Source organism: Brevibacterium antiquum (genome assembly GCF_016107655.1).
In the GTDB taxonomy this organism is placed as follows: Bacteria; Actinomycetota; Actinomycetes; order Actinomycetales; family Brevibacteriaceae; genus Brevibacterium; species Brevibacterium antiquum.
The window spans coordinates 229,386-287,056 of record NZ_JABASX010000004.1 but is presented as its reverse complement, the minus strand read 5'-3'; the positions used below and the strand labels follow the sequence as shown (position 1 = coordinate 287,056).

At 58.8% G+C, this 57,671-nt stretch carries 47 protein-coding genes and 1 pseudogene (2 of these 48 cut by a window edge); 11 read left to right on the top strand and 37 right to left on the bottom strand.

The genetic code is table 11. From position 1 onward, the window contains the following. Window positions 1-466, top strand: the final stretch of a protein-coding gene (locus tag JFC13_RS08910; protein ID WP_198396729.1) for a choice-of-anchor G family protein. It extends 1,682 nt beyond the left edge of the window; 466 of the gene's 2,148 nt are visible here — the last part of the coding sequence; the start codon falls outside the window, past its left edge; it ends in the stop codon at window positions 464-466. A 144-nt stretch (window positions 467-610) separates the two neighbouring features. On the opposite strand, the gene JFC13_RS08905 is transcribed toward JFC13_RS08910, so the two are convergent. Beyond that, on the bottom strand, window positions 611-2,143 hold the full coding sequence (locus tag JFC13_RS08905; RefSeq protein ID WP_198396728.1) for a deoxyguanosinetriphosphate triphosphohydrolase family protein: 1,533 nt from the start codon (window positions 2,141-2,143) through the stop codon (window positions 611-613). A gap of 114 nt (window positions 2,144-2,257) precedes the next feature. Between JFC13_RS08905 and JFC13_RS08900 the strand changes: the two genes are divergently transcribed. Further along, window positions 2,258-2,800 (top strand): STM3941 family protein, encoded by a 543-nt coding sequence (locus JFC13_RS08900; protein WP_198396727.1) that lies wholly within the window; start codon window positions 2,258-2,260, stop codon window positions 2,798-2,800. 120 nt (window positions 2,801-2,920) lie between these two features. Here JFC13_RS08900 and JFC13_RS08895 read toward each other — a convergent pair whose 3' ends face one another. Next, window positions 2,921-3,586 (bottom strand): hypothetical protein, encoded by a 666-nt coding sequence (locus JFC13_RS08895; RefSeq protein ID WP_198396726.1) that lies wholly within the window; start codon window positions 3,584-3,586, stop codon window positions 2,921-2,923. 139 nt (window positions 3,587-3,725) lie between these two features. Between JFC13_RS08895 and JFC13_RS08890 the strand changes: the two genes are divergently transcribed. Next, complete coding sequence (locus JFC13_RS08890) at window positions 3,726-3,902, top strand: hypothetical protein (protein WP_180959282.1); 177 nt, start codon at window positions 3,726-3,728, stop codon at window positions 3,900-3,902. A gap of 7 nt (window positions 3,903-3,909) precedes the next feature. Here the strand turns inward: JFC13_RS08890 and JFC13_RS08885 are convergent, their stop codons facing one another. From JFC13_RS08885 to JFC13_RS08875, 3 genes are all read right to left on the bottom strand, one after another. Next, complete coding sequence (locus JFC13_RS08885) at window positions 3,910-4,599, bottom strand: aminoacyl-tRNA hydrolase (RefSeq protein WP_198396725.1); 690 nt, start codon at window positions 4,597-4,599, stop codon at window positions 3,910-3,912. Window positions 4,600-4,674: 75 nt separating this feature from the next. After that, a complete protein-coding gene (locus tag JFC13_RS08880; RefSeq protein ID WP_198396724.1) occupies window positions 4,675-6,477 on the bottom strand; it encodes a thiamine pyrophosphate-requiring protein in 1,803 nt (600 codons plus the stop codon). Window positions 6,478-6,586: 109 nt separating this feature from the next. Beyond that, complete coding sequence (locus JFC13_RS08875) at window positions 6,587-7,960, bottom strand: NAD-dependent succinate-semialdehyde dehydrogenase (protein WP_198396723.1); 1,374 nt, start codon at window positions 7,958-7,960, stop codon at window positions 6,587-6,589. A 321-nt stretch (window positions 7,961-8,281) separates the two neighbouring features. Between JFC13_RS08875 and JFC13_RS08870 the strand changes: the two genes are divergently transcribed. Continuing rightward, window positions 8,282-9,049 carry an OBAP family protein gene (locus JFC13_RS08870; protein WP_198396722.1) on the top strand — a complete coding sequence of 256 codons (768 nt, stop codon included), beginning with the start codon at window positions 8,282-8,284 and terminating at the stop codon, window positions 9,047-9,049. On the opposite strand, the gene JFC13_RS08865 is transcribed toward JFC13_RS08870, so the two are convergent. Further along, window positions 9,036-9,266 carry a GPGG-motif small membrane protein gene (locus JFC13_RS08865; protein ID WP_198396721.1) on the bottom strand — a complete coding sequence of 77 codons (231 nt, stop codon included), beginning with the start codon at window positions 9,264-9,266 and terminating at the stop codon, window positions 9,036-9,038. The two genes, JFC13_RS08870 and JFC13_RS08865, sit on opposite strands and share 14 nt — an antisense overlap. Window positions 9,267-9,384: 118 nt before the next feature. Beyond that, window positions 9,385-10,611, bottom strand: coding sequence for a serine hydrolase domain-containing protein (locus JFC13_RS08860; protein WP_232488390.1), 1,227 nt, complete (start codon window positions 10,609-10,611; stop codon window positions 9,385-9,387). Between the two features lie 309 nt (window positions 10,612-10,920). Between JFC13_RS08860 and JFC13_RS08855 the strand changes: the two genes are divergently transcribed. Further along, the gene (locus JFC13_RS08855; protein WP_232488389.1) at window positions 10,921-12,897 is read left to right on the top strand and encodes a DEAD/DEAH box helicase; all 1,977 of its coding nucleotides are present in this window, start codon (window positions 10,921-10,923) and stop codon (window positions 12,895-12,897) included. A 214-nt stretch (window positions 12,898-13,111) separates the two neighbouring features. Here the strand turns inward: JFC13_RS08855 and JFC13_RS08850 are convergent, their stop codons facing one another. The 4 genes from JFC13_RS08850 to JFC13_RS08835 form a co-directional block, all read right to left on the bottom strand. Further along, the gene (locus JFC13_RS08850; RefSeq protein WP_198396720.1) at window positions 13,112-13,915 is read right to left on the bottom strand and encodes an ABC transporter permease; all 804 of its coding nucleotides are present in this window, start codon (window positions 13,913-13,915) and stop codon (window positions 13,112-13,114) included. An 8-nt stretch (window positions 13,916-13,923) separates the two neighbouring features. Next, window positions 13,924-14,730, bottom strand: coding sequence for an ABC transporter permease (locus JFC13_RS08845; protein WP_232488388.1), 807 nt, complete (start codon window positions 14,728-14,730; stop codon window positions 13,924-13,926). Window positions 14,731-14,829: 99 nt separating this feature from the next. Then, window positions 14,830-16,014: an ABC transporter substrate-binding protein gene (locus JFC13_RS08840; protein ID WP_198396718.1), complete on the bottom strand. Its 1,185-nt coding sequence runs from the start codon at window positions 16,012-16,014 to the stop codon at window positions 14,830-14,832. A gap of 14 nt (window positions 16,015-16,028) precedes the next feature. Continuing rightward, on the bottom strand, window positions 16,029-17,072 hold the full coding sequence (locus tag JFC13_RS08835) for an ABC transporter ATP-binding protein (RefSeq protein WP_232488387.1): 1,044 nt from the start codon (window positions 17,070-17,072) through the stop codon (window positions 16,029-16,031). Window positions 17,073-17,171: 99 nt separating this feature from the next. On the opposite strand from JFC13_RS08835, the gene JFC13_RS08830 reads away from it, so the two are divergent. Beyond that, on the top strand, window positions 17,172-17,936 hold the full coding sequence (locus JFC13_RS08830; RefSeq protein ID WP_198396716.1) for a winged helix-turn-helix domain-containing protein: 765 nt from the start codon (window positions 17,172-17,174) through the stop codon (window positions 17,934-17,936). Then, complete coding sequence (locus JFC13_RS08825; RefSeq protein ID WP_198396715.1) at window positions 17,920-18,621, top strand: cache domain-containing protein; 702 nt, start codon at window positions 17,920-17,922, stop codon at window positions 18,619-18,621. Before JFC13_RS08830 ends, JFC13_RS08825 begins: the two co-directional genes overlap by 17 nt. 78 nt (window positions 18,622-18,699) lie before the next feature. Here JFC13_RS08825 and JFC13_RS08820 read toward each other — a convergent pair whose 3' ends face one another. The 7 genes and pseudogenes from JFC13_RS08820 to JFC13_RS08800 form a co-directional block, all read right to left on the bottom strand. Then, window positions 18,700-20,631 carry a glycosyltransferase gene (locus tag JFC13_RS08820; protein WP_198396714.1) on the bottom strand — a complete coding sequence of 644 codons (1,932 nt, stop codon included), beginning with the start codon at window positions 20,629-20,631 and terminating at the stop codon, window positions 18,700-18,702. Window positions 20,632-21,014: 383 nt separating this feature from the next. Next, window positions 21,015-21,587, bottom strand: a complete 573-nt coding sequence (locus JFC13_RS08815) for an ATP-binding cassette domain-containing protein (protein ID WP_332839376.1) — start codon at window positions 21,585-21,587, stop codon at window positions 21,015-21,017. Further along, window positions 21,541-21,951 (bottom strand): ATP-binding cassette domain-containing protein, encoded by a 411-nt coding sequence (locus JFC13_RS19865; RefSeq protein ID WP_332839370.1) that lies wholly within the window; start codon window positions 21,949-21,951, stop codon window positions 21,541-21,543. The genes JFC13_RS08815 and JFC13_RS19865 overlap by 47 nt, the downstream gene beginning before the upstream one ends. A gap of 46 nt (window positions 21,952-21,997) precedes the next feature. After that, window positions 21,998-22,387 carry a DUF1206 domain-containing protein gene (locus JFC13_RS08810; protein ID WP_232488386.1) on the bottom strand — a complete coding sequence of 130 codons (390 nt, stop codon included), beginning with the start codon at window positions 22,385-22,387 and terminating at the stop codon, window positions 21,998-22,000. 178 nt (window positions 22,388-22,565) lie between these two features. After that, window positions 22,566-22,742: pseudogene (locus JFC13_RS20015) on the bottom strand (DUF1206 domain-containing protein); the annotation flags it as partial. An 80-nt stretch (window positions 22,743-22,822) separates the two neighbouring features. After that, on the bottom strand, window positions 22,823-22,972 hold the full coding sequence (locus JFC13_RS08805; protein ID WP_198396833.1) for a hypothetical protein: 150 nt from the start codon (window positions 22,970-22,972) through the stop codon (window positions 22,823-22,825). Between the two features lie 645 nt (window positions 22,973-23,617). Then, window positions 23,618-24,076: a hypothetical protein gene (locus tag JFC13_RS08800; protein ID WP_198396712.1), complete on the bottom strand. Its 459-nt coding sequence runs from the start codon at window positions 24,074-24,076 to the stop codon at window positions 23,618-23,620. Window positions 24,077-24,348: 272 nt separating this feature from the next. Here JFC13_RS08800 and JFC13_RS08795 point away from each other — a divergent pair, with 272 nt between their 5' ends. Then, window positions 24,349-25,707 carry a polysaccharide pyruvyl transferase family protein gene (locus tag JFC13_RS08795; protein WP_198396711.1) on the top strand — a complete coding sequence of 453 codons (1,359 nt, stop codon included), beginning with the start codon at window positions 24,349-24,351 and terminating at the stop codon, window positions 25,705-25,707. Window positions 25,708-25,861: 154 nt separating this feature from the next. On the opposite strand, the gene JFC13_RS08790 is transcribed toward JFC13_RS08795, so the two are convergent. From JFC13_RS08790 to JFC13_RS08770, 5 genes are read right to left on the bottom strand one after another with little or no spacing between them, the layout of a single operon-like run. After that, entirely contained in the window at window positions 25,862-27,625 is a 1,764-nt protein-coding gene (locus tag JFC13_RS08790; RefSeq protein ID WP_198396710.1) for an ABC transporter ATP-binding protein, read from the bottom strand. Next, window positions 27,625-28,542, bottom strand: a complete 918-nt coding sequence (locus JFC13_RS08785; RefSeq protein WP_198396709.1) for an ABC transporter permease — start codon at window positions 28,540-28,542, stop codon at window positions 27,625-27,627. The genes JFC13_RS08790 and JFC13_RS08785 overlap by 1 nt, the downstream gene beginning before the upstream one ends. Continuing rightward, window positions 28,539-29,492, bottom strand: a complete 954-nt coding sequence (locus tag JFC13_RS08780) for an ABC transporter permease (RefSeq protein WP_198396708.1) — start codon at window positions 29,490-29,492, stop codon at window positions 28,539-28,541. The genes JFC13_RS08785 and JFC13_RS08780 overlap by 4 nt, the downstream gene beginning before the upstream one ends. 1 nt (window position 29,493) lies before the next feature. Then, window positions 29,494-31,041, bottom strand: coding sequence for an ABC transporter substrate-binding protein (locus JFC13_RS08775; protein ID WP_198396707.1), 1,548 nt, complete (start codon window positions 31,039-31,041; stop codon window positions 29,494-29,496). Beyond that, complete coding sequence (locus JFC13_RS08770) at window positions 31,038-32,081, bottom strand: TetR family transcriptional regulator (RefSeq protein ID WP_232488384.1); 1,044 nt, start codon at window positions 32,079-32,081, stop codon at window positions 31,038-31,040. The genes JFC13_RS08775 and JFC13_RS08770 overlap by 4 nt, the downstream gene beginning before the upstream one ends. A 373-nt stretch (window positions 32,082-32,454) precedes the next feature. Between JFC13_RS08770 and JFC13_RS08765 the strand changes: the two genes are divergently transcribed. Next, window positions 32,455-34,398 carry a CDP-glycerol glycerophosphotransferase family protein gene (locus tag JFC13_RS08765; RefSeq protein WP_198396706.1) on the top strand — a complete coding sequence of 648 codons (1,944 nt, stop codon included), beginning with the start codon at window positions 32,455-32,457 and terminating at the stop codon, window positions 34,396-34,398. 419 nt (window positions 34,399-34,817) lie between these two features. Here the strand turns inward: JFC13_RS08765 and JFC13_RS08760 are convergent, their stop codons facing one another. The 6 genes from JFC13_RS08760 to JFC13_RS08735 form a co-directional block, all read right to left on the bottom strand. Then, entirely contained in the window at window positions 34,818-35,045 is a 228-nt protein-coding gene (locus JFC13_RS08760; RefSeq protein ID WP_198396705.1) for a transposase, read from the bottom strand. An 819-nt stretch (window positions 35,046-35,864) separates the two neighbouring features. Further along, entirely contained in the window at window positions 35,865-37,208 is a 1,344-nt protein-coding gene (locus JFC13_RS08755) for a polysaccharide pyruvyl transferase family protein (protein ID WP_198396704.1), read from the bottom strand. Between the two features lie 89 nt (window positions 37,209-37,297). Then, window positions 37,298-38,368: an NAD-dependent epimerase/dehydratase family protein gene (locus JFC13_RS08750; protein ID WP_198396703.1), complete on the bottom strand. Its 1,071-nt coding sequence runs from the start codon at window positions 38,366-38,368 to the stop codon at window positions 37,298-37,300. Then, window positions 38,358-39,080 carry an IspD/TarI family cytidylyltransferase gene (locus JFC13_RS08745; protein WP_198396702.1) on the bottom strand — a complete coding sequence of 241 codons (723 nt, stop codon included), beginning with the start codon at window positions 39,078-39,080 and terminating at the stop codon, window positions 38,358-38,360. Before JFC13_RS08745 ends, JFC13_RS08750 begins: the two co-directional genes overlap by 11 nt. Then, window positions 39,062-40,834 carry a CDP-glycerol glycerophosphotransferase family protein gene (locus JFC13_RS08740; RefSeq protein WP_198396701.1) on the bottom strand — a complete coding sequence of 591 codons (1,773 nt, stop codon included), beginning with the start codon at window positions 40,832-40,834 and terminating at the stop codon, window positions 39,062-39,064. Before JFC13_RS08740 ends, JFC13_RS08745 begins: the two co-directional genes overlap by 19 nt. A 472-nt stretch (window positions 40,835-41,306) precedes the next feature. Further along, window positions 41,307-42,449, bottom strand: coding sequence for an acyltransferase family protein (locus JFC13_RS08735; protein ID WP_198396700.1), 1,143 nt, complete (start codon window positions 42,447-42,449; stop codon window positions 41,307-41,309). A gap of 228 nt (window positions 42,450-42,677) precedes the next feature. Here JFC13_RS08735 and JFC13_RS08730 point away from each other — a divergent pair, with 228 nt between their 5' ends. Continuing rightward, window positions 42,678-43,958, top strand: coding sequence for a CDP-glycerol glycerophosphotransferase family protein (locus JFC13_RS08730; protein WP_332839369.1), 1,281 nt, complete (start codon window positions 42,678-42,680; stop codon window positions 43,956-43,958). Between the two features lie 15 nt (window positions 43,959-43,973). Here the strand turns inward: JFC13_RS08730 and JFC13_RS08725 are convergent, their stop codons facing one another. The 7 genes from JFC13_RS08725 to JFC13_RS08695 form a co-directional block, all read right to left on the bottom strand. After that, complete coding sequence (locus JFC13_RS08725) at window positions 43,974-45,869, bottom strand: glycosyltransferase (protein WP_198396699.1); 1,896 nt, start codon at window positions 45,867-45,869, stop codon at window positions 43,974-43,976. Window positions 45,870-45,922: 53 nt separating this feature from the next. Then, window positions 45,923-48,583: a glycosyltransferase family protein gene (locus JFC13_RS08720; RefSeq protein ID WP_198396698.1), complete on the bottom strand. Its 2,661-nt coding sequence runs from the start codon at window positions 48,581-48,583 to the stop codon at window positions 45,923-45,925. Between the two features lie 110 nt (window positions 48,584-48,693). Then, window positions 48,694-50,814 (bottom strand): acyltransferase family protein, encoded by a 2,121-nt coding sequence (locus JFC13_RS08715; RefSeq protein WP_198396697.1) that lies wholly within the window; start codon window positions 50,812-50,814, stop codon window positions 48,694-48,696. Window positions 50,815-50,985: 171 nt separating this feature from the next. After that, window positions 50,986-51,909 carry a glycosyltransferase family 2 protein gene (locus JFC13_RS08710; protein WP_198396696.1) on the bottom strand — a complete coding sequence of 308 codons (924 nt, stop codon included), beginning with the start codon at window positions 51,907-51,909 and terminating at the stop codon, window positions 50,986-50,988. Next, window positions 51,906-52,736: a CDP-alcohol phosphatidyltransferase family protein gene (locus JFC13_RS08705; protein WP_332839368.1), complete on the bottom strand. Its 831-nt coding sequence runs from the start codon at window positions 52,734-52,736 to the stop codon at window positions 51,906-51,908. The genes JFC13_RS08710 and JFC13_RS08705 overlap by 4 nt, the downstream gene beginning before the upstream one ends. A 118-nt stretch (window positions 52,737-52,854) precedes the next feature. Beyond that, window positions 52,855-53,244 carry a glycerol-3-phosphate cytidylyltransferase gene (tagD, locus tag JFC13_RS08700; protein WP_198396695.1) on the bottom strand — a complete coding sequence of 130 codons (390 nt, stop codon included), beginning with the start codon at window positions 53,242-53,244 and terminating at the stop codon, window positions 52,855-52,857. A 160-nt stretch (window positions 53,245-53,404) separates the two neighbouring features. Continuing rightward, window positions 53,405-54,667, bottom strand: coding sequence for a CDP-glycerol glycerophosphotransferase family protein (locus tag JFC13_RS08695; RefSeq protein WP_198396694.1), 1,263 nt, complete (start codon window positions 54,665-54,667; stop codon window positions 53,405-53,407). Between the two features lie 157 nt (window positions 54,668-54,824). On the opposite strand from JFC13_RS08695, the gene JFC13_RS08690 reads away from it, so the two are divergent. Continuing rightward, on the top strand, window positions 54,825-55,943 hold the full coding sequence (locus tag JFC13_RS08690) for a magnesium and cobalt transport protein CorA (RefSeq protein ID WP_198396693.1): 1,119 nt from the start codon (window positions 54,825-54,827) through the stop codon (window positions 55,941-55,943). Window positions 55,944-55,958: 15 nt separating this feature from the next. On the opposite strand, the gene JFC13_RS08685 is transcribed toward JFC13_RS08690, so the two are convergent. Further along, window positions 55,959-57,671, bottom strand: the 3' portion of a protein-coding gene (locus JFC13_RS08685) for a glycosyltransferase (protein ID WP_198396692.1). The gene runs 138 nt beyond the window's last position; only the last 1,713 of its 1,851 coding nucleotides appear in the window; its start codon lies beyond the right edge, outside the window; it ends in the stop codon at window positions 55,959-55,961.

Sequence of the window (57,671 nt, the reverse complement as noted above, 5' to 3'; positions counted from 1 at the left end):
CGCAAACGCTGACGACACCGCTTCTGCTGATGCCGATGACTCGGCCTCCGCAGATGCAGACGACTCGGCTTCGGCAACCGCTGACGCTGATGACTCGGCTTCCGCTACCGCAGATGCTGATGACTCGGCAGCCGCCAACGAAGAGGCCAACACAACGGCTGACGCTGATGACTCGGCTGCTTCCAACGCTGACGTGAACGCATCGGCAAACGCGGACGACTCCGCAGCTGCTACCGATGACGCAAACGCCTCCGCTGACAACAACGACGAGGCAAACGCCTCGGCGAACTCAGCTGATGACGCGAACGCCAGCGACGATGCCAACGCATCGGCTGCTGCTGACGGTGGCGACCTGCCCCGCACCGGTGCCAACGGCACCTTGGCTCTGGGTGGGCTCGCTGCCCTCCTCGTCGCCGGCGGTGGAATCGCGATCTACCTGACGCGCCGCCACCGTGCAGGCCTCTGAGACTGAGTCTCATGGCCGTGTGAACGGTTGATACCACGCGAAAGGCGGGGTCGGAGTGAAAACTCCGGCCCCGCCTTTCGTCTGCCTGAACCTTTTCGTCCGACTGAAAGCGTCAGCACCGCGAACACATGTGCCGTTGACACCTCAGAGTCCGCGTCCGGCCTCCCACGGCTCTTCCGAGGAACCGGTGATCAAAGCGTTGACGGACATGGCCTGCGCATCGGTGAAGGAGGCGATATAGTCCACGACCGCCCTGGCCCTGCCCAACCTGACGATGGCACCGGCGCCCTCCTCGCCGAGGCTGGACGGATCCCTGTCGTAGAGATCCTGGTATTCCTGTGTGGCTGCCTCAACCGAATCGAAGAGACGCCGAGGAATCGTGGTCGCCTCGTCGGGATCGCGCAGCCAATCGTGGAAACCCTCCACCAGGGAGGCGATGATCCGGGTCTGCCCTCGCTGATACACCGCAAGATCTGAACGTTCGAGCACGAACCTCGAGTGGACGAACTTCAGCACCACCACGTCGTGCCAGGCGGTGTCGGACAGGCGCACATGCCCGCTGCGGACATGTGGCCGCGCATCGACGACGATGGAGGCCTTGAGCCGATCGATCCACCGCCTCGTGAACGCGTTGACAGCCCGGTCGGCTTCCAGTCCCCCGTCATAGGGCACGGCCAGCAGACCCTCGACAAGATCCCGATTGATTCGCTGCACCGACTGTCGGAACGCATCCTCATCGGCGATCCACGGGTCCTTCTCCTGAATGTGGCGCCACATCGACTCGAGTGCATGGCCCGGCCGGCGACGATCCAACTCCGTGTCATGCAGCTGCGCCAGCTCACGGCAGTCGCCCAGCCACCGGCCCAGCTCCGCAGAGACGCTGGTGTACTGCAGGATGTTCGACCGGTAGAAATCATCGAGGTCATGCACCGCATAGGCGATGTCATCGGCGACATCCATCACCGCACACTCCAGCGTCTGCTGGTACCGGCCCATCCGCGGGAACACCGACAGCGCATCGTTCATCTCGGCCGTCTCGGTCGCGTAGGCGGAGAACTTCATCGCCCCCTGCGACACCTCATCACCGACTCCCCTGGGCATCTCGGCCGAGCTCAGTCGCTGATGCTGCGTCCAATCGCTGCGCGCCCACGGGTACTTCAGCACTGCGGCCTTGACCGCCCGAGTGAGGTTGAGCCCCCGCGCCGTGGCATCACAGCTGTCGAGAGCTGTGAGAATGCGGAAGGTCTGCGCATTGCCCTCGAAACCGTCAGGCAGGCGCAGCACCGACCGTGAGACACGGTCAAGTTCCTTCTCGCCGAGGTGGCCGAACGGAGGGTGCCCCATATCGTGGGCTGCGGCGGCAGCCTGAACCACCACCGGATCGCACCCGCCGAGTTCAGCGAGCACCGACCGGGTGCGCTCATCGGAGTTGTTCAAGGTGATGGCGATCGACCGGGCCACGGCAGAGACCTTGAGCGAATGCGTCAGCCGGTTGTGAATGACTGTGCCAGAACCGGCCTGCGGGATCACCTGGGTGACGGCGGCCAGTCGTGAGAAGAAGGGGGAGAATCGGATCCGTTCGATATCGACACGGAACTCGTCCTCGCCAGGTTGACCCGCCTCGGCGACGTCGCGGTCGCGTCCACCGTCGGTGTGAAGTTTCAGTCTCTCCGTCATGATGGCCCCAGCCTACAGAATCGCTACCCCAGCCGGGTACGACATGGTGGCGTTGGTCTACCATAAGGTGTTCTGCCTACTCAGGCGCCCCGCACCCTCAGGAGACCCACTCGCATGGCCACACCGAAAAAGGACGTCGACGCATGGGCGGCGACTCTTGCCCAGGGACAGTCCGTACCTTTCCTCTTCTCGCGCGGTAAGACCATCGGGCTCATCATCGCCTGCGTGATCTTCATCCTCATCGGTCTTGCGATGGCCTTCGGCGGAAGCATCATGTGGATGATCATCGGCGGGATCGCGGTCGTCTTCTTCCTCCTCGGCCTCATCGTCATGGTCCGCAGGCTCTTCGCCCGCACTCCGGCGCTGATGGTCTCCTCCGAAGGCATCACCATGAAGACCGCCAAGGCGGGAGTCGTCCCCTGGTCACAGCTCGTCGACGTCCGCGCGGTGAAGCAGAACTCGAACGTCTTCATCGAATTGGTCATCACCGACCAAGAAGCTGAGCGCCAGGCCGCGGCCGGTCTCGGAGTGGCGACGAGCACGTCAGACGACGGCGCCGAGGAAAAGGTGCTCTGGGCCCCGAACGGTCTTGCAGTGAGCAAGCCCGAGCTGTGCTACTGGCTTGATCAGGAACGCAAGGCGCGCACTAGCGTGTGACAGCAAGGGATATGACGAAGCGGCCTGCTTCTGGGAGCAGTTCATTCCAGCGGGCCGCTTCGTTGTATCTCGAGGGTGTCGTTGTATCTCGAGGCGACGGCAGCGCCCTGCCCGCCGGGATCAGTCCCTGCGCTTGAAGGTGTTCCGCCCGGTGACCGCCAGCCATATCCCCAGAACGGTCATGACGACGCTGGCACCGGCCATGACGATGTCACTCACACTGGTGATGCCCTCGCTGCCCAGCACCGAGGCGACGGCGAAGACCCCGGCGAGACCGAAGACGGCGAGCGCCACACCGGCAATTCTCAGCGTGCGCTTGCTCCGTCCGAACACGAGGAAGACCAGATAGGCGCCGAGAAGGCCCAGCACCCCGACCCCGGCGAAGGCTTTGAAGGCCTCTTTGCCAGGGTCGTCATGGACGGTGACCAGGCAGAAGATCCCAATGCCGCCAAGAAAGAGCACCGGCAGACCGATGGTGAGGATGAAAGCCTCGACGCTGGTGACGAAGGTGTGCAACGGGTCTCGGACGCCGAAGTCTTCGACAGAGCTGCGCACCTCGGTGATGCTCACGGGTTCGGACTCATGCGCCTTGAGATGACGTTTGAGCCTGCGTTCGTGTCGGATGTGGACGACGATCGTGAAGATCGGCCACCCGACGAACACGAGGGCCCCAATTGCCCCCACACCCAGGGCGAGGCCTGGCAGGGTGTGAACCAATGCTCCGCAGATGAGGAGGAGAATTGCTCCGGGAAAGAACATGCAGACTACTTGGGTCTTGAACGTCACCCGGGCACCACGATCCCCTCATCCATTCCGCTCCCTGCTGAGCGACCCCGGACAATGGTATCCCCGGCCAGCCGCTCACAATCCTTGAGACTTGCATCACAGTGGCGTAGCGTCATAGGCACAACAGGAGGTGAGTTCAATGACTGGAGTCAACGAAGATTTCTATCAGCCGGGGACCCATCCGGGCGACATCATCGACGTCTGGGATGAAGAGGCCGGTGAGATGGTCAAGCACATGATCATCCTCGACGAATTCGGAAACGGTACGAAGACGCGTCCCCTCTACGACGACGAGAAAGAGGACGCCGCGGAGTAGCCGCCCCTCACCACCAGGCTCGAACGGTCTCGGTGGGTCCGTCCACCTCGGTGAAGCCCGCGTCGACGACGCTCACGGGTCGATGATCTGTTGCCCACTCCGCCTTCGTGGGTGTGACCACGCGCAGACTGAATCCTGCTTCGCGCCACCGATCGCGAACCTCGGCGGGCATCTGCTCGTAGGCCAGCTGTGCACCGTGGCCGCACTGTGCCGCGGCTTTCCCCGTCGTCAGCGTCACCAGCGGTGAAAGTTCGATCGTCACGACCGCCTCGGCGGCGGGAACCGAGGTGTGCCCGTCGTCAGGAAACTCGGTGCCGCCGACCTGCAGCTTCTTCAACTCCTTCGGCAGCGGCTCAACCGGACCCGGAGGGAAGACAAACGCCTCGGCGGGACCGAAGTCATCCGTGCCGCCGAATTTCACCTCAACGCAGCCCAAGGCTCGTGCATCGTCGAGTTTCTGCCCGTCTCCGCGGCGAACGACCTTGCGGATGGCCCCATCACGCCAGTACTCGACCGCTTCGTGCCATTCGCCCTCAGGTTGCGAACGCGGGTCGTCGAGGAAGGCGACGACGGCTCGGGCTGTGGCTTCGAGGATGTCGATGTGGCGAGCGATGTTCGTCTTCGAGCGCCGGACCACGATCGGCAGGGACCACGGAATCTCGTGGTCGTACTCGTGTCTGCGCATGTGCTCGGTCATGGTGCAATCCTAGTCAGCGCAGTCGCACTCGTGGAGTGATCGGCTCATTCCTGGGATGAGCGTGCCGACGGTGGTTCAGTCATCTGAGATCAGCCCCATACGGGCGAAGAGTCGAGCCGCGGCCGCACGCGAACTCTGATTGACCACGCGTCCCATCTCGGGGTCACCGGACAGGAGCGATTCGGTGAGCCCCTGGGCCTGCGCGAGTGCGATATGTGCGGGCAGCGGTGGCGTGTTGCGGTCGCATCTCACGTCGAGAACGACCGGTCGGTCGGCGGCGAATGCTTCGTCGAAGGCCGGACCGACGGCATCCGGTTCCTCCACGAGGATGCCTTTGAGGCCGAGCATCTGTGCATACCCGGCGTAGTCCAGCGGCTCCACCATCTGCGCGGTGTCCCACCGTGGATCTCCGGCTTCGCGCATCTCCCAGGAGACCTGGTTGAGGTCGCCGTTGTTGATGATGAGCACGATAAAAGTGGGGTTCGCCCATTCCTTCCAGTGGCGTTTGACCGTGAGCATGCCGTTCATTCCCATCATCTGGAAGGCACCGTCGCCGATGGTGCACACCACGGGCCGGTCAGGGTGGGCGAACTTCCCCGCGAGTGCGTACGGCATGGCTGCCAGCATCGATGCCATACGGCCGGAGAGGTTGCCCATCTGGTTGGGGCCGAGTTCGATGTGGAAGCCGTACCAGTCGGCCGTGCTTCCGGCATCTGCGGTGATGATGGCGTTGTCCGGCAGCTTCTCGTTGAGGGAGACATAGACGCTGCGGGGGTTGATCGGATCAGCTGCGGTCTGCGCCACCCGCGTGTTCTCTGTCTTCCAGTTCTGCTGTTGGCTGGCGATCTTCTGCTGCCATTCGGTGCTGTGCTGGTCCAGATGCGGCAGCAGGGCTGAGAGTGTGGTCAGCGCATCTCCCCATAGGTTCACTTCGGTCGGATAGCGGATTCCCAGATGTCGCGGTGACAGGTCGATCTGGACGCCTCGTGCCTGTCCGGTTGGAGGCATGAACTCACCGTAGGGGTAGTTCGTGCCGACCATGAGGAGGGTGTCGCACTTCTGGATCATGTCGTAGCTCGGTCGTGAGCCCAGAAGCCCGAGCTGCTGCGTGTGGTAGGGCACGTCGCCGGGCACGACCTGTTTGCCCAGGAGCGTGGTGATGACACCGGCACCGAGGCGATCGGCCACGGCGAGCACCTCATCCGTGGCACCGATAGCGCCCTGTCCGACGAGCATCGCGACCTTTTCCCCGGCGTTGAGCACCTCTGCGGCTCTGACGAGGGCACTGTCATCGGGCCGCAGCCGATCCTCCACAAAGCCGATGCCGCTGCGGGAGACGAAATGCTCAACTGTGGGCTCTTCCATATCCATGGTTTGGATGTCGGCCGGCAGAACCACGACGGCCGGCCCCCGGTAGGCCTTGGCCATCCTCACAGCCTTGTCGACAACGAGTTGGGCGTGCATGGGCGTGGCCACGGTTTGGACGAAGACTGCGGTGTCGGCGAACATGCGTTCGAGGTTGATCTCCTGCTGGAATTCAGAGCCGAGGGATACCCGCGCCTGCTGGCCGACGATCGCGAGAACCGGTGCGTTGTCTCCCTTGGCGTCGTAGAGACCGTTCATGAGGTGGATGGCCCCGGGCCCGGAAGTCGAAATGCACACGCCGACTTCGCCGGTGAACTTCGCGTGAGCGGTGGCCATGAATGCGGCTTCCTCTTCATGGGTGGGCCGAACATACCGGAAGTCCTTGCCGTCTCGTTGGGCGCGGCCCATAGCACCGTCGAAGCCGCCGATGCCGTCGCCGGGATAGCCATACCACTGGTGCAGCCCCCACTCGATGAGTCGATCGATGATGAAGTCGCTCACTGATGTCGCCATTGCTATCACCTTCGCAGTTCTTTGTCAGGTTTGATCTCTGTGCCGGCTTCTCGGGTTCCGGTGTCACGACCTCTCACTGTTTGGAGCCGACTGGCTCCACCGTGAAGAGTCAGGGAGTCCGAATGAGCTTCTTGTTGACGAATTCCTGTATTCCTTCGGCCCCGAGTTCGCGTCCCACGCCTGAACGCTTCGTACCGCCGAATGGGAGGTCAGGTTCGGTCCAGGTGGCTTGATTGATCCAGACCATTCCGGTGTCGACCCGGTCTGCCACTCGTTGTGCTTTCTCGACATCGGAGCTGACCACGGTCCCGCCGAGGCCGAACGAGGAGTCATTGGCCAAGGCGATCGACTCGTCCTCGTCGTGTACGGAGTAGACCACCGCGACCGGGCCGAACAGCTCCTCCGAGTAGGCCCGCATCTGCGGCGTCACTCCTGTCAGCACCGTTGGCTGGACGAACGCGCCAGCCCGATCGACGCGTTTGCCGCCTGTGTGCACATGTGCGCCGTGGTTGATTGCGTCCTCGACCTGTTCTATGAGATCGACGGCCGCCTGCTCGGAGGACAACGGTGCCATTGTTGTGGCTGGATCATTCGGGTCGCCCGCGACGAACTGCGACATCTTCTCCGTCAGCAACGCCACGAAATCGTCGTAGATGTCTTCAAGGATGATGAAGCGCTTCGACGCAATGCAGCTCTGTCCTGAATTCGCCATCCGTCCGGCCACTGCCGCACTGACCGTGGCCTCGAGATCCTGGGCGTCCAAAACGATGAACGGGTCGCTGCCGCCGAGTTCGAGGATCGATTTCTTCAGGTTCGTGCCGGCCCCTCCGGCTACCGCAGAGCCGGCAGCTTCCGATCCGGTCAGGGAGGCTCCCCTGATCCGTTCGTCGGCGATCATCGTCTGGATCTGATCGTTGTCGGCGAAGACATTGCGGTAGCAGTCCTTCGGAAGCAGTGCATCTGACATGATCTGTTCGAAGGCCAACGCGGACTGGGGCGTGTTCGAGGCATGCTTGAGGATGATCGTATTGCCTGCCGCCAGATTCGGTGCGGCCAGCCGTGTCACCTGGTAGTACGGGAAATTCCACGGCATCACGCCGAGCAGCGGTCCGATCGGCTCGTGTTTGAGGACCGCTTGGCCTCCGCTGTTCGGTGACAGTGTTTCGTCGGCCAGGAGTTTCGGGGCTTCTTCGGCGTAGTAGCGCAGGATGCTTGCGCACAGTTCGACTTCTGCTCGGGCTTCAACGGGCAGTTTGCCCATTTCGAGTGTCAGCAGGGCGGCGAGTTCGTCTCTGCGGTCATCCATGAGGTCGGCGGCCTTGGACAGAGGCGCGGTTCGGTCTTCGAGCGGGGTGGTGCGCCATTTCTGGAATGCTGCATCCGAGTCCTCGATCAGCGCTGCGATCGTCGCATCGTCAGCTGTGGGAAATTCCTTGACGGTCTCACCTGTCGCGGGATTGATGGTTGCGAATTTCGCGCTCATGATGACTCCTTTCGTGGAACCGAGCTTCCGAGGCCCTGTTGCGGCCTGTCAATCAACCGTCCCAAATCCAGTCGGTTCCTGCTAGCCCTCCCCAGATCGACGATCTGCCGCTAAAATTGCTCTTCGCCCTCACTGCATGGTGTCTCAGTGTGAGTCCTCGTGTGCGAAATCGGAGGCGGATGACGGATGCGGCGGCCACTGCGATGAACCGAAGGTTGCCGATCGAAGATTGATCGTTCGGGACCACGGTGTTCTCCAGCCACTGATGCGGGTCGAATGAGGGGGATTACGTAACCGACCAATCGACGCTAGCCTGTCGATATGAACTTGCCACAGCTGAAGTCCCTCGGACTCGGAGTCGTAGCCGGAGCAGCAGTCACGGTCGGTGCGACGCTGGGCCGACAGCTCATCACGAAGGTCAAGGTCGGCAAAGGTCATCCGCTCAAGCACCGTGTGCTGGACTTGGCATCCGGGGCACTCCAAGCGAAATACCCACTCGAGGCCATGAGCACGTATCTCAACGGACTGCACATGTATGCCGATGACATGGGGCGGCAGGTCGAAGCGGCACATTTCTGCATCCATCTTCGTCATGACCTCCACCAATGCGTGATCTTCGATCGGAATGCCACCGATGCCCGACTCATCGGAATCGAATACATCATCAGCGAGAAGCGATTCCGCGCTCTCCCCGCTTCGGAGAAGAAGCTGTGGCACAGTCACCACTATGAAGTGAAGTCAGGAATCCTCACGGCGCCAGGAGTGCCGGAGATCGCCGAGCATTCCTACTTCAAGGATCTGGTGTCGACCTACGGCAAGACTTTCCACACGTGGCAGTACGACCGTGAGGATTTCCCCTACGGGATTCCGCAGCTGATGATGGGCTTCACCGCCGACGGTCAGGCGAACGATGACATCATCCGGGCCAGAGACGCCAGAGTCGGAGTATCGACTCAGAGCAAGCGAGCCAGTCGCGAGGACATTGCCACCCCGCATGTCGATCCTGGAGCCAATCATTGGGAGAGCGGCAGGAGCCTGCAGACGACCACAGAGGATGTGCCTTTCCGATCGACACTCAGACCTCGCTGACCAGCCTCACCGATACGATGGCGGCGTCCGACGAAGGGAAAGACTCACTTGTGCTTCTCGGGCCTGCAGGAGGCCCTCCGTAGAAGTTCGCCAGCAAGGGACCGACGATGCACGCCACGATGATGAAGATGATGCCCCACTTAACCTCTCTCCGGAACAGCAAGATGACGCCTGAGACGGCGAGAATCGCCGCCACGACCCAAAAAATGATGAGCATTGTCTTCTCCTTCGCTTCCTGAGGATGAGCAGGAGCTGTTTTCAGCGTGGCACTCCCCTGTCCACCTGACAAGGGGGTACGGAACCACGCAGCGAAGGGTCCCTGTGGGCAGGAAGTTCTAGCCTCGCCCGGCGAGCGCCTGCAGCAGATCCTTGGCCCGCCGGTCGACGTTCTCCGTGAGCATCTCGTTGCTCAGGAAGGAGAACCCGATCCCTTCTTCGACCCATGCCCCGTGCAGACTCCCGCCAGCGCCCGAGTGTCCGAAGGCTCGCTCCACGGGACCGTATGTGCCGATCGGGTCGGCGAGTTCGAAGCCGAGACCGAAGTGCAGGGGCCGATCGTTGAGAACGTCAAGTCCCTCTGCGCGTGTCCGCAATGCGTTGTCCATCGCGTCAGCTGAAACGATGCCCCCGCCGAGGCGGCCGGGCGTGGCCAGCAGTGAGTACAGTTTCGCCATCGCATCGGCAGTGCCCATTCCTCCCCCAGCCGAGACCTCCGCTGAGTGGAAGGCCCGGGTGTTCATCGGCAAGGCCGGTGCCAGGAGTGAGGCGTACATGCGGTCGATGATCGCTCGACGCTTCGGATCGTCCTTGAGGTAGGTCGAGATCGAGTAACCCGGTGCCTGGAAGATCGACGCCACACGGTCTTCGTCCTCTTCGGGCAGCCCCAGGTGCAGGTCGAGACCATAGGGCACAGCAAGATCCTCGTGCAGCCACTGGGCGACGCTGCGGCCGGTGGCGCGAAGGATGATCTCTGACATCAGGTACCCGTAGGTCACTGCGTGATAGGCGACCTTCGTCCCCGGCTCCCACAGCGGAGCCTGCTGCGCGAGGATGGCGGCCATTCTCCGGGAGTCGAGGAACGCCCACTGTGCATCGTCCGTGCGCGGTCTGCTGTTGACATCCAGGGAGGGGTCCGGGTCGACATAGGGCAGGCCGACCGCGTGTGAGAGGACCTGGGCGACGGTCACCGTCTCCTTGCCCGCAGTCGCGAACTCCGGCCAATAGTGGGCAACGGGTGTCTCCACCTCCAGGAGCCCCTCCCCCACAGCCTTGGCCGCGATGGTCGCGACCAGACCTTTGGTGCCGGAGAAGAACACCGCCAAGGTCCGTTCGTCCCATGCCCTCGCCGAGGTGTCCCCGCGCTTGCCGGCGACACCGGCCCTGAGCTGGATGATGGGTTCACCCGCACGGTAGACGCTGAACACCATCCCGCCCTGGCACTGCGCGGCATGCCGTTCGAAGACCATCGCCAGACGGTCGAGCACCCCAACTCGAAGCAGGCTGTCTGCCTTGGCCTCATCGATTTCCATTGTGCACGTGTAATCCTCGTTGAGGTCGAACATCAGTGGGCAGACAGCTCCTTCATCGCCGGAATAGGATCATCATCGCATGCCAGGGCGCAAGACGACCGTGGAAAAGCCTTCCTCACGCGGGTCTTCGTTTGCCGAATGCTTGTTTCGAGCGCCTACTTAGGTGCCATTGTGGACCCGCTGCCCGCAATCCGTGACCCACTCTAAATCTGCATCAAACCGCACCTTCAGCCTCAAAACACCCTTCTGCAATGCGAGGTTTAGCCGCCCCGGGTGTGGGGCATCCGAGAGTATGAGATGACTGACGTTGAGCCGGCGATGTCGAACCGCCCCCTCTGAGGCATGTATGCTGGTACTACCTGCGAACCCGTCTTCGGGTTCCCTGCGTCGACAGTACGCCTCGTCTCTGCGGCCGTGAATAATATCCGGCGCGTGTTTCCGAAGCCGTTTCCTCTCGGCGATCGAGAGCGCCAAACGGCGTTCCCACACCTTGTCCGGAAGCGGCTCCCGTCACCATTCGGTGGCATCGGTGAGTTCTCCGGCATGTCGAAGGGCTATCCCATTACTCCCCATGACTCCAGCACCACTTCCGTCTCTTCTTCCACGAGGCAGCGACGACCAGCCACACCGAAGGCCGCGAACCCCGAGTCGGCGAATGCCGTCGCGGACACGACAGATGTCGCTCCCGTCACTTTCGCTGAGCTCGGCGTTCCCTCTGCTCTGACCGATCGCCTTCGTGCGGAAGGCAAGACCGAGGCCTTCCCCATCCAGAAGGACACTCTTCCCGACACACTCGCCGGCCGTGACGTGCTGGGCAGAGGCAAGACCGGCTCCGGCAAAACACTCGCCTTCGCCATTCCCATGGTGACGCGCCTGTCAGAGTCCGATCCTGCCGGTCGGAAGAAGGGCCGCCTTCCACGCGGTCTCATCCTGGCACCCACACGTGAGCTCGCAACCCAGATCACGAACGTGGTCGATCCCCTGGCCCAGGCCTACGGTATGTCGACGACAACCATCTTCGGCGGTGTCAAGCAGAGGCGCCAGGAGATCGCGCTCAATGCAGGCGTCGACATTGTCGTCGCTTGCCCGGGACGGCTCGAAGACCTGCTCCAGCAGGGCCTGGTCTCCCTGGACAACATCCAGGTCACAGTCCTCGATGAGGCCGACCACATGGCCGACCTGGGCTTCCTGCCCGGCGTCACCCGCATCCTTGCACGGACCCCAGAGCAGGGCCAGAGGATGTTCTTCTCCGCCACTCTGGACAACGGCGTGGACAAACTGGTGCGCCGGTTCCTCCACAACGAGATCCGCCACTCCGTGGACGATCCCAACTCGCACGTCTCCGCCATGACGCACCACGTCTTCGAGGTCGCCGATGAGGACAAGAATGATCTGATCCAGCGGCTCGCCTCCGGCACCGGTCGCCGCATCCTCTTCACCCGCACCAAGCACCGAGCGAAGCGATTCACCCGGCAGCTCACTGCACAGGGCATTCCCGCCGTAGATCTCCATGGCAACCTGTCCCAGGGGGCACGAGATCGCAACCTGGCAGCGTTCAGCGAGGGGAATGTGCGCGTGCTCGTCGCCACAGATGTCGCTGCCCGAGGAGTCCACGTCGACTCCATCGAACTCGTGGTCCATGTGGATCCGCCGACCGAGCACAAGGCTTACTTGCATCGCTCCGGCCGCACAGCACGCGCCGGCAGCTCTGGCGACGTTGTGACGGTCATGCTGCCGGGTGAGCGTAAGGACACGACGATGCTGCTGCGCAAGGCAGCCATCAAGGTGACTCCGCAGAAGGTCACAGCAGACTCCCCTGCAGTGGCCGACCTTGTCGGCGAGATCGCTGACTATGTCGATCCGCAGATCGCAATCCAGGCAGCAGCAGAGAAGCAGAAGGCAGAGCAGCCGCAGGGCGGACAGCGCTCATCCTCCGGGCGACGCCGTGGAGGCCGCGGCGGAGACAACCGACGTGGAAGTGAGAACACCCGCAGCGGTGAGAGCAGCCGCTCCGGCCAAGCAGGCGGCCGCAACTCCAGAAACGCTTCGGGCGGTCGCACCGCCAGGAACAACTCGCAGGGCAGCCGCTCGGGTGGAAATGCCCAGGAAGGACGCCCCGCGGCGAACGGCCGCGGCGGTCGTTCAGGTGCAAGTGCTTCAGGCAACCGCCGCAGCGAAGGTACCCGCAGCAACACTCGTGGGAACGCCGGCAACCGGCGCGGATCCGATAACCGAGGCACGAGTGCCGAGACTCGGGGACGCCACCGCAGCCAGGGCAGCTCGGGCGGTTCACGCACGGTGTATTCAAGCAACAGCTGAGCACATCACCTGACGCAGAGCACCTAGTCTGACGCAGACCACATCACCTCGGGCAGAGCACATCTCTTGTGCTCTGCCCGAAGTGTCAGAATTTCGGCACGTCCGCGATCAGCGTGCGCGTGTACTCGTGCTTCGGAGTCTCCCCCACCGACACGGCCACACGTGAACCAGGAGGCGATGCCTTCTGACCGAGGCAATGGCTTCTTTCGAGTGTTTACGCCGCACCTGTTGCGGCTTTCCCTCCAATGCGGTTCGCCAACATGATCGGAATGATCGAGACGATGACGAGGAAGGTCGCGATGACGTTGACGATCGGAGCCTGGTTGGGTCTGAACATGTTGTCGAAGATCCAGATCGGCAGTGTCTGCACCCCGGTGCCCGCGGTGAACTGTGTGACGATGATTTCGTCGAAAGACAGGCCGAAGGCGAGCAGACCACCGGCGAGCAGTGCACTGCGCAATTGCGGGAATGTGACCAGCCGGAACGTGGTGAAGGCATCTGCCCCCAGATCCATTGCGGCATCTCGGAGATTTCCGGAGAGCCTGCGCATCCGAGCGAACACGTTGTTGTAGATGGTGACGATGCAGAATGTTGCATGCGCTGTGATAACGGTGAGCAGACCCAGCTTCCAGCCCAGCATCGTCGTGAACGCGTTGTTCAAAGCGATACCGGTGATGATTCCAGGCAGTGCGATCGGCAAGACGATGAGTAGGTTCACTCCTTCTCTGCCGAAGAATTCGAACCGGTCAAGGGCCAAGGACGCCAGTGTGCCCAGGATGAGCGCGATCACTGTCGCACAAGCCGCGACGAGGAGGCTTGTTCCCAATGCTGAGAGCGCTCCGCTGTCATTGAATGCTCTGATCCACCATTCGAAGGTGAAGGACTTCGGTGGCCAACCCAGCGACTGGCTGGAGTTGAACGAATTGATGACGACGATGAACAGTGGAATGTAGACGAAGGCCAGGACCGCACAGACGATGATGCTGAGAACGGCTTTGACCGGTAGAGGGATTCTCATGGTGTGTCCTAAAGGTTCTTCAGTGCGCCGGTGCGGCGAACAGCGGTCAGGTAGATCAGGATGACCGCAATCGGAATGAATGCCGTGGCCGCTGCCAATGGCATGTTGCCACCGGTGCCGACGTTCGCGTAGATCAGCGTTCCCAGGAGCTGCTGTGATCCGCCGACGATCTGCACCGCAATGTAGTCACCCAGGGTCAGTGAGAACGAGAAGATCGAACCGGCGATGACCGATGGCCAGACGAGCGGGATGATCACCGCGGTGAACGTCTTCCACCCCTTGGCTCCCAGGTCGCCTGCTGCTTCGATGAGGCTGTCCGGGATCCTTTCGAAACCGGCATAGACCGGCATCACAACGTAGGGCAGCCAGATGTAGGACATCGTAATGATTGTCGCGATGACTCCCAGCCCTGGCGAGACCCCGATCGAATCGAGCAGACCGTGCGGCGAGACGATTGTGCGCCAGGCATAGGCCTTGACCAGGTACGCGGCCCACAGCGGCATGAGGAACGCGACAACTAGCGCGCCTCGCAGTCGTGGGCCAGCAACCTTCGACATGAAGTACCCGACGGGCAGGGCGATGAGCACGTCGATGACCGTCACCGAGACTGCGATGAGGAGGGTACGCACCGTCACCGCCCTGTACAGCGCCTCGGCGAACACTGCTTGGAAGTTGCTCAATGTCCAGTCCTGGACGACTTGACCAGTGAAGCTGTCGGTCGACCAGAACGCAGTGACGAGCAGCAGGAGCAGCGCAATGATGTAGATGAGAATGAGCCAGGCCAGTGGCGCCGCGAGAAGCACGGTCAGCGACAACCGTTTATGTGAGCCGAAGAAGCTCGATAGGCGTCGCCCTGTGGTTCTCGGCGGAGGTTGAATTCGGCTGTCGGTATTACTGGACTGGCTCATTCTTGATCATCCCTTGATCTGCTGCCACGCTTTGGTCCACGCGGCGTAATCTGTGCATTTGACGTCGGTTCGCCCGTCAAGGCATTCACTGATTGGTGTAGTCCAGTACCAGATACCCTCGGCGTATTTTTCGTCTCCGGCATGGTAGGTATCGCAGAAGTTCGGATCTTCGGCTTCCTTACAGGCCCCTGGGTTGTTCGGAGCTTCGCCGAAGTACTCAGTTGCCGCTGCTGAACCCTTAGCGCTGGACATGTAGTCAAGCCACTTGTACGAACAGGTCGTGTGCTCGGAATCCGCCGAGACCATCCAGGTATCGCTCCACCCTGTGGTCCCCTCATCGGGAATGACGGAGCCGAACTTCTTCGGGTCGAGCTCGTTCATCGTCACCTGCCAGCCGGTGCCTGCCACCACCGAGCCGTTTTCGAAGCCCTGCAGGGACTTCAGGTAATCCGACCAGTACTCCGCCACATTCGGGCTCTGCTTCTTCAGCAGCTCGACGGCCGCATCCAACTGCTTCTCATCAAGCGAGTACGGGTTCTTGATCCCCAGCTCCGGGTTGTGATCCATCAGGTAGACCGCGGCATCGGCGATGTAGATCGGCGAATCATAGGCTGTCACTTTGCCCTTATGCTCGTCGGACTTATCGAAGACCACGTCCCACGAGGTTGGGGCCTTCTTGAATTCCTTCTTGTTGTACATCAGAAGGTTCGCCCCGTAGCCGTGCGGAACACCGTAGCTTTTGCCGTCGAGTGAGTTCCAGTCACGGTTCTTCAGGAAGTCATAGACATTCTCATAGTTGGGAACGAGATCGTTGTTGATCGGCTGCACGTCGCCCGCCGCGATGAGTCGCAGAGACAGGTCCCCGGAGGCGGCGACAACATCGATCCCACCCTGTTTCATGAGGTTGAACGCTTCATCACTCGTGCCATAGGTCTGGGCTTTCACACTGCAGCCGGTTTCCTTTTCGAAGGGAGTCACCCAATCCGCATCGGGATCGTTCGACCCGTCCTCCACATATCCCGGCCACGCCAAGAGGGAGACCTCGCCCTCAGCCTTGCCGAGTTCCTTCAGCTCCGTGGACTCGGAATCAGATTTCTCTCCTGAGGATGTTCCGCAACCGCTCATCCCGAACGTCAAGGCCAGCGCCGCAATGAGGGCCGCGCCTCCTTTGGCGCGCTTTGTCAGTGTCATCTTCACTGTTCTCCTTAATCAAGTGCGACGTGTGCCGCTGATTGTTCGTCCGCCCGGAGTTTCCGAACGTCAGAGTCGTTGAAATCGAGGTTCACCTGCTCGCCGAGGCTGCGGCTGGGTGAGTCGGCAGGTTCGAGAACGGACACTGCGATGTCGTCGACATCGATGATCGTCCGATGGTTCGCACCGATGAACATCCGGTTGCGGACCGTTCCCGTCAACCGCCCGGTGGGTGCATCTGCGGCAGATGTGACCCGCAGGTTCTCTGGTCGGATTGTGAACGTTCCGTTCATACCCAACAGTCGCTGGGAGTGCTCTTCATCAAAGAGGTTGGAGGTCCCGACGAATGATGCGACGAATTCTGTCGCTGGTGCACGGTAGAGATTCTCCGGTGTATCGACCTGTTGGATCTGCCCGTCGCTGAAGACGGCGATTCGGTCAGAGAGGGTCAGAGCTTCTTCCTGATCGTGGGTGACGAAGACGAAAGTGATGCCGAGGTTGCGCTGCAGATCTTTGAGCTCGACCTGCATCTGTTCGCGCAGCTTCTTGTCCAGGGCACCTAAGGGTTCATCCAGTAGGAGGACCTTCGGATCCACGACAATGGCACGGGCGAGAGCCACACGCTGCCGTTGTCCGCCGGAAAGTTCGCTTGGCCTGCGTTGTTCAAAGGCGCCCAGCCTCATCCGCTCAAGGGCCTCTCGCGCCAGTTGCCGGCGGCGAGATTTGGCCACCTTGCGGATGCGCAGACCGAATTCGACGTTTTCGATCACGTTGAGATGAGGGAAGAGCGCATAGTCCTGAAACACCGTGTTGACGTCGCGATCGTAGGAGGCGAGTCGCTGGACCGGTTTGCCGGAGAGTTCGATCGTGCCGGCTGTAGGTTCATCGAAACCGGCGATCAGCCGCAGCACCGTGGTCTTTCCGGAACCGGATGGACCCAGCATCGAGAAGAACTCTCCTGCAGCGATATCCAGATCGACTCCATCGACTGCGGCGACATCACCAAACCGGCGCTCAACGCCCCGAAGGGAGATCGCGGTTGCCGCGGTTGCTGTCATGGTGCGCTCCTCAAGCCAAGTGTCTGTGTCGTAAATCATATAAACACATGAAACCATATGTTTCAAGGTTTTCTCAGTCTCCACTCGGATAATGGGCATATGGAAGATAGCCGTTCACATTCTTCGGTCACTGCGGCCATCTACGCCCCGATCGGAGAGAAGGCGCTGGTTTCCAGGATCCGACAACGGCTTGAAGACGCCATTGCGACGGGGGTTCTCGCCCCAGGCGATCGACTTCCCGGGGAGTCGGCTCTGGCATCGCGGTTTCGAGTCTCACTCGTCACCGTCAGAGAAGCACTCCAACATCTGCGCGCCACTGATCTGCTCTACACCAAGCAAGGGCGGGGTGGCGGCAGCTTCGTCGCGGTCGATTCCAGTCACGCACAGGCCTTGCTGGAGCGACGAATCGCCGCGCTCTCTCGCGCAGAGATCACCGATCTGGCGACCTATTACCGCACGATCGTCGATGGTGTGCTGCGGACGATTTCCGCCATGGGCCTCGAGCAGAATCTGGACGCCGTGCGCGAGACCTTTCTGCGTGCAGATCCTACTGACGGCGCCGAAGCTCGGTCGGTTCAAGGTGGTTTGGATCTTCGGTTGGCAGGTGAATCCCAATCGGTTCGTCTGGTGCACGAACAGATCCGAATTCAGAATGATTTCGGGGCGCTCCTGTGGATCGGATTGGACGACACCGACCTCCGCAGTTCGATCTTCGCTCTCAATGGGACAATGCTCGATGAGATGATCTCAGGACACACGGACGCTGCGATCGCGGCCCGTGGGGAAGCTGTTACCATCTCACTCAGATGGCTGTTGTCCAGACGCAATGACGCACAAAGGCACGAACGTGAGAACAATCGCTGAAACACCTGAGATTACAAGGTTGGTTGATGTCATCACCGCTTGGCATGCTCGAGTTCCGGAGACAATCGAGAGGGTATCGAGTGTCGCAATTGAAGCGCTCTCGACTACTCCTCGGTCACTGGAGGCTCGGCTGGAGGAGGTCGTCTTTGACGCGCTCAACTCCACGAGCAAGTTCGCCGGCGCAGGAATAGTCAGCGTCCACCCTGCTGTGCTTGACCAATCTCGGTCGCTGCTGTGGTGGGTCACACAACGCGAGAACGGTCGTGTGGAGCCCTTGCCTCTTGACGCCGATCTCACCGAGCTCGGCACCTATCAGGCCGGCCTTGAGGACATCGAATGGTACCGAGTACCGGCAACGACGAGACGTCCGCACATGACTGGCCCCTTCGTTGACTACATGTGCACGGACCAGTTCGCATTCACCTTCACCGTCCCTCTGGAGATATCCAGCGAGTTCTATGGGGTCGCAGGAATCGATATGACGGTCCGCAGCCTCGAGGAAGAAATCGAATCACTCCTCGAAGATGTCAGTGATGAGGCGATCTTATTGTCCAACAACGACTTGGTCGCCATCAGTCTCGATCCACAGTTCGCGACAGGCAGCCGACTCAAATCCAGGCAGCTCGAAGCCTATGACCTCTCGCCCGTGCCCGGAACTTTCCTATCGATCGCGGCGCCTCACTGAGGGCCTCTCTCACGAAAGTGCCGGCTCCCCAGAAGTGACGGTATTTATAATTGATGGCTCGAGAGTCGGGTCAGCTCACTAGCCTCTGCGAACCGGCCTGCGAAGGCTGAGATATCCGCCCTTAGTCTCATAAGCTTCCAGCTCAGGAGGCAACTTGAACGCCGCCAAGTCAACTCCAGCTGCTTTGAGACGAAATTCGCGGACCGTCACCCCATCATTGATACGCACAAAGGTATCGATGATCTCTCGTGGCGCGCGATCCAACTGCTCAGTCGGGATGGGGAAGTTCATGCCCAACGTTTGCTGCCGGAGCAGGAATCCATGTCGCCTCATTCGTAGGACGCCAGGGACGCGGATACGCAATGTGCTTCCCCGGCCACGAAAACACAAAAACACCTTCACGCCTGGAACGTCGGCGGATTTGATCCGCGAATCAATGTACAGTTCGACGTCAAGCGATGGGGCCGCCGCTGATGCGCTATTTGAGCCTTCCAATGGAGTGATAGACGCTATCTGGAGCGACCGCTGGGATATAACGGACTTCGCTGTGGTGTCTTTGCGATCCCGTGTAACGTCAATTGCGCGGGCCCATGCTTGCGCGATCTTTCGACTGCCATAGTCGTTCGCTCGGTTCCTTGCGGCATCCCGCATCTTCTCTAAATCCAGATCGCTCATCGTTCGCAGTGCTCGCACGCAGTCTGCAATCGAGCGAATATCTCCGAAAGGCACCAGGAAGCCATCGACTCCGTCCGTGATGATCTCGCTCGGTCCGTAGGGGACATCGTAGACAATCGGTATGCAACCACACGCCATACTTTCAACGATGGACAGGCCAAAGGCCTCCTGATTTGTGGGAAGTACCGAGAATGATGCCCGTTTGAACTCGTCATAAACGTCATTTGTGTACCCGAAGAGTTTGATCTGATCGCCCACTTGGCGTTTATCGATTAGACTCTCCAGCCTCGGCTGGTCAGTGCCAGTTCCGAAAATCGACAATATGGTGGGGACCTCGTGTGTGGAACGCTCAACATTGGCCAAGAGAACAGCATCGATTGCGTGATCTACGTTCTTCTCCCGGACAAGACGACTAATTACAACACCTGAGTCCTTTCGATGTTCCTCTTCCGACGAAGCACCAACCGCCGGCTCGATAATGTTTCCGATGGGCCACATGTCTGTGGACTCGCCTATCAGGTCTGCAACGGCATCAATCTGGCCCGACGACGGGAAGACATTGGCATCGAACACATCAGCTCGTTCCATCGACACCATGTGCCTTTTCGAAAGGACTCCGAACCCAACGTCTGACTGCGCAGCCGAATGGTTACTGTGGTAACACTTTATGAGGACGCTGTTCGGAGCAATATAGCCGTTCCGAGCTATCGAATTGGCCATAGCAGGGTGGTCGACCACGATGACGGAATTTTCTCGTCCCAAAACCTTCGTCAGGAGCCACGCAAACATATCTGTCACGCTGTTCCACGATTTCAAGATCCGTTGGTCTGGAGCTAAAAGCGCTACCTTCCTCTGGTGTGCCGCCCCATCTTCCCTCCGAATATCGCTGACGAATCGAGTTCCGTCCTCGCGACGGTAGTCGATGGATTCGATTTCCTCAGAGTCTCCGCAATACTGCGTCATACGCTGAAGACCACAGGCCATAACCCCGGTGAGCTTCGAACTTCCGCGCGGTTCGTCCAGAGGCGCATTCTCATACTTGTCGGGAAAGATCGCGTCTGATGGCTCTAGAGCGATTTCCGACATGATGTTCCACAAGTTTTGCACGCGTACGTCCGGAGCTAATCTTCCAGTTTCACGAAGAGACGCTTCGAAGTAGGTCATTTCCGGCTGAAAACCATAAGTGAGCAGGTCAACGGGCATACCATAGTAGTCGGCGAATGCGCTTGCTCGACGAAGCATCGCCTGCATCCCCCCGCCCGCCTGATCGCTGAGAGTATGCCGAATTAGATAGTGGTGGTCAGGCAGAAAGTGACCGGCTTCAGAAGATGGCATTCGAACCCACCTCGAACGAAGAGACCGAAGGCGCTAGCCATACGTGCGAGGCAATACCACCGACCGCCGCGCTCCACTGACGTCCCCCAGATTGTTGTGCAAAAACACGCATTACCCAGCCCCTAAACTACGCACTCGAATTCGATTAAAATTCGCTTCTCAAGTTTATCAGTGAGGTTTCTGCACTCTTGCACACCACGCCTGCTTGGGAATACGTTAAGGGCTGGCGGCCCTCTCATCCAGAGTCCGACGAGACTCACAAAGTGGGCCCGCGAACTGTCGAGAGCACATCTCTTACTTCCACCGGAAAATATTGGCTTGCAGCAAGATTTTTCCAGCCGCCTGCCTATCTACAGCTGACCTAGTACAGACGACTGCTCCCGTTACTGATGCCGCAAGGTCCTCGCCTGTTTTCGTCGCCGATTAGTGACTAGGCCAAGCTTTCCCTTCAGAACTTCGGCACGTCGGCGATGAGCGTACGCGTGTATTCGTGCTTCGGGTTCTCCAGCACCCTCGGTAGTGGGGCCGTAGTCGACGATCGAGCCCTTGTTGAGCACTGCGAGACAGTCAGCGATATGGCGTGAGAGCGCAATGTTGTGCGTCACGAACAGCATCGCCAGCTGGTGTTCCTTCCTCAGTGTGCGCAGCAGCCCGATAATCGAAGCCTGCACACTCACGCCGAGTGCCGAGATGATCTCGTCACAGACCAACACCGATGGCTGGTTGACCAGTGCGCGGGCGATCGCGGCTCTCTGCCGCTCACCACCGGACAGGTCACCGGGGCAACGATGGTGGAAGCTGCGCCCCAGACGCACCGAGTCCAAGGCCTCTTCGACCTGCGCCTTCCTCGTCGCGGCGGTGCCCTCACCGCTCATCTCCAGCGGCACGGTCAGTGACTGACCGATGGACCTACGCGGGTTGAGGGAGGAGAACGGGGACTGGAAGACGTACTGGATGCCGACTCGCTGTTCGTTCGTTCGTCCGCCTCCTCGTCGACTTAGCTAGCTCCGTACCGCGCAGTGCCACGGTGCCGGAATAGTCGTCGTTGAGGACGGCGATGCAGCGCGACAGAGTCGTCTTACCCGTCCCTGACTCGCCCAACCACAGAGTACAGTCGCCTGGTTCCAGGGCGAGATTGATCCCGTCGAGGATCTGGGCCTTCCCGTAGGCCAGCGCCACGTCCGTCGTCTGCAGCAATGGTGCCGTCGCCGAGGCGGCTGTACCGTCCGCAGAATCAGTTCGACCCTGCGCTCCCGCAGCTTCAGTCGCATCCTTCGGCCCACCGGTGGAGACGAGAATGTGCGTGGCCTTGCGGGCCATCCTGCTGGCTATACGAAGGGCTTTCCGACGGCGTCATGATGACGGGTTAATAGTCGTTTGCCATCGTCCCGATTTTCGCTCGACAGGCCAGGAAGAGGCCATAGCTGATGAGCCCGACGCCCGTTGCGTTCAGCAATTCGGGACCGAATTGTTGCTGGCGCATGGTTTGGAATACGGCACCGATGCCTTCAGCCTTCCTCGGATCGAAGGCGAGCGCGGAATAGGCCACTAGCACTCCGGCGAAACAGACGATTGCGCCTTTGGCTATATAGCCGATGGTGCCGAGGACGACGGCTGTCCGCCCTAAGCCCCCGTCGATGGAGTCCAGGTTCTTCCGATGGCCGCGCCGAATGCCTTTGACGACGAAGAACCCACCAAAGCCGAATATCACTGCGCCGACGGCAGCCAGTATCAGACGTCCTTGAAGCGTTTGCATCAGTTCTAGGCTGAGGTCTGATTTTTTTTGCGCGGCTTCTGCTGCTGTCGGACACGCCAAGCGCGAACATCGCAGTGGCAACCGCGAGAGCGATATAGATGCCGGTCAGACCGATCGAACCCCCTTTTTGAACAACGCGTTGGCGTGTGGTCCGGTACCGGTGGCCGAACACGACCTCTAACGCTTGCCAAACTCCCAGCGCTGCAAAAGCCAAAGACGCCGCCCAAAGCACGATGAACCCCTCGGGCAGGTTGGCGATATCGGTCTTGACGCTGGCCTGGCTCGGCCTCCCACTGTGGCCGCTCGCGACGCGGATCGAGGTAGCGCCTATCAGCACGTGGAGCAGCCCGTTCATTGCGAAGCCGGCTCGCGCTTTCACCTCGAAAGTCTTTGAATCCGTGGCCGCGCCCGCGGCGGCGGCCGCACCGGAGGTACTCATCTTCGCCGCGCGATCGCCGCAGCGTGCTGCCGGGCCTTGAACCGAAGGTCCGTCGTGGAGAGCTTTTGCCACACAACAGCACCGCGGACGACCGCCATTCCGGCGGCGACTCCGAGACCGAAGGAATGCAGCTGTGGCGCATTCACACCTACAGGCTACAGCGCACCGGCCACGACCATAATCCCGCGTTGGCTCATAGAAAGCCTCCGCCCGGCCAGCCACGTTTCGTCGGCCGGGGCTCGAGAGAAGATTGAGCTCGTTCACCCATACCGTGATCAGCGAGGTCGATGGCGATCTCACCGCGTGGAATGATCGGCAGATGTACAGGCGAGCCGAAAACCTCCGCCGTAATCGTGGCCACACTTTCACGCAGATATGGCAACACTGTCATCACACGGACTTCGTTGGTGAAATGTCTGACTGTCCTTTCATCCATAACGAACCCGTGCTCCACCTCGTACTCACCAGGTCCTCGCGCGCAAGGACCTGTGCGCGTGCTTTGATTGTGTCGCTTCCGAGGTCGACGATAGGCGATCATGGACACTGCCGACCACAGGGGCTCGAAAAGCGGTGATTCGGCTACCGCGGATCCGACGGGCTGATCAGGGCAATCGGCCGGCTCACGCAGCTCACCCGGCAGGACCTCGCGGGTGACTTCGCAGGTGCGGTCAGGGCCTCCCGCAGAAGGTGACCTGAGTGCTCAGCGGTCAGCTGGCATCTCAGCCCAGGTCACCGCAGCGGCTTCACCGTAATGACCGGCCCCGGGGTGGAACGACGTTCGGCTGACCCGACTACGCCTGAGCGACGTCTTTCGCAACGCCCTCATCGTCCAGCTTCACGGCAATATCGCCCCGCGGAATGATCGGAATATACAGCGCCGTTCCGAACACTTTCGCAGTGATCGTGGCCATTCCCTCACGGAGATAGGGCAACACGGTCATGACAGCAACTTCGTTGACGAACTGTTTGATCGTCCGACTGCTGGGGTTGGCCCCTTCGGCCACAGAATACTCGCCGGCTACGCTGACGACGGCCTCGCCGACTGCCACTTCTGCCGTGGCTTTCAAGCGAACATCAAAACCTTCTGAACCTTCTCTGATCTGGACTTCGATCGAGATCTCTCCGCCCTCGCCGACCGGCCCGGAGTCGAAACGGCGCGCGGACACTTCGTGAAACTCCACTGATTCAGGTTGCACTTGGTCGACTAAAGCTCGGACTTCATCCAGAGGGTCTTTGCCTTCAAACGCCATTGAGAATCACCTCGCAAGCCCGAAGTCGGACTGCTTAACGGTGCGCCAGGAATCACGAGCGGCAGACACGCGGATTGAGTCCGCTCGCCGAAGCGGTTCGATGAGATAGGTGTGTCTTGATTTGGGTTGGATCTATTGCCGGTGCCCTGTTCATACTCTCTAGTCCACTGATCAGCTAGACTCACTCGCAACTCACCTAGAATCCCTCACTTCTGACTAGCAGATCATTTAAAGGTGTCCAACGCATGGCCTCGTCACTACGAATTGCAACAGTGTCCTATGTCGACGACAATTTCGGCGACAACCTCATTGGTACCAGTTTTCTCGCGTTGCTCGAAGTTGCTCTAGAGAACTATGGCCTTAGCTCCGACGACTGCGAGCTAGTTTCGCTGTCGCTAAAGGGCTTCGACAAATCTCAACTCGAACGCTGTGATGCCATCTTCTTTGGCGGCGGTGGGCTCTTCGGTCAGTCATATCTTGGATTCTACGAGTATATGGACCAGATCACCGCCGTAGCCGACGAGCGTGGGATTCCTGTGGTGTTCTCCTCGATGGGCTTGAACAATATGGGTGCCGACGATGGTCAAGTCGACGCTATAGCCAAGATCGTGAATAAGCGCTGTGTCCGAGCTCTGTCTGTTCGCGAGAATCTACCTCTTTTCCAGGAAGTAGCCAAGGATGCAACATTCGAGGTGCGACAGGTTGCGGATCCGGCAACTTGGACCAAGTTTGTCTATGGAATGACTGACGTCGTTCCCGATGGCACGATCGGGATCAATGTAGTCCGCGGCGGATTGTTCAAAGCTAACCAGCGCGACTGGGGACTCTCGCAGGAAATGTCGTACCTGGCCGACCTTGTCACTCTCGCAGAATCCCACGGCATGCCCCCCAAGCTGTACACGAATGGGAGCCTGGGAGACAACAATACTTTGCGATTCTTCGCCGAGAAACACGGTCTCTCAGATGAGCAAATCATCCTCCCGCAAACGACCCGAGAGGTTGTCCAGGCGATCGCGACCCGATCAAAAATCGCATCCATACGTATGCATTCCTCGATCATCTCCTACTCATTTGGCATTCCTACTGTCGCTCTGGAGTGGAATGACAAGCTTCCCCATTTCTACAAGGCAATAGGACACCCGGAACGCGTGCTTCCGTTCGATAAGTGGGATGCTGAACAAACATTCCAGCTCCTCGATCAGGCAAAATCGGCGCCCGAAGATAACCCCAAGTACACGGCCTATCTGATGTCCACCTACGCCTACATACATGAGGCGTTAGGCGCCCATGTGCTTAATTCGAACGCCGGTGCACAAAGGTATGACTTCCAGTCAGTCGCGGACTCTCTGGTGGCTAGGTCGCAGATCCTTGATACGGATGAGTTCGACCTTCGCCGTAAACTGGGGAAAGCTGAGAAAGCCTACCTCAAGCAGTTCACATCAGGGCGCAAGAATCGCACGAAGTTGGGCACGCTCACAAAGAAGGTTGACTCCCTCTCATCAGAAGTGGAGTCACTCACTCAGCGGAACGCAGAACTTCAGGCAGAGATCAAGCGACGTTTTTCGACTCGACTCGCGGGGTATTTACGACGGGTAGCGCGTCGGTTATTCCAGCGCCGTACCGGCCGCTGATCGGACCCGACATGCACCCGGCGCAGTTATCTGAGCTGAGTGCGGCACAGCGGTGGTCCGGCGTAGCTGCGGGAGGGGCTGTCCTAGTCCAAACATGAGCTATCCGACTGGGACTGTGCTGCGACGCCAGAAGGCCGCGCAGCTCACAGACGCTTCAGAATTTCGGCACGTCCGCGATCAGCGTGCGCGTGTACTCGTGCTTCGGGGTCTCCAGAACCTGGGCGGTCGGCCCGTAGTCGACGATTGTGCCCTTGTTGAGCACAGCGAGGTTGTCGGCGATGTGACGTGAGAGCGCAATGTTGTGCGTGACGAAGAGCATCGCCAGGTGGTGCTCCTCACGCAGAGTCCGCAACAGGCCGACGATCGAAGCTTGCACACTGACGTCGAGCGCCGAGGTGATCTCATCGCAGACGAGCACCGACGGCTGGTTGACCAGCGCTCTGGCGATCGCAGCCCTCTGCCGCTCACCGCCGGAGAGATCTCCTGGCCGACGATGATAGAAGCTGCGCCCCAGACGTACAGAGTCCAAGGCCTCGTCGACCTTCGCCTTCCGGCTCGCGGCAGTGCCCTCTCCGCTCATCTCCAGGGGAACGGTCAGTGACTGACCGATCGAGCGCCTTGGGTTGAGCGAGGAGAACGGGGACTGGAACACATACTGAATGCCGACCCGCTGCTCGTTCGTCCTCTTCCGCGTCGACTTCGCCAGCTCCTGACCGCGCAGCCGCACGGCGCCGGAGTAGTCATCGTTGAGCCCGGCGATGCAGCGGGACAGGGTCGTCTTGCCCGATCCTGATTCCCCCAACAGCAGCGTGCAGTCGCCGGGTTCCAGCGTGAGGTTGATCCCGTCGAGGATCTGCGCCTTCCCGTAGGCCAGTGCCACATCCGTGACCTGTAGCAACGGTGCACTCGCCGAGGTGGCTGCACCGCCCGCGGAATCCGCCGGATCCTGCGCTCGGGCAGATTCGTTCGTGTCCTCAGACTTCGACTTCTTGTCCGAGACCAGAATGTGCGTGGCCTTGGATTCGGGCTCCGGTTCCGCTGCCGCACCTTCACCGATAGTCTTGCGACCGGCAAGGTCCGGTACTGCGGACATGAGCATCTTCGTGTACTCGTGCTGCGGGTCCTGGAGCACGGACTCCACCGGGCCCTCTTCGACGAGGTCCCCGCGCAGCATCACTGCCACCCGGTCGGAGATGTCCTTGATCACCGCAAGGTCGTGGGTGATGTAGAGACCGGCGACATTGTTCGCCACAGTCATCTGCCGGATCGTATCGAGGACGACGGCCTGCGTGGACACGTCAAGACCGGTCGTGGGCTCATCGAGGATGAGCACATCGGGGTACATGGCAAAGGCCATGGCGATGCCGATGCGCTGCTGCTGACCACCGGATAGCTGGTGCGGCCACCGCTTCTGGTAGGCCTTGTCACCGGGCAGTCCGACATCGACGAGAACTGCGGCCACCCGCTCGGTGCGTTCGGCCTCGGATTTGCCGAATTCGTGGATGTCGAGGACCTCACGGATCTGCTCACCGACCCGCATCGCAGGGTTGAGCGAGAGCGCAGGGTCCTGGGGGATGTAGGCGATCCGCGACCCGCGCAGGGACCGCACGGCCACCTCGTCGAGTTCGACCACCTCGACGGCGGTGTCATCACCGCGAGGCCACAGGCTCACGGACCCGGAGGCGAACTTCAGGCCTTCCCGGAAGTGGCCCATGCAGGCCAGACCGGCCGTGGTCTTACCCGATCCCGACTCCCCCACGAGGCCGAGGATCTCGCCGCGGCTGAGCGCGAAGTTCACGCCGTGGAGGATCTCATTGCCAGCAGTCGTCGCGATCTTCAGATCGGTCACACGCAGGACGATCTTCTCGTTGGGAACGTTGGCATCATCATGATGGACGGTCGTTGTCTCGGTGGTCATCATGCCTCCACTGAAGTCGATGCGGTGGCCCTGGCGAAGGAGTCCGCAAGCAGGTTGGTGCCGATGGTGAGCAGCGCGATGGCGATCACCGGCAGCAGCACACCCCAGGGTTGGATGCTCAGCGCGATCCGGTTCTCGTTGATCATCAGGCCCCAGTCAGCAGCGGGCGGCTGCAGACCGAGTCCCAAGAACGACAGAGACGCGATGTAGCCGATCGAGTAGGTCAGGCGCAGCCCGGCTTCAACACTCAGCGGCCCGGTGATATTGGGCAGCAGCTCACGCAGCAGCACCTTCCACCGCGGCATCGCATACATCTCTGCGGCGAGGATATAGTCCTCGGTGATGACGCCCAGAGTTGCTGAGCGTGCGACGCGGGCGATGCGTGGGGCGTGGGTGACGCCGATGACGGTCACCAGCACCCACCCTTGTGGACCCAGCACGGTGATGGCCAGCAGCGCGAACACTAGCTGTGGGACGGCGAGGATGACATCGTTGAGGCGCATGATGATCGCATCGAAAGTCCCACCCACATAGGCTGCGAGCATGCCGATGATCGCGCCCAGAATCATGCCGAGAGCGGTGGCAAGGACCGAATATACGATGAGGGTGAGTCCACCGGCGAAGAACCGGGAGAGCACATCGCGGCCGAGGTTGTCCGAACCGAAGAGCCCATGTGGGCTGAAGGGCTTGGCAACGAATTCAGTTGCCGTGTTGCCGGTGGCCCAGGGCAGCAGCAGCGGCCCGCAGAAGGCCAGGAGGAGGACGATGATGGTCAGTGTCAGACCGATCTTGCCCTGTTTCTGTGCCAGCACGCGTTTGAAGAACGGCGTGTAGGTGGTCTGTGATTCCTTGGGCACCTCACCACCGTCGACCGCTGCGGATTTGAGGTCGTCGAGGCTATTCGTGTTCGTGCTCATGCTGCACTCCTCAGCTTCGGGTTGGTGAGGATGCCGACGACATCGGCCGCCAGGTTCACCACGACGTAGACAGCGGCCACAAGCATGGAAATCGCCTGTACGACCTGCACATCACGGTAGGTCACCGCATCGATGAGCGCTTGGCCCAGCCCCGGATAGCGGAACAGGAACTCGACGACGACCACGCCGCCGGCCAACCACGCCAACTGAATCGCCACGACCTGCGCAACGGGTCCCAAAGCGTGGGGCACAGCATGGCGCATGATGACACGCTTCTCGGGTACGCCCTTGAGTCGGGCCATCTCCACAAAACCGGAGTCGAGGACTTCGATCATCGTCGCGCGCATCATCCGCACAATGTAGGGAGTGACGACGAGGATGAGGGTCAGGGTAGGCAGGATGAGCTGCTCGGGTCGACCCCACACGGGCTCGCCCGGCGGAGCCAGGGTCACAGCCGGCAGAATCTGGAAGACGGAGGTCGCGAAGATCGCGATGAGGCCGATGCCGATGACGAACTCCGGCATGGCAGCGAAGACGAGGCTGAGGCCCGTCATGGCCTGATCGCGTCGGCCACCACGGTGCAGTGCCTGGTAGACGCCCAAGCCGATGCCCAAAGGCACCGAGATGATGGCGGCTGCAGCCATGAGGATGAACGAGCTTCCGACTCGCTCACCGAGAAGCTGCGCCACGGAACCGCCGCTGGCCGTCGAGGTACCGAAGTCGCCGACGAAGAGTCCACCCAGCCAGGAGAAGTACCGCTGCCAGGCAGGCTGGTTGAGACCCAACTGCTCGTTCAGCGCCGCGATACGCTCCGGAGTCGCCTGCTGGCCGAGAATGGCTCGAGCCGCGTCGCCGGGCAGCAGCAACGTGGCTCCGAATACGAGGAGTGAGACTGCGAGGAGGATGAAGGCGGAGAAGATCAGCCTGCGTCCGATGACTTTTCCGAACATGTCACACCTTTCCGATCCATACGCGGTCGAACCGCCAGCCGCCCAGAGGCCGCCCGGTGGAGTTCTTGACCAGCCCGCCGACGTACTTCTGGAAAGCATCGACCTGGTTGGCGAATCCCCACACGATGTAGCCGCCTTCGTCGTAGAGCATCTTCTGCAGCTCGTGTTCGCCGTCGCGTCTCTTCTCGACCTCGGGAATGCCGCGGACCTTGTCGAAGACCTTGTTGAAGGCGGGGTCGTCCCAGTGGGTTTCGTTGAACGGCGACTCTTCGAGAGCGCAGGAGATGACCTGCGGCAGGAAATCTCGGGTGTACCAGAAGTCCTGCGCGAAGTCCCACTGCAGGTATTCCTCGCCGAAGAACGTCGTCGCGTCGACCCTGCGGATCTTGACCCGAATACCGGCCTCGGCGGCCTGCTGAGCGAAGACTTGAGCGGATTCGACGGCACCGGACTGAATCGGAGCCGTCACCAACTCGACGTCGAGACCATCGGGATAGCCCGCCTCGGCGAGGAGCTTCTTGGCTTTCGGAATGTCCTGCTTGCGCTGCGGGAACTCAGGATAGTTCTCGCTCAGCGGCCCGAACATGTCGTTGCCGACGGTGCCGAAGCCGGACAGGACCTGTTCGATCATCTGCTCCCGGTCGACGACGAGGCGGAAGGCCTGGCGCACCTTGACGTCGTCGAACGGCTTCTTGTCCACCCGCATGGTCAGCGGCAGCCACATGCCGGTCTCGGAGTTGAGAATGGCCATGCGCTCATCGGCGGCGATGACCTCGACCAGTGCCACTGGGATCTGCGCGATCGCGTCGACCTGAGTTGACAGGAGCGCGTTGATGAGTGCATCTGAGTCGTTGAAGTTCAGCAGCTGCACCTCGTCGAGGTACATCTTGTCGTAGTCGAAGTAGTGCTCATTGGGCACGAGCACCGTCGACTGGGCCGGGGTGAACGATTTGAGTTTGAATGGCCCTGAACACACCGGGTTCTCCGGGTCGTAGCCTTCAGGGACGATCGCCGCGGTGTATTCGGCGACTGCGTCCTTGAACAGTCCGTTGGCCTCACTGAGGTGGAACTCCACGGTGCGGCCATCCTTGGCGACGACTTTGTCGAGCATGGAGAAGTTCGCTGCCGCGGTCTTGGGATCATCGGGGTCCGTGATCCGCTTGAAGGTGAAGATCACATCGTCCGGGGTGATCGGACTGCCGTCGGAGAACTTGATGCCCTGCTTCAGGGTGCACGTCCACACGGTGGCGTCGGCGTTGGATTCGAAGGACTCCGCCAGCAGCGGCACGACTTGAGAGTCGTCATCCCACCCGTAGAGCGCGTTGTACAGGTTCACAGCGCGGCAGACGTCGCCGCTGTTGACCGGAATGTGGGCGTCGACGGTGTCCGCGGAGTTGCCGCCGGTGACTCCCACGCGCAGGCTCCCACCCTTGATTGGTTTCCCTGCGTCGGCGGCACCGACGGAGCCGCCCCCGCAGGCGCTCAGGCCGGCGAGTGCTGATATCGACAGCCCAGCCCCCAGCGCTTGTCTTCGATTCGGTGTGTTCATGTGCCTTCTTCCTGCGGGTGCGGTACGGGCCCCTGGGTGCGACGCGAGCCCTGTGCTGCTAGGACCTGGTCGCGCCCGGTGGCCGCGATGTGTTCGCTGAGATAGTCGTCGAGCATCTGCAGAGCTTCAGCATCAGTGATGCTCATCTGACCGGTGCTGCGTGCGATGCCAAGGCCATCGATGAAGACGCTCAGGCCCTTGGCCATGAGGACGGTGTCACCAGCACGAATGGTGCCCACCTTCTGACCGGCGAGAACGACGGAGGCGAACATCTCGAACCACTCCGAGTACACCTCGGTGAGGGTGGCTCGGGCGTGCTCGTCAACAGCGGCGCGTGCCCAGCTTTGGACCCAAATGGACCAGACGCGTCGGATCTTGTCGTTGACGCCGGCGTGGACGCGAGCGAATTCGCGCAGGGTCGTCAGGGGGTCGTCAGGGTCCGTCAGCCCGCGGATGCCGGAGAGGACGTCGAGGGTGTAGCGCAGTGTCGCCTGCAGCAGCTGCGCTTTGGAGCGAAAGTGATAGTTGACCGCCGAGGTGCTCAGCCCGCTCGCCTGTGCGACGTCTTCCGTACGCACATCGTCAACGCCCCGATCGGCGTAGAGTTCCCAGGCCGCGGCGATGATCTTGTGTCGGTTGCGTTTGCCCTTCGACATCCACTCCCCTGCCCCCGCCTTCGCCCGGTCCGGCAATGGCTCGGGTAAGTCCCGCGATGCCGCGCTGCCACCAACTCCAGCGGTCTCATCGGTCCTGGTCTGCGCGTCTCCTGGGACGGCGTGGAAATGTGGAACAGCCCGTCGCCGAGGCGGCTGGACCGACCGGCCGGTCGTGAGCCAGTCCGTACTGACGCTAGTCAGGGAGGCGATACCCGAGATCTCCTCGACCCGGAAGTTCCGTGTCCCAGCCAGAGACTTGGAGAGTTTGCTCGGCTCGATGCCGATATTGCGAGCGACTTCGCTGTGGTTGATTCCAGCAGTTCTGATCGCATCACGAACACGGCTCACCAGGGAGTCCTGGCTTTTGCCTGCACCATTGCTCATCTCAACCACCACTACATTCTGCACAGAAGTTGCGATTTTGGCAATAGTTACTGGGGAGTTTGTTAGTTCTTCGTGACCTATCGAAGGCGCTGCCAAGACCCATCAGGCGGGGCGTACACCAAGGCCAAGAGCCACTACCCGATGACCGCACAACCACTGGACCCGTCAACCTGACCCGAGCTGCGCTGGCCCGGGGTTAGCGCACGGAAGCCGCCTCGCTTCATCACGCTTCAGGTAAGAGCCACCTGAAGGTGTGCCGGTTGCGCAGATGTCACCACAACCGCGGACTCGCGTACCACCTCAATTGCAACCGCTTCCGGCTGAGTTACCGATATAATCGGCGAGATCGGGGCAGTCGAAAGGAACTTACCGAATGGGTCACAGCACACCGCTGCTCAGAAAAGCGCTGAAAAGCGCGCGTCTGGCAAGCAAGAATCAAGCCACAGACTTCTGGGACAAGCCGATCGGCAAGGCCAAACTGGCGCGTCAAGAGTACATCCAGTTCAGCACGCAAGTACCTGTCAACAAGAAGGTCATCTTCTATGAGGCAATGTCCGGCGATAGAATTGGCGACAATCCATTCGGAATATTTGATTACCTGCTGTCGCATCCAAAATATGGAAAGTATCTGCATGTCTGGTCTGTTTCAGCAAGTGGAGACATCCCGGATCGCTTCAAGAATACGCCCAACGTCGTATTTGCACGTCGAGGCACCCGTTCATTCGCCTATTTCTTGGCTTCTGCGCACTACCTGATCTGCAATGCGAACCTTCCAGGATATTTCACACGTCGGCCGCAACAGCGCTACCTGAACACTTGGCACGGGATACCGTACAAAGCGTTAGGTCGGAATTCACCGAAAGCCCGGTACGGCACTCCGACGGGCGTCGGGACGTTCCTAAAAGCGACCCATGTATTGACACCTTGCGGATTCATGACTCGGATGGCTCAGTCTGCGTATTCGATGGCGGGGGCATCCACCGCGACAATCGCTGAGACGGGCTACCCGAGAGTTGATCTAACCGTGAACATCGATCGCGACAGTCAAGAACAAATTCGAAACCAACTTGGCATTGAGCCCCTCGCAGCTACCGGCAAGAATCGTCCGACAGTGCTCTATGCACCGACATGGCGTGCGGACGGCGGCGAGGATGTCGTCGACACGGAACAGCTTATCGAAGACCTGCAAGCACTCGCGCAGCTCGATATTCAATTGATCTACCGCGGCCACCACCGAATGCATCGACTTATTCAAGATGCCATCGTTGGTGATCAAATCGGCGACGTGTTTATCCCACCTGAGGACATTAGCTCAAACGAACTTCTTACTGTTGTCGATGTGCTGATTACCGACTACTCGAGCATCTTCTTCGACTTCCTGCCAACGGGGCGACCAATTGTTCACTATCTCTATGACCTAGAGGAGTACAAACAAACCCGCGGTCTCAATTTGGAGCTTGAGGAACTGCCAGGATCGGTCGCGCTTTCGCAAAGGGAGCTGCTTGATGCAGTTGCAGAATCAGCGGTTGCTCTCGACGAAGTGAATGGCATCGGCAAAGTGGCTGAGGATCCGGTGCAAGGCGATCGATACAAGATTGCCCAGAATCGATTCTGCCCGCACGAGGACGGAACTGCATCTCGACGAGCCATTGAGTTCTTCCTCAAAGACCGCACTAACGACCTTCGACTGCGTCAATCACGCGATGGTAGGCCCACCGCAGCATTCTGGGCTGGAAGTCTGTCGATAGGTCCCGAAACTGATGCCTTCATACAGGCGCTGTTCGAGTCGGCAAATTCCACACGTGAACAGACTGTCTTGATCATTGATCGCGAAACTCCCACAGACAAAAATGTAATGAAGCAGATTCGTGCATTCGGCGACAAAGTCTCAGCGGTGCCCTACAACGTCGGCCCGCCCACACTGCTGCCAACCGAAGAGTCTGAGTACTATGACTTTGTTTCTGGCACATTTGCCAGCTTTGAAGAGGTCAAAGAAATCGTCCACATCAACCCTGTGCTCAACGGCATTTTTTCATACGAATACAGACGTCGGCTAGACGATGCACAGTTCGATAGCGTCACTGTCGCACCTGGGCTCACGAACCATGAGCTGGCGTTGGCGACGTATGCCAACCGAGCAACCCGTCTGCCCGCTGGGCGCAGAACGTTGCCCGCCGAAAAAACTGAAGCTAAGGGATCCGCATCGATCAGGTTCGCCAGAGGAGCTGCAGACAAGCTCTTACCGAAAGGTTCGGGGCAACGACAAATTGCAGCTCGAATCTACAAAACCGCTCGCAATTCAATAAAGCGCAGGTGAAGGCAATCTGGACCGGGCCCGTGCGTTCACGCCAGCGAAGTCCCACTGTCAAGCTCCGGGTTTCGTAGAGGCTCCTTTTCTTGGTTCCTAAGCAGCCGCCGGTTCAATCGCGGACTGGCTGATCCATTCGAAATGGACCTCGAACGGCGGTCGGTAGTCAATCGCTGAATGCAGCCTTGGACTGGTTGTACCAAGCCACACACTTCGACGTCTGCGCCATCACCTCGATCAACCCCGACCACACTTTCCGGTCAATGAGTTCGGCTCTATAGAAAGAGTTGAGCGCTTCGGCCATTGCGTCTTCGTACGAGTCCCCGCGCGAACCCACCGGTGCCACGACGTCGGAGTCTGCGACAGTCTCGCCATAGCGAATCGACCGGAATTGGACGCCACGATCGCTAAGGTGGACAAGCCCGTCTTCACCGGCCCTGTATTTCGCTACCAGAGCCATCGTCAACGCGTCCCTGGCAAGCGACTCCCGCATAGTCCTTGTGCTCGCGCACCCAGACTCGCAGGGTTTCCTTGCTCAGTCCGAGTTCGTTCGCGAGACGGGTGATTGCTCCGCTCGCGGTCGAGGGATCGGCTTGGGCATGGATGACGAGTTCGACGGCACGCGTCTTGAGTTCGTCGGTGTATTTCACTGGCATGAGAGAATCTCCTTCTTCCAATCTCCCTGCCTCTATTATCCCCGGAGCGGTTCACACGGTCTTCTTGACCATGTGCTGTGGGGGTGCGGTTCGGGCTTGTGCGGGGTCGACTGGGCCCGCCGTCCATACCGCGCCGGCCAGCACAAGGGCACGGTGGCGATCTGCTCAACGTTTGACTGTGGCCAGGAGACCATTTATTGATTTGTTACATTGGCGACGGGCCATTCTTGGTCGACGATAAGGCAGCGAGTTTCAAGCATGCTTTCGGGGTCAGTGAATATTCGCTTCGATGAGGCCCAACGATATTGCCCTAGGAGGCCTAGTCGACTATTCGCACGTTCTTGTGTTGGAGAGCCACTGATGGTGTCGTTGGGAGCCACCTGGCCGCATTCTGCGTCCGGGGCCAAGGGGCGTACGGGCTTCGGAGTTCCGACGGCTCCGACTGTCGGCGCCCAGAAAGGACGGCTATGCGTCGAACAGCCGACCAATCGATTCGAAGCCACACACGCCCGTATGGACAGGACTCAGTTGCGAGGGAGCAACCCTGGATGGCTCTGGACCGGCCGTTGTCCGTTAGCGTAGCTTGCTCCTACCGGACAGTGCGGACACTCTTTCCTGAGGCACGGGGGCACAGGATCGAGCCGCCAGCAACCATGCCTCGAGAAGGTGGACCAGACACCATGAGGTGTTGATTCTGCCTGGTGATGGCGCACCTGAGACCGGACGAACCGTGGTGGCTCCCACCGCCGTCGCTGGTGGCCCCCAACGGAAATATCGGGTGGCTCCCAAGCCTCCGAATACTCAGCTAAGCGAAAACGGCTACGCCACTAGCTTGCGCAGCATCCGTTTCATGCGTCGTTGAACTCTTGGCAGAACCCACGTCTTCTTCGGTACGACGTTGTGCGCTTTCGTCTGATTGGCGTAGAAATCATATGAACGTCTGAGTTTTCGCTGTACTTTCGCGCGATATTCACGCAACGGTGTCTTCGAACAGCGCGGTAGCGCCTCGATGACTTCGTCCAAAGAATAGGGCTCTACCGGCTCGTTCGGTGAGAGGACGCCCTTCACTCCTGCGAACAGCGTTGCGTAAACGGTGTACAGATAGTTGTCGTCTTTCTCCACGCCCCCGTTGAGTGCAGCCTCCACTGCCAAGACAATGGAGCGCGGATTCCATTCGTCCGGGCTGATCGCGCGTTCGGCATACCCAACTTCTTTGTAGAATTCTGTCACCTTGAAGTTCCAGGACAAACCCACGGAAGGCGTACCTAGGGCGAATGACGTGATGCTTGCGTGCAATCGGTAGGCGATCACTGCGGTGCACTTTCGCAACTCGTGGATCAGCTCGTCTGGGGAGTTCACCGCGAATGTTACGTTCTTCCCAGGGACACCATGTTGCCGCACTAAGGAATCGAGGAATATCTCATCCGTAAAGTGCCCAGTGGTGAATAACCGATACCCGTACCCTCGCTCTTCCAACAGCTTGATCACGCCAAGCCAGAGGTCCTGTTGGTCACGCTCTGAAAAATCGATGCTGTTGTCAGCAAAGATTCCGCCGCGAGTAACGACCAACCCAATCGTCGGCACACCTTGCTTGGCAAAGGATGCGGGCAGCTCCCCGACCTTTTCGAATACCCTGTCCGCAAACACTGCGGGATCGGCGACAAGGGAAGTCGATATCTGGGATCCTTCCACATACTTCAATACCGACTGCAAGTCATCTCTGGTGGTGATCTGTCGAACGACAGGAAGATTCAGAGCCTTCTTGAGGGCCTGTGAACGAGGATCATCTTCTGAGTACGGTTCGACACCGATGCTTGAGAACAGCGTCGGGACTCCGTATTCTTGCGCAAGTTCCACCGTTCGAATCGTTCTGCGGTAGAAGGACTGATATTTGTAATTGAAGAGTGGGGCTCCCCCGAAGATCAACAGATCAGCATTCGAGATTGCTTTTCTCGCGGAAAGCAACAATGACTCGTCGCCCGTCTTCAGATACTTCTTGCTGATGATCCCGGCCGCACGACTCGATATTTCAAAAGAGTCCTCGTCGAGGCGCAAATTCGTTGCGACAGTCTTCAACAGGCTGACGACTGAGGCCTCAATTATTTGATCGCCTACGTTGTCTGAGTCTCTATTGGTCAATAGAAGGATTCGAGTCTTCTTCACTTCTGCTCTATTCGTAGAGTCGGCGCACGCATCGTCACTGCTCCGCATTCTTCGGGGACTTGATCTGCCGCAGGAATGCACGTGTACGGCTAGATTAACGGTCCCTGTTCAAAAGATCTGATTGCACGCGATACGCCGGATTCGAGATTCGTTTTCGCGGCCCACCCCAAAGACTGAATTCGGTCAGAGGCCAACCCTAAAGAAGCGACGGGCGAATATGCTCCACTATCAGCCTCATTGGCGAATGCCAATTTCAGGCCGCGCTCCGGTCGCGCAGAAGCAAACTTCTGAGCGAGCTGTCGAATACTCACGTTGCCTTGAGGATCGGCCACGTTGTAGACGGAATCGCTGCCAATCAGATGTGCGTAGAAGAGCCCGAGCACCGCATCTGCCACATAGGTATACGTCCGTGTAGGGGCGCCCGCGCTCATCATCTTGATGTCGCGTCCGCGAACGACGTCGGCCAGGAAATCCGCTTGTACGCGACCGTCGTCAAGAGCCATCCCAGGCCCATAGATATGACCGAATCGAATAGTCAACGGTCGAATACTGAATTCTGCGGAATATGCGGCTAGTGCTGTTTCAGCAATCCGCTTGCCTTCTGAATAACTCGCCCGCGGTGCGAAGTGCTGCAGCTCCCCGACTGAATCTTCCTGGATGAGATCAACTCCCGATACGGAGCCGTACACTTCCGACGATGACAGGAGGACGAAGGAACCTCCGCCTGCAGCGACCAGACTGTCCAGAAGGTTGATCGTTCCCAACGTATTGGCTTTGAGTGTTGTAACGGGAGAGCCGTTGTGCAGTACAGGCCGGGCGGGAGAGGCTCCGTGAAATACGGTGTTGAAATTCCGGTCGAATTCCATTGGCTCAGCTACGTCGCCATCGACTAACGTGAAATCTGTTCGCGCAAGCGCCCCGCTGAGTCGACGCTCAGCCTTGGCGACGTTGCGCACCATGCCTGAAATATGCATTCCGAGTCCGTGCTCGTCATTTGCCGCCAGGAGCACCCCGACGATATATAACGGGATCATCCCAGAAGCACCAGTCACGAGGACGTTCTGACCGCGGTACGCTTCCCACGGCAGAGGCTCCCGGACGATCTGCTGAACGTCTTCCTGGAATACTGGTGAGTCAAAGAGCGCAACGTCATTCGCCACCAAATGCCTCCCGATCCTCTATGAGCGTCAGGAATGTCCGGCACACATAGTAGTCGGAAGCCGTCGTGATCTTGATATTCGTACGTGGGCCCTCAACCCGATGGACGTCGTAGCCGAAGCCATGCAGAAGAGTGCACGTATCAATAGAGTCGTGTTCGCCTTCGGCGACGGCACGATCGTATCCGGCAAGTGCGTCTTTCAGTCGGAAAGTCTGGGGCGCTTGCGCTGTCCAGAGCGGATCGCGGGGGATGACATCCTTGATGCCGGCCCCCTCTTCAACCACAACAGTCTCGGTCATTTTGGTGCAAGTGATAGCGGACCCGAACTCGAGTGCGCTCTCAATGTTGCGAGTGACGAGGTCTGCGTCGATGAGCGGACGAACTCCATCGTGGATGAGGACGAGGCTATCCGGATCGTTGCTCTCAGCGACGACCTTCAGCGCATTGTGTCTGGACTCCTGGCCCGTCGATCCGCCGTCAACGATCCATTTGACCTTATCGAGCTCGTATCGATTGACCAACCGCTCCAGCTGCTCTCGAAACTGCGGAAGGATCGCAACAGCTATGGCGTCGATTTCTGGATGCTGCTGAAAGACATCCAGCGTGTGGACGATTACAGGGCGACCGTGAATCTCCAAAAACTGCTTGGGCCTGGAACTGTGAGCCATCCTGGCTCCAACTCCTCCGGCGAAGACTACCGCGATATTTGCCATTGGTTCTCCTTATTTTCTTCTACACCGGCCACAGCAGTTGCATCATCATCGGCAGGAGTTGCTAGGTGCTCTTCTGCATCATGCTCCGGATCTTCTTCGAGATCACGATCTCTCAGATCGTCGTAGCTGATCGGACCATCGGAAGCGAACTCGACTATCGGATCAGCAAGAACCAGAGTGTCAATAACTCTATCTGAGTTGTTTGTGTCGACGTGATCGAAGTTCTCCCGCACGAACTCCTTCGCCTTCTCGACACTCAGTTCAGGTTCTCTCATCAGCGCGACCAATTCGTCGAACGTCGTGGCAATACTTCCAGGAGCCGCCTCCTCGTATGCCCTGTGCATACCCCGCGTCGCCGAATACGTCTCAAGGTCGTAGGCAAAGAAGATCATCGGACGTTCCAGCAGCGAATACTCGTAGATGACTGAGGAGTAGTCCGTGACAAGAACGTCTGAGATCAGCAACAGGTCGTTGGTATCTGGGAACGAAGCGACGTCGATGAGCCGATCACTGAATTCAGAAGGAATTGGGGCCGGTTCTGGAATGAAGTGGTGCTGGCGGAATAGGACGACGGTGTCTTGACCACATGCCTCGTAGAGGGCGGGGAAGTCAATCTCCTCGTAATCGTAGTGGGCATCGCCCGAGCCCCGTCCGCGAAATGTCGGAGCAAGGAGGATCTTCCGTTTGCCTCGGGAATCCGGAAATTCAGCCTCAAATTCCGGGAGGATTTCGTCGGCTCGGCCCTCTCGGAGGAATCCATCGATTCGGGGCAGGCCTGTCGCCACGACGGCCTCCCTCTCGATGCCGAATGCCTCACTGTATACGTCACGCAGATGCTGTGACCCGCAGATTGCGTAGGAATACAGGCGGTGCGCGTTACGGAGATTCGGTGACCCGTACTGCCCGAAACGGCTGTATCCAACCGATTTGAATCCGCTACCGGCATGCCACAGCTGGATGATCTTCTGCTTGTTTCGATCTCCGAGATCTTTCAAGATGGCAAAGTAATCGTCGATGAGAATGGTGTTCGCTTTGCCCATCTGCCAGGCGAGGTTGAGCGCATTCTGTCGCGAGCTGGTCCGGCCGGTTCGGAATGAATAGCCGAAGTTGAAGTCCTGATCGAGACCACGTTCAAGCATCCTGTCGTGGACTGCTTTCAGATTGCCCTGCATGTTCGGTCGCGCCTCGGAAGCGAACAGAACGTTGTTTCCCTCGGCAGGTCGCGTCTTGGCGGCTACAGCGAATACGCCACGCAATGTCTTACGTTTGGCCTTGACCCATTTCGATTTCAACTTTGATTTCATTCGAGCACGTGTCGACGACGGCTTCCCTGCGGAACGACCGAACGAATAAGTGCGCATCAGAAAATATGGTGCACCATCGTTGTCCGAGACTCCGAATGTCACAGTGTATGCAGAAAGATTCTTGTTGTAGACGAAGGCTCTAGAGTGTTCATCCAGCTCGCCTACATTGGCCAGTGGGAAATTCGCGGGGTGAAGATCCACACCTGTCAATGCTACAAGGAAGTAGGTTCCATTGGGCACTTGACCTCGACGATTAAACAGCGTGACGTTGATCGTCAACTCATATCGAGTGGAGTCTACTCGCTCGAATGCAACGGGATACAGCTTCTCACCGGGGTTCGCGTTTGACGTGAGGTAGAAGGCCTCCACCTCGTCACCAGTGAACTCGACAATGTAGGTGACGTTGACCCGCTCCCACTTTATGTCGACTATTTCTAGTTTTTCTGACACATTTCCCCTTGCGTGCGCATGTGATCGTTCGATACGCGTAGTTCACCGTTTCGTAATTCAGACAGCATAACAGGAGCAGTAGACGCCGCTCTCTAACCGACCCGCTGCGTCCCCGATTGAAGTTGCAACGAAATTCACATGAATACTTCGGATGCTCTCGAATCTTTCGAAGAAGCCTCGTCGACACACGGTTGGTGCTCGTTGCTTACCGGTTCGCCGCAGCAAATCTGCACTTCGGCGCGGCTCATAGCAGCCATAGGACCAATCAATCTGAGCGGTGGCCAAAAGAACAGCAGACAGCAGTGCCGACTGCAGAGGCTTCAGCCGCCCCTTGGCTCTCAAACTTCACCCACACCTTGCCAGTCCATTGCTAAGAATCTGAGTCGGGCGACTTCGTTGAAGGCTGTGCCGTCATCTGCCAGAACGAACACCAGCAAACGGGCAGCGGATACCGGGCAAAGTCCATGTGGGTTCAGTGACGAGACGTAGGTTTCCGCGTCCGGTATGGCGGGAGCACCCTACGAAACAGCGTGGCCAGGGCTGAGCTATACCAGCGAATGCCTTGGTCCAGCCTTCGCCAAGAGAGCAACCACGTGACAAGGCCTGCAAGGACGATGCTCAGTGCTATCGCTACTGAACCTGAAGTCTCGTCCAGGAGAGCGTTGAGTGGCTCATCAATGGCCCGGACAATGAAACCGTGCAAGATGAAGATCGCGAGTGTGTGCTGTCCTGCTGGTATGAGCAACGAAGGCAGAGACTCAGACCAAGCGAAGAGAACAACAATCGTCAACAAAGCGCTTGCAGCGATGAGAGTCCTCATTCCCACACCGTAGGGAATCGATTCTCCCAAGTTCTCAAAACCCCGTGCTCCGTAGAACCATCGATGGTCGAAATCACGAAGATAGAAAACAGCCATTGGCAGAAGGGCCATAGCTGACAACCCTAGCTTTTGTGCCATCTTCATCTCTGCAGCCCAGGTCAGCAGACGCTGTCCGTAGAGCTTCCCGGTCACGAAGAACGGGAAGAACGTCAACGACCGCCCGACGGTGAACTCATAGTCGATTTCAGGAAGGATTCCGCCCAACAAGCCCATCGCAATTGATGCGACCAACATAAACACCGGAAACCGCTCAACGAGAGGTATCAAGAGAAGCCACCACACCATTGCAAGTAGGAACCAGGTGATCCAGTAGGGCTCACCGAATTCGAGACTAGGTGGTTTCCCGAAGAGATCAGCCCAGTAATAGAGAATGGGTTGGGCTGTCACGACGAGGACCAGAAAGACAAGGGTCCGATCAACTAGGCGATTTGACCTCGCAGTGATTCCCGCAAGCAAAACGAATGCCGGCATATGAAATGAGTAAATTCCAGTCAGCAGCACACGGCTGTACCCCATGTCCCAGCCAGGGAGCCGTTCCATAAGATGCCCTGAGACGACGAGAAAGATGAGCAGGCCTTTAGCTTTGTCCAGCCTGAAGTCGCGAGTCTTCATGATCTTCAACCATACCGAGTGAATCCGGGCTGTGATGGTTGCAAGGAGCTTTTCGGACAAGCAGTTGGAAACCGAACCTGCAATTGCAGGTTCGAACACAGGTGAATGTGTCTCAAGCGTCATCAAGGATGTCCACGCACACACTCATTCATGACTCACCTACCGGCATACAGACAACCACAATCGGACCAAGGTTCAGGTTCCTCGATCCCGAACGCTTAATCGGGATGGTCGAGTCATTCATCATCATGGTTCGAGACCAGCATGGTGCAGTCGATAGCCAGTATCATTGTCAAGGCATCGATCGCGAGATGGATTGCCCCGCTCCGCCCGCACAATGAAAGGTCCACTGTGAAAAACCTGGTTCGTAAGACAGCTCTGAAGGCTGTGCGGTCGTCTGCATGGAAGAAGACCAGCAAATGGATCAGGGGCACAGAACGCTGGAAGCAGCTGGAAGACGAATATGATGGCAGCTACGTCAGGGGCGACGTCGTCGTCTACTTCGGTGATCGTAAGCCCAAGTTCTACCAGCTCAGTCAGTGGATACCGGTTCTCGAAGAGCTCCACCGGACGCACAGAGTTGTTCTCGTGCTGCGCAAGCCCTCCTCATTGCTTCAGGCTCGTGAGATCACGCGCCTGCCCATGGTCCTCAAACGCAGATTCGATCCACTCCACACCTTCTACCATGCCAACGATTTCAAGCTTGCACTCTATGTGAACAACGGAATGTCGAACTTCCAGTCACTCGGGTTCGCACCCATGGTCCACGTTCACGTCAATCATGGTGAGTCTGACAAACTCAGCATGGTCTCCAACCAAGCGAAGTCGTATGACAAGGTCTTCGTGGCTGGCGATGCCGCAATCAACCGGTACCGCAAATCACTCATCGATTTTGATGAGTCTGCTCTGACCAAGATTGGGAGGCCTCAGCTGGACATAGACAGGGTTCCCGAGTTGGAGGCCTCATCGACGAGGACCATCATGTACGCACCGACGTGGGAGGGCGAGAACGACGCGAACAATTATACGTCCGTCGACCTGTTCGGCCCCAAGATCGTCGAATCCGCACTGGGCCTCGACGATACTCGTGTCATCTACAAGCCGCACCCCCGTGTTGCAGCCTCCAACAACACTGCTATGGCGGAGTCGAATGCACGCATCATCGAACTCATCGAGACCGCTAACGAATCCATCACCGACGAGTCTCTGCAGCATCAGATCCTGATGGAGGGTGACATCCTCGCGATGTTCGATGCCGTCGATCTGCTCGTTACGGACATCTCCAGTGTCGGTCTCGACTACCTCTACATGCACCCGGAGAAGCCTCTAGTTCTGACAGATCGCCGCGACGATCCGGCAAAGCTCAACGACGAGGCGCCAGTCAGTCGAGCTACGCCCATTATCGACGGAACGACCGTGAGTCAGACAGATGCTCTCCTGCGAGAGCAGCTGACGAACGATGGGTCGGCCGAGGCCCGCCAGGAACTACGCCGCCACTACTTCGGTGAAGGAAAGAAGGGCACGTCGACCGTGCTCTTCGCTGATGCCATCAGCACGCTGATTGCCAACCGAACGTCTGATATGTCCAAGTATCATTTCGAGAGCACCAACGCCGAGGCTAGCGACGAGTAGCTGTGGCTTCTGGTCTCAGTCCAGAGGCCGGGGACGCACAGAGAAGTTGCCGAGATTCGTCGAGTACCACTCTCGGGCACCGACGCTCTTCGGAGTGTAGTCCTTCGGCGGTCGGATTCTTCGCTTAGCGTTCCACGGATCCTGTGGACGTCGCAGGCATACATCGAAGGTCTCGCCCTTCGACTCGGAGAACTTGTCAGCGTCGATGTCGAATACGATCTTCGTTCCACGCCCAAACGCCCGGCGTTCGACAACCGGATCGGTGCACAGGAAGTAGTTGTTCCGCTTCCGTCCAACCAGTACGAGCTGCAGGGGAGCCGCGGCCGATTCCTGGATTTGGCCGAACTCGAGTTCGATACGTGACCCTTGCGCAGATGGGGTGACTCGCAGTGCGTTCGCGTTGATCGCTTGGACGGACTCCAGAGGGCCGATGTTCGGAAGTGGCGCAGGCTTAAGCGCTTCAAGCACCGTTTTCCAACGCTGGTAGCCGACTCCTGGAAGATACTCTTCTACCGTCGTCATCGCGGCCCTCCGCATCGAGGAGATGCGTTCCGGGCCGAGTCCTAGGAACGCCTCAATCTGATCGGCCAGTGCCCCGACGTCACCTCGAGGAGTGACGAAGCCGTTGTGTCCCTGCTCCACCAGATCTCTGGGGCCGTAGGTGATGTCGTAGACGATGGGCACGCATCCGGCACCCATTGATTCCATCATCGCCAGCGGCAGCCCCTCACTGGTGCTGGTCAGAGTGGAGAAAGACGCGGATCGCAGTCGTTCAGGAACGTCGTTGACGTATCCTGGGAGTTCCACGCGGTCCTTGACGTTGAGGTCCGCAATGAGCTGTTCGAGCTTTTGACGTTCGCCGCCCTCTCCGAGGACCGTGAGGGTGATGTCCACTCCCCTGTCCTTCAGCAGCGCTACAGCTCTGATCACATGATCCACCCGCTTGAGCGGAATGAGGTTGGCGATCATCACAGCGCTGTTCACCTGGCGGTCCGTCGGTGCTTCGGCCAGAACAGCCCCGGACGGCAGCTCACCTGTCAGAAATTTGATGTTCGAACCGCAGATTCCCGTGGCTGTGACCGCCTCAGCCTGCTGTTGAGTCTGAATCCCGACAGCGTCGAAGCGGTCGAAATTGCGCATGGTCTCCACTCGACGACGGAGAAACTCCCCATGCGGTCCGTTCCAGGGATGGCGAAGATGAGAGCCGTGCATGAACAGGACCAGCGCGAATGAACGATCCGAGATCTCGTGGACAAACTCACTGATCTTCTTGTCATCGACGATGAGGACGGCAGGCTCCTCAATGATAGTCGCCGTGATCCAGGCATTGTAGAAGTCTCGTGGTCGATTCCATTCGGCGATCGGGTCGCCCGCTGCCGAGTGGAGAACGAAGCGACGACCGATCTTGGGATCCTGCACATCAGTGAGCAGCAGGCTGTTATCGGCCCGCAGGTAGTCACGACGGACGATACCGCTGGTGCTCGAAGTGCGGAACACATCGTAGAACTCGGTGATGCTCTCAACTTCACCGTCCGCCTGAGGCACGGGGACTGTTGGAGTCTTCCCATCCAATGAGGCCAGCTCAGAGTCAGACCGGTCACGTAAGTCCTGCCAGATGTTGACCAGCTCGACGCACTCGTTTATCCGTCCTTCTGAGAGGAGCCGAGCCCGAGTTGCGTCGACATCCATTCGTGGACTGAAAGTCAGCAGCGTCTGCGACAGCGGATGACCATATTCCTGAAAACTGCGGATCCGACGCAGTGCAGCCGTCGTCATCCCTCCGATCGATTCCGGGATGCCCCAAACAGCGTTGTAGACATGCACTGCGTCGGTCCCAATGGGAACCTTGTGGTCGACCGTCTCCCGAGTGACATCAGGAGCGCCATGGAACAGTCGATTAATCAGGCTCACTGTTTGCTTCCTTCCTCAGTTCCCATTTGTGTCATCCTTGACCACGGCTGGTGTCACGCCGGCAGAGCCATATGACCGTGATGACGAACCTGACGTCGCCAGTTCACGATCTTGGGGCTGTCTGCAGTCTCCCAGTGAGCGCGAACGTTCCAATCGGTGTCGAGTTCGATATATCGCCCGCCCACCGAGATCTGGAGTGAGTCAACATAGTTGATGCCAACGTTCTTCAACAGGCCGATGACTCTTTCTGCTATGCCCTCGCTGCGAAGACGGGCAAGATTGAACACGGAAACCTGTGGATCGAACAGTACGAAATCTTCACTCAACGTGCTGTGACTGGCGAAGACGAAGTCCAACGCACCCTCGTAGTCATCCTTGAATGAGCTGGCTACCCGTCGCATGAGGGTGAGACCGCTGGTCCGAGTCTTCCTTACGTCTCTTTTCGCTGCGAGAAGAGACGTGCCCAAGTCGATACTCGCAAGTTCTACGATGTCCGCGGTCACTTCAGCCGCGGCTGGAATGACGACAAGCTTCTCGTTGTCGGCAAACAGCGTCGGAAGGAGGGCCTGGACCAGCTCGTCTGTCTCGTTGATGCCAGGAATGGACACAGGGTCGAGCACACGGATCGTTCCCTTGGTCAGTTTAGACCGGATGTCATCGACTCGATCCGCGGTGAGAACGCCCGATGCCACCCACAGCCGATAAGGACCGGAGGCATGATCGTCTATCGACTGTGCAGCCGCGCCCACCAGGTGCTCTTCGCCCTTGTTTACTGACAGATAGACATCGGCAGTCCCTGCTTCGGGCAGGGGGCGTTCGGCCGCGTTAGTCGCGGTGGCGATTTCAGCGCTCGTGACGTCGGGCAGATGGGCCGTGGCGAGGTATTCGTCCGCAACGGCCATATCGGCTTCGGTGATCTCAGTCCACTTGGCATAGACCTCGTTCTCCGAGGCACCGGAGGCGATGAGTGGGATGATCACTGAGAGCTTGTCCAGGATTCCAGTTCGGATCGCATCGAACTCGGCGTCATTGATTCCGTACAGTCCGCCGAACCGAGAGTCCGATTTGTTCTTGGGTTCGAACTCGACCTCGGCCCCCACCGAACGCGCAGGAAGGTTGGCGTGCAGCCGCGACGTCAGCACACGCTTATACTTGTAGGCGTAGTCGCCGACCCAGCTCCGCGCCAACTCGAGGTTCTCCGGGAAAGACTTGTCTCGGATCGCGGTGACGGTCTGCTTCTTCTTGGGCCCTTTGCCGCCCTTCATCCAGTCGATACGCAAGGTGCCGGTACGACGGTCAGGCTCGCGGGCTGGGAACACCGTGTCGATGGTCGTGGTCAGACAGCCTGAGAAGAAGGCCGGAACTCCGACGGCCCGCAGCACTGCCACCGACTGCCAGTCTCGGCAGCCCACCGGCCCATATTTCTTCAGGTAGGCGATGGCATCTGGGGTGAGCATTTCGGGATACCGGATGAACACCGACAGCAGGATCGGGCGGAGATTGGGATGGAATGGAATATTGAATGATTTTCCGAAGATGTCGTGCATATACCATCCGAATGAGATATACCACGTGTCTTCTGGGATATCTTGGTAAACGTTGCCGTCACGATAGACCTCGACTAGGTTGAGCTCAGCCTCGGGGCCCTCGTATTTCCTCTCGGCTTTGACTGATTTCCGCAGCTTCGAGAAGAGCTCCGTCAGCCCGCTGTCTCCGGTGAAGCTCAGATTCTCATACCTCAGGAGGTGTCCGAGTGAAGCCACCGTCTGTATGTAATCGCCGATGTTGCGCGAGCGGATGCCGGGCTGGTCGTAGCTGAGCACACCGAAGTTGCGCTTCCCAGGTGTCGTCGGAAGAGGCTGCAGATGCACTCCGCCCGGAAGCCAATCTCGCATCCTCGTGAGTTCGTAATGGATGGACGCCTCAAGGTTGTCGGCTCCCCATGCGAGGCGACTCTCGATAAGCGTGCGGACATGTTCGAAGGCATCGATGCAGAAGGCGGATTCGGCTGTGCGCAGCACAGCCTTGGAGGTCCATCGCTCTGTGTCGCCCGTCTGGTTTGAACGTTCAATGAGCGGAAGTGCTTCATCACCAAGTGTGTCAATGGCGGTTGGGTAGTACTCCACAGCCGCAACGGTGATGAGTTCACGATCCTCAACGCGTTCGAATTCGGCCCAAGCAACGTCCGGATCCGATGAGTGGTGGTATGCCATTCCCAATAGGACTCGGCCGATCTGATCGTGTTCGGGCCGACGGCGCAGGTTCAATCCGATCGACACAGCCTCACCGTGGAGACCAGCGTCGATGAGCGCTCTGCCCGCTTCGACCATTGACCCGCCCAGTGACGACCCGCTGATCAGAGCTTCAGCCAGAACTGAATCTGCCTTCAGGCGTGCGAGTTCACGGAGTTTGGCCTCGACTTCCTTCTTCGTCGGCGCGACTGTCCAGCCGTCGGTATCAGCGGCGGTACGACCTTTGAGACCAGTTGCCAGATTCCGATAAGAACGAGCTGTGTCAGCCGCGATCTTCTTCGAGCCGCCAACGGACTTCGAGGTTCCTTTGGCATCTGCTTCGCCACGCTCTCGAATGTATCTGGTTCCGGAAGCCCTTTCCACAGCAGGAAGAGCACGCCGAGCGATGCCGTGGACCACGGGTTTGATCAGCTCTCTTCCTTTGCTGATGAAACGGTCGGTTGCTTTTCGTTGATTGCTCACTCGCCTAGTCCTTTGCAGAGGTTTCGGTGGTCCGTCGGTTGTCACGATCAATCGGTTTTACAGTATCCAATTCGCCTGATGAATCGGCAAGAGATCGTTCTGCTGATCACTCAGTCGAAGGTATCCAAGCCGGTCTGGCGCAGCCTGTCATTGAACTGAGGAGCCAGAGTCTTCGCATATGTGGCAGTGATGTGCGCCGTGTCGAAATAGGTGATGACTCCGCCGATGACCGGTTCGCATCGTCCGTCCGGACAGAACCAATCTTCGGGATAGATGATTGACATATGCTTCGAGTCAATCTCCTTGGCTGACGCGGCAAGAGGATCCATCCAGTGCCATGATTCCGGAGTTCCCGAGCACTCTTCGAGCTCATCCTCATGCTTGGCAACGCAGTCAGGCACTTGGATATCATCCCCTCCTGGATAAGGAGTGTCTCTGACGACGACAACATCTAGCTTTGCGTCGACCCAGCTCTGCAATATGTCCTCATGTCCCTCAGGTGCCTTCTTCTCAGTCTCTTCCCACGACATTCCGTCCAGTGGTGTCGACTGACGTTCCGAGGTGACCACTGCGTCGAATCCGCCGCTTGTTGTGCGATCGACTACCCAATCAGAATAGTCTTGGCAGCCCTTGACTCCCTCTGGGGTACCCAAGTCCTGCGGAAGAGTCGAGATGCTGCAGTTCGAGGCTAAGAAAGTGGTGATAGTCCAGTCGTTTTTCTCAGCCAGTCTTTCAAGAGTCGGCAGCCAGTGGCCCGCATGCGAATTGCCGACTAGTGCAACTTGCTTCTCGCCATCACCATACGTGCATTCGGGGCGATCCGTGTACGGCTCGCTCGCCCAGCACCCATCTGCATAAGCCTTTGATTTGTCGTTCTTAGCGGCAGCCGGTTCCATCTGCAGAGATTCCGTATCATCACATTTCGGGTTGTTCTTCGCGCTGGGAAGCAATGCTGCCGCGCCCAGACAGGAATCCGGGTCAGACATCGCAATTTCGAGATTGTCTTTATTCTGCTCGACGATCCGGTCCGAGACCCACATCTGGCTGAGGCCGAGCACGCTGACAAGCGCCATGGCCACAACCGCAAACCCAAAGGTCCTGCTCGGGGTGCTCAGGACCGAGGTCTTTCGGAAGCGATTTTCGACCCAGGTCGTGGATGCCCACGCGACAACGATCGAAAAGAGAATGATCACTGCCTTGTCCAAGCGGCCGAGGTTCTCCGTAGTTCCGAGCTTCTCTGACATATAGGGAACTAGGACGATGAGCGGCCAATGCCAGAGATACACAGAGTACGAAATGTCACCCAGGAACTGCACCGGTCGCAACGACAGAAGCGGGAGCACGGAGAAGCGTCCGCGCGAATCCGCCAGAATGACCAGCGCTGTCGAGACCACAGGGACTAGAGCGATATAACCGGGGAACGGCATGTCTGCACGGATAAGGAATGTACCTGCGACGATACCTGCCAGTCCGACCCACCCGATCAGTGAGCTGAAGGGGAGCCGCTTCGGCCGAACATAAATGACGAACACTGCCACAAGTCCACCAGTCGCCATCTCCCACATACGAGTCGGAGTGATGAAGTAGGCCATGGCCGGCTGCACGATCGTGTACCAGACTGAAAAGGTCAGCGAAGCGGCGAAGACGGCGACGACAGTGAAGCCCACGATTGGCTTTGGACGTCCCACCTTCTTACCGACCAGAAATGCGAGACCGATGAGCATGGGCCAAACGAAGTAGAACTGTTCTTCGACCGACAGCGACCAAAAGTGCTGTATCGGAGATTGAGCGTTGTCCGCAGCAAGGTAGTCAACGCTTGAACTCGCGAAGTCCCAGTTGACCACGTAGAGCGCGGCGGAGAAGATCTGTCGTCCGGTATCGACCCAGATCGATTGTGGAGCCACTAGATAAGTAGCCACTCCAACGACGAAGAGCACGAGCAGAGAAGCCGGGAGCAGACGCCGGATCCGTCGAGCCCAGAAGTCAGTGACATCCCGCCAGTTCTTCGGCGGAGACTTGATCAGGTGGCTGGTGATGAGAAAACCGGAGATGACGAAGAATACGTCGACGCCGATGAATCCGCCTACGAAACGATTCGGCCACAGATGGTAGAGCAGGACGATGCCGACGGCCAAGGCACGCAGCCCTTGAATATCGGCACGGAATCCTGACCTGCGCGGCTTAGCGTCCGTGCTCGGTGGTGTTTCAACGTGCGTGGATGTCAACTGCATTTATCGCTTCCAAAACATTTCTCAACCGGTTGGATCGGACCCGGCTGCGGTCGCTGTCGTTCCTCATGCCTGCGGAGCGTTGCGCGGCGCTGCGTATCGATTCTGATCGAGCGAGATGAGAATTTCTGCAGAACCCTGCGCAGATCACAGAGATACGCGCGCGTACTCGGCTCAGATGACGGGAGGGCGCCCGTGTCGCGACATCCTCAACACCCCTCGTTTCGAGAGTTTCCGTCGGTCTTCGTCCTCTGCCCACGGATCGAGTCTCCAACCCGCGCGCCACCCTTCCATCCATGCCCGCAGCTGATGTGGCTTGTTCGCCCATTTCACACACTGCATCAGTGTCCACGAACCGACGTAGGCCCAACTGAAGGGCCACGGCAGGTTGCGCCGGGCCAACCAGACGCGGTTCCTTGCATTCATGTAGAAGTATTCGTCATGCCGTCTGGGATCGATCACGGGGTGTGCCACTGCCAGGTCACCCATGTACCAGACTGTGTAACCTGCGTCCCACACTCTCCAGGCAAGTTCGATGCCCTCGTGGGCGTACCAGAATGGTCCCGGCCAGCCGCCGCATTCGTCGAATGCCTTCCGCTGCATGCAGACGGCGCCTTCCCAGACTGAGAAGACGTTGGAGGAGTGCTCGGCTTCGCCCTTTTTCAGACGCGGGATCCATCGCTTCGGAGCATCCGGCCCGCCAGGTTCTTCTACCCGAGGTTGGATCAGACCAATTCTGGGTTTCGTCCGCATCAGTTGAGCCATGCGTATCAGTGTGGTGTCGTCCGGTAACCATGCATCGTCGTCGAGGAAGAACAAAAATTCACCTTTGACGTGCGGAACTCCAGCATTTCGTCCGGCAGGGATCCCCAAGTTCTCCGGTAGTGCGAGAGTCTTGACCTCGGCTGGTATACCCTCGGGGTCCCACCCATTGCCTACGCAGACGACGTCGAGTTCGACGCCCTTCTGCGCCAGTAAGGATTCGAATCCGCGGTTGAGGTCGTCCAACCGCTTCCCCTGTGACAGGACGACAACACCGAACGAGTATTTGCGGCTCTCTTCGAAACGCTGTGACAGAATGCGCGAGGTATCGGTCATGACAACCTCCTCGAGGCCATGATCGACATGAAATGTCCGATGACAGATAGGAGACACAAGGGCGCCAGAATAACGACAAGCCAACGCTCACCGAACAGAGGAGCAGCACCAGCCGACGCCGCAATAATGGTGACGATGCTCGCAGCCAAGGCGAGGAGCGACATCTCCACAGAATGATAGATGCGATGGAACGGTACGAATCGAGCTGCTCTTTTGAGCTTCGCAACAAGCCCCGGGTTCAGCGCGGTCGCCGCTTGTGAGTCCGCGAGTTTGTCCAGACCGTTGAACGCTCTCGAGACGTGAACCATGTCATTGAGTGCTTTGTTCAGCAGAACGAATCCAGCCAGGACGGTTCCGGCCAGCAGGTAAGGGTAGGTTCCGGCGGGATCGTCTCCGAGGTGCTTCCACTCCCCCACCGCTCGAATGCCCAGAGCTACAGCGACTAGGCCCTCCGTAGTGTAATGCCCGACTTTGTCGAGGAAGACGCCTTTTGCTCCGCTGGTCCCGCGCCATCTGGCCACTTCACCATCGCAGCAGTCGATGTACATCTGAACCTGGGAGAAGAACACTGCAAGGACTGCTCCCCAGATCCCAGGAATCAGTAAGCTGGCGGCAATGCACCAGCCGGCGAGGATCATCAGACCTGTGACTCCGTTTGCACTGATCCTCGTACGTACGAGGATCATCGTGAAATAGATCGAAAAGTGTCTGAGATAGAGTTGCGCGCTCCAGTGCTCGGCATTCTTACGACTGCGAACCTCGATGGGTTGAGCTTTAGCACGAAGCTCAGCCAAGGTCGGGTGGCTCTGCGGTTCCCGTGTAGACACACCCGCTCCTCTCTGCTTCAAGGCAAGTGTTTAATGTTGTGGGGCATTCTACTTTCACCACATCGGGTGCCCCTGAGAACGCGCAGGGGTGAAATGAAACTGGATGGCAACCGGGCAGTCAGGACTTGCCGAGCTCCGTCTTGATCCGAGTAGTTGAAATTTCAGGGGTGCGGGGCAGGTACACGACCTCGCATTTATCCTTGAGGAAGTCGAACTTGCCTTCCCAGTCATCGCCCATCACAAAGGTGTCGATATGGTATTTCTCGACGTCCGTGACCTTCTGCTCCCAATTGTCTTCCGGGATGACAAGGTCAACGTAGCGAATCGCCTCGAGCATGTGCTTACGTTCTTCATATGAGAAGTAGGACTTCTTATCCTTGCCGGCGTTGAACTCGTCACTAGAGAGTGCAACCACCAAATAGTCACCTTGTTCTTTGCACCGCTGCAGCAAGCGGATGTGACCGTAATGGAGCAGGTCGAAGGTGCCATAAGTAATGACTCGGCGCATCAGTCCTCATTTCAAACGTCCAGGAGAGCACAGGCCAGAACTTCTGGACACAGGTACCCAAAGAATTTCATCGCAACTTTACCATTTTGTTACCTGAGGGCTGAACTCAAACCCTCCGAAAGTCAACCACGGGTCGGCGCTCGTGTATTTGGTCTGCCACTCACGAGCTACTAGAAAGGCTGGTGTCGCGTTCGGCTATGACTTGCTTGGCAGCCGAAATGAATCGGTTGACTTGCGCTCCCTGGACGGTTGAGCCCAGATAGTGCTCACACAGCCGTGCAGCCGTTTCGACAGAATCTGTCTGATCGGACAACAGCTCAACGAGACTGTCTTCTGAACCCTTGCCGATAGTGGGATTGCAATCGAGCAGGCCGCCGGGCAGAACCATGGAGTCAGAATGACAGGGCTTGATCATCACCAGCGGCTTGCTGGTCGACAGCCAGTCAAAGGCCACAGATGACATCTCGACCAGTGCCCGATCGGCTGCATCAAACTGCCACGAAACGTCTGACGTGAGATCCATAAATCCCCTCGGATCCGCCTCGATGATCGAACGGACTTCGTCCAAGGCTCTTTTGAAGCTGCGGTCGCGCACTCCTGTCCGCGGATGCGGGCGGAAGATCACACGATACCCCGCAGCCAGCATGGCGGAGACAAACCTGGCCCCATTGTCGGCAAGGGTGCCATAGGCCATCGATGGCGAATCACCCTCCCACGTTGGCGCATAGAACACGGTCATGCCTGCAGGAGCGTCGGCGTCGAATTCACGCCATGCCTGGGCAATCTCACGCGGGCGGTCCAGTTGGGGCCGACCGACATCGAGCAGACGCTTCGAGTCCATCCCCACAAGGGAGTGCTCAATTCTCTCCCTAGCCGCTTCCCCTGCGGTGAAGACATAATCGTAGGCTTTGAGCTGGTTGGAGATCATCGAGATCTTCTCGCTCTCACCGTGGCTGAGATGCACGTGGGCCGGGTTCGGATAACGCAATGCCTGAAAATTCGGTGTTGACTGGTTGACATAGAAGACGGTTCTCAATGACGAGGACGTCATGAACGCGTCAAGGCCATTCGTGAGACGCGAGAACCGAACCGGGAGATGGGTGACATTCCTCAAGTGCTTCGCCACCATTGGGGTGCGAACGATGATTCCAAATGGTTGGTCACCGTGGCCTGATCGCTTCAACTCGGCTTCCAGCTGCTCGAACGGCCAGAGCCACTGTTCAAGCTGATACACCGAGTCCATCCCTACGCCGAAGTACGCAGCGGCAATGAATTCGTCCGTGTCCTGAGGATAGAAGTCAGCCGAAAGCCTCGACTCGTGAATGCGGTCGCGGAACTTTCGCGCTCCAAGCTTGGCCGCCGACTGGGCGAAATTGGCGCCTTTGACCGCTTGATGCGACAGGTCTTCCGGAAGATTGGTCATAGGACTATTGTGCACGTGCAGATTCGAAGACCCTGAACCGACTCTCCGTATTTACGCAACGTGACTTGGCATTATGATCAAGCGAGTTGAGTGAAGAGCTATGCTCACTTCCTCGCCCTCGGCTACGTTTGAGTCTTAGTCGACCGAAAGATTCACCATGGCACGAGTACGCAGACACAAGTCCGAACCGATCTCCAGGCGCAAGCGCAGCACTGTTGCCTTACCTGAATCTGAGAAGCCGGTACTGCTCAGTCGCCGGATTGTCGACAGCGAGCCCGGCGACCTGTCGGCTTCGTCGACCTTCGCCGGAGCCCTTGCCCAGCAGCCGACGGATCACTCCTCCACTTCACCATCATTTACGCAGGTCGTCGTCCCCAAGTCCACGCCGGAGCTTCTCGCCGAAATCGCCTCGGTGTGGGAGCTGCACCCTGTCCTCGTCGAGGACCTATTCCATGCAAACCAACGTCCCAAGATCGATCGCTACGACGATGTTCTCTTCGTCGTCGTCAAATCCGCGGTCTACATCGACTCGGCCGAGGAGGTCGAGTTCAAGGAATTCCACCTGCTCATGAAGGACGATGTTCTCGTCATCATCTGCCAGGACGATCGATTTATCGACGGATCGCCCATCCCACAAAGCGTTGAAGACATGGATGCCTATTTTAGGGATAAGAAACGCCAGTGGGCCTCGGAAAGGGAGCTTCTCTCCTTGGGTCCTGAGGCGCTCGTCTACCGGCTGCTCGACACCGCAGTCGACACCTATTTCCCTGTCTTGGACGGCTTGCAGGACGACAAAGACGGAATCGAACGACAGGTCTTCAGCGGAGACACCGCGGCAGCGGCACGGATCTACCTGCTCAGCCAAGAGGTCATCGATGTCCTCCATACAACGACGCACCTCAACCGCCTCACTCAGAGACTGGGCAACGGTGCCGCCAAATACTCGATACCAAGCGAACTGCAGGCCTACCTCAACGACGTCACCGACCATCTGACTCGAGTCCTCGCCGAGGCTGCCGAACTGCGCGAAGCCCTGTCACAGATCCTCAACGTCAACTCCACCCTGGTGGCTCAGCGTCAGAACGAAGATATGAAGAAGATCTCAGGATGGGCCGCTATCCTCTTCGCTCCCACGCTGATCGGAGCGATCTACGGTATGAACTTCGACGACATGCCAGAACTGCATTGGGCCTTCGGCTATCCGATGGCCATCGGGCTGATGGTGGGCCTTGGCGTGGTGCTCTATACCGTGTTCAAGATGAAGAAGTGGATGTGAAGAACAGGTTGCAGCCTATTGAATCAGGAGGATTTGCCCGCTGAAGTTACCGTGCTTGGTTGTGTACAGCTTGAGCACTTCGCTGGTATCGCTGATGCTCGAATTCTTACTCGTGATGCGAGCCCTGTTGAAACTGCGGCCGGTGACAAGATCTACCGAGAAATCGATATAGCCAGCAGGGATGGATGACAATCGGCTGATCGGGATCGCTGCACGAACGACATTGCCATCATATTCCGCCGCTACACGCCCGTAGAAGTTTCCTGTGCGGGACTTCCATGAAATATAGATGTCGTCCGGCGCGCGCCCTTCGAGCCCCTTCACGCCGACCGCGATCTCAACATGCTGTCCGTCCACTGTTGCTTCGCTGAGGACCGCACGCAGGTGCTCAAGATGCACGATCGGCTCAAACGATCGTTCGGCGAGCACTTTGCCCCAGCGCTGAACAATTGGAGCCTCAAAGTAGTCGGCTGCCCTGGCGACAGCTGCCCGACGCATTTCCTGCACACTGTCTTCGGGCATGGCGAGGAAGCGAAGAATTGCTTCTGACAGCGCATCGACATCTCCGGCTGGGACGAGGAAGCCGTTGATACCGTCATCAATGATGTCTGCAGGTCCGTAGTCGACGGCATACCCGATGGGGATGCATCCGGCCGACATGCTCTCGAGTATGGCCAGAGGTTGACCTTCGTAGCGGCTCGTGAGGAGGCTGAAAGCGCTCGTGTGGAAGTTCGCCTTTGCTCCAGGCGTATGCCCGTGCAGTCGGACTGAATCCGCGACGCCGAGGCACTCGATGAGATCTGTCAGCTCTGTTCGTTCGTCACCCTCGCCGTAGACACCGAGAGTGATGCCTGGAGCATAAGCGGATGCTTTGGCGATTGCACGAATGGCGTGTTCAACGCGTTTCTCCGAAACCAACCGGGCAATCATGGCACCATGTTCACGAACACGGGGCGCGGTCGGATCGCCGTCAAGGTCCTCGGTGAGGTTCGGTACCGTCCTGATTTTGCCGGACGAAAGTTCGGCCTCGCCCATGTCGTCACGCTGCTGATCAGTGAGTGTGGTGACGAGGTCGAAGGAGTCGAGGTTGCTGACGTAGCGGATCTGTCCAGGATCCAGTTCTCCGAAGTTGCCGCCTCCCGGCTTACTGAGGATATGAGTATGGACGACCTGACAGAGGATGACGCTGTCTCGTCGGTAGTCGAAGACGAGTCCGCCGGCGAACGGCGAGTCAGAAATCAGGTACGACTGCTTACTCCCAATGACGACGTCTAGCCACGACTGGTAGAGCGCGCGAGCAGTAGACCATTGAGCGATGATGTTCCGATTGCGATCGAAGAGGCTTATTCTTCTTCCTCCCCGTTGCCCGCGCTTGTTCATATCGAGGCGGTCGCTGAGCAGGAGTGTTCCTCTATCGTGATAACGGTCAACTTGGAGGTCAGTCTCGCCTGAATCCCTACGGAATTCTGTCCATTCTGAGCCGGTGCGATCGAGAACGTCGCCGACTGCGGTGTGGTCCAACGCGGATGTGCCGACCATCCTGCGCAGTTTTCGGTCAGGCCATGAGGTGAGGTCTTTCCATATGTTGTGCAGGCGCACCCGGCGGTCAATCCGCCCCTCGTCGCGTAGCTCTCGCTCTCGGTCTTGGTGCTTCAGTTCGGTGCTGAGCGTCAAGATGTCGATCCGCCGATTGTCCTGCCGTGCAAAAGCCGAGCTGCGCTCGAGCGC

What these genes read in the sequence shown, in the direction of transcription:
- JFC13_RS08790 (WP_198396710.1), bottom strand. Translation starts at nt 27,625, where the DNA reads ATGACCACCGAGACAACGACCGTCCATCATGATGATGCCAACGTTCCC.
- JFC13_RS08780 (WP_198396708.1), bottom strand. Translation starts at nt 29,492, where the DNA reads ATGTTCGGAAAAGTCATCGGACGCAGGCTGATCTTCTCCGCCTTCATC.
- JFC13_RS08860 (WP_232488390.1), bottom strand. Translation starts at nt 10,611, where the DNA reads ATGTTCGACCTCAACGAGGATTACACGTGCACAATGGAAATCGATGAG.
- JFC13_RS08840 (WP_198396718.1), bottom strand. Translation starts at nt 16,014, where the DNA reads ATGACACTGACAAAGCGCGCCAAAGGAGGCGCGGCCCTCATTGCGGCG.
- JFC13_RS08690 (WP_198396693.1), top strand. Translation starts at nt 54,825, where the DNA reads ATGGCACGAGTACGCAGACACAAGTCCGAACCGATCTCCAGGCGCAAG.
- JFC13_RS08785 (WP_198396709.1), bottom strand. Translation starts at nt 28,542, where the DNA reads ATGAGCACGAACACGAATAGCCTCGACGACCTCAAATCCGCAGCGGTC.
- JFC13_RS08835 (WP_232488387.1), bottom strand. Translation starts at nt 17,072, where the DNA reads ATGACAGCAACCGCGGCAACCGCGATCTCCCTTCGGGGCGTTGAGCGC.
- JFC13_RS08875 (WP_198396723.1), bottom strand. Translation starts at nt 7,960, where the DNA reads ATGAGCGCGAAATTCGCAACCATCAATCCCGCGACAGGTGAGACCGTC.
- JFC13_RS08880 (WP_198396724.1), bottom strand. Translation starts at nt 6,477, where the DNA reads ATGGCGACATCAGTGAGCGACTTCATCATCGATCGACTCATCGAGTGG.
- JFC13_RS08850 (WP_198396720.1), bottom strand. Translation starts at nt 13,915, where the DNA reads ATGAGAATCCCTCTACCGGTCAAAGCCGTTCTCAGCATCATCGTCTGT.
- JFC13_RS08810 (WP_232488386.1), bottom strand. Translation starts at nt 22,387, where the DNA reads ATGCAAACGCTTCAAGGACGTCTGATACTGGCTGCCGTCGGCGCAGTG.
- JFC13_RS08870 (WP_198396722.1), top strand. Translation starts at nt 8,282, where the DNA reads ATGAACTTGCCACAGCTGAAGTCCCTCGGACTCGGAGTCGTAGCCGGA.
- JFC13_RS08890 (WP_180959282.1), top strand. Translation starts at nt 3,726, where the DNA reads ATGACTGGAGTCAACGAAGATTTCTATCAGCCGGGGACCCATCCGGGC.
- JFC13_RS08760 (WP_198396705.1), bottom strand. Translation starts at nt 35,045, where the DNA reads ATGCCAGTGAAATACACCGACGAACTCAAGACGCGTGCCGTCGAACTC.
- JFC13_RS08905 (WP_198396728.1), bottom strand. Translation starts at nt 2,143, where the DNA reads ATGACGGAGAGACTGAAACTTCACACCGACGGTGGACGCGACCGCGAC.
- JFC13_RS08830 (WP_198396716.1), top strand. Translation starts at nt 17,172, where the DNA reads ATGGAAGATAGCCGTTCACATTCTTCGGTCACTGCGGCCATCTACGCC.
- JFC13_RS08800 (WP_198396712.1), bottom strand. Translation starts at nt 24,076, where the DNA reads ATGGCGTTTGAAGGCAAAGACCCTCTGGATGAAGTCCGAGCTTTAGTC.
- JFC13_RS08865 (WP_198396721.1), bottom strand. Translation starts at nt 9,266, where the DNA reads ATGCTCATCATTTTTTGGGTCGTGGCGGCGATTCTCGCCGTCTCAGGC.
- JFC13_RS08715 (WP_198396697.1), bottom strand. Translation starts at nt 50,814, where the DNA reads ATGCAGTTGACATCCACGCACGTTGAAACACCACCGAGCACGGACGCT.
- JFC13_RS08775 (WP_198396707.1), bottom strand. Translation starts at nt 31,041, where the DNA reads ATGAACACACCGAATCGAAGACAAGCGCTGGGGGCTGGGCTGTCGATA.
- JFC13_RS08855 (WP_232488389.1), top strand. Translation starts at nt 10,921, where the DNA reads ATGTATGCTGGTACTACCTGCGAACCCGTCTTCGGGTTCCCTGCGTCG.
- JFC13_RS08770 (WP_232488384.1), bottom strand. Translation starts at nt 32,081, where the DNA reads ATGAGCAATGGTGCAGGCAAAAGCCAGGACTCCCTGGTGAGCCGTGTT.
- JFC13_RS08885 (WP_198396725.1), bottom strand. Translation starts at nt 4,599, where the DNA reads ATGACCGAGCACATGCGCAGACACGAGTACGACCACGAGATTCCGTGG.
- JFC13_RS08745 (WP_198396702.1), bottom strand. Translation starts at nt 39,080, where the DNA reads ATGGCAAATATCGCGGTAGTCTTCGCCGGAGGAGTTGGAGCCAGGATG.
- JFC13_RS08765 (WP_198396706.1), top strand. Translation starts at nt 32,455, where the DNA reads ATGGGTCACAGCACACCGCTGCTCAGAAAAGCGCTGAAAAGCGCGCGT.
- JFC13_RS08900 (WP_198396727.1), top strand. Translation starts at nt 2,258, where the DNA reads ATGGCCACACCGAAAAAGGACGTCGACGCATGGGCGGCGACTCTTGCC.
- JFC13_RS08710 (WP_198396696.1), bottom strand. Translation starts at nt 51,909, where the DNA reads ATGACCGATACCTCGCGCATTCTGTCACAGCGTTTCGAAGAGAGCCGC.
- JFC13_RS08820 (WP_198396714.1), bottom strand. Translation starts at nt 20,631, where the DNA reads ATGCCATCTTCTGAAGCCGGTCACTTTCTGCCTGACCACCACTATCTA.
- JFC13_RS19865 (WP_332839370.1), bottom strand. Translation starts at nt 21,951, where the DNA reads ATGGCCCGCAAGGCCACGCACATTCTCGTCTCCACCGGTGGGCCGAAG.
- JFC13_RS08695 (WP_198396694.1), bottom strand. Translation starts at nt 54,667, where the DNA reads ATGACCAATCTTCCGGAAGACCTGTCGCATCAAGCGGTCAAAGGCGCC.
- tagD (WP_198396695.1), bottom strand. Translation starts at nt 53,244, where the DNA reads ATGCGCCGAGTCATTACTTATGGCACCTTCGACCTGCTCCATTACGGT.
- JFC13_RS08735 (WP_198396700.1), bottom strand. Translation starts at nt 42,449, where the DNA reads ATGACGCTTGAGACACATTCACCTGTGTTCGAACCTGCAATTGCAGGT.